This is a genomic window from Rhodoferax sp. RT4P68, from assembly GCF_056521305.1.
This window is the reverse complement of record NZ_JBWMBB010000015.1, coordinates 1-57,671: the sequence shown is the minus strand read 5'-3', so window position 1 is coordinate 57,671 and position 57,671 is coordinate 1. Positions and strand designations below refer to the sequence as shown.

Below are 57,671 nucleotides of genomic sequence, written 5' to 3'. Positions count from 1 at the left end.
CGCGCCCGTTTGCACCTGATCGCCGGCCGGCGCGAAGACCGCCTGGTGTTCGACCTGCAGACCGTCGTGGCCGAATCGTTCGGCTACCGCTCCGAATCGACCGACGGCGCCGTGGCCGTGGTGCGCGCCAGCGAGCAGCTGATGCGCCGTTACTACTGGGCGGCCAAGGCCGTAAGCCAGCTCAGCCAGATCCTGCTGCTGAACATCGAGGAGCGGCTGAACCCGTCGACGCACGCGCTGCGGCCGATCAACGAGCGTTTCTACGAGAAGGCCGGGATGATCGAGGTCGCCAGCGACGACCTCTACGTTCGCCACCCGCACGCCATCCTGGAGACCTTCCTGCTGTTCCAGAGCACGGTCGGTATCCGCGGACTGTCCGCCCGCACGCTGCGCGCGCTGTACAACGCGCGCGGCCTGATGACGGCGCGCTTTCGCAACGACCCGGTCAACCGCGAAACCTTCCGCCGCATCCTGCAGCAGCCCGCCGGCATCACCCACGCCATGCGGCTCATGAACCAGACGTCCGTGCTGGGCCGCTACCTGTGGGTGTTCCGCAAGATCGTGGGGCAGATGCAGCACGATCTGTTTCACGTCTACACCGTCGACCAGCACATCCTGATGGTGCTGCGCAACGTGCGGCGCTTCTTCATGGCCGAGCATGCGCACGAATATCCCTCGTGCTCACAGCTTGCGGCCGGCTGGGACAAGCCCTGGATCCTGTATGTGGCCGCGCTGTTCCACGACATCGCCAAGGGCCGTGGCGGTGACCACTCCGAAGTCGGCGCGCGCGACGTGCGGCGCTTTTGCCTGCTCCACGGCATCGACCGGCAGGACAGCAAGCTGATCGAGTTTCTGGTGGCCGAGCACCTGACGCTGTCACGTGTGGCGCAGAAGGCCGACCTGTCCGACCCGGACGTGATCGCCGCCTTCGCCAAGCGCGTGGGCAACGAGCGCAATCTGACGGCGCTCTACCTGCTGACCGTGGCCGACATCCGCGGCACCTCGCCCAAGGTGTGGAACGCCTGGAAGGGCAAGCTGCTGGAGGACCTGTTCCGCTACACCCTGCGCGTGCTGGGTGGCCGGGCGCCCGATGCGGATGCCGAGATCGAAGCCCGCAAGCGCGAGGCACTGGTGCTGCTGGCCCTGCATGCCGAGCCGTTCGAATCGCAAAAGCGGCTGTGGGACACGTTGGACGTCAGCTACTTCATGCGCCACGACGCGGCCGACATCGCCTGGCACGCGCGCCAGCTGGCACGCCACGTGCGGGCCGACCAGGCGCCGGACGAGCGGCCGGCAGCCATCGTGCGGGCGCGCCAGTCGCCGCTGGGCGAAGGGCTGCAGGTCATGGTCTACACGGCCGATCGCTCCGACCTGTTCGCGCGCATCTGCGGCTATTTCGACCAGGCCGGCTTCTCCATCGTGGACGCCAAGGTGCACACCGCCAAAGACGGCTACGCGCTGGACACATTCCAGGTCGTGACATCGATGCTGCCCGAGCACTATCAGGAACTGACCAACATGGTCGAGGCCGATTTGCTGCTGGCGCTGCAGGCCACCGGCGCGCTGCCGGTGCCCGGCCGCGGTCGCGTCTCGCGCCGGGTCAAGAGCTTCCCGATCGCCCCGCGTGTGGACCTGCACCCCGATGAGAAGGCGCAGCGCTGGCTGCTGAGCATCTCGGCCAGCGACCGCCCCGGTCTGCTGTACCTGGTGGCGCGCGTGCTGGCGCGCCATGAGATCAGCGTGCAGCTGGCCAAGGTCACGACGCTGGGCGAGCGCGTGGAAGACACCTTTCTCATCCACGGCTCCAAGCTGCAGCAGAACCGCATGCAGATCGAGATCGAGACCGAACTGCTCGAAGCGCTGGCCTGACCGGCTCAGGCCTCAGTTGTCGATCACGCGGCGCGTGAACGCCTCCAGGTAGTCCATCAGCGCCTCCGCGCCCTGCACGGCTGCGGCCTCGTTGCCCTCGGCAATGCCAGCGGCCAACAGCGCATGGCAGCGTGCGCCCTCCTTGATCTCGCCCGCGTGCTGGTAGGCATACCAGAAGCGGCGGCACTGCGTGACAAGCGGCACCACGGCCGTCACGGCCGAGGCATTGCGGCTGGCGGCGTGGTTGGCGGCGTCCAGGTCGTGGTCGGCGCGCATGTAGGCCTTCAGGTCGTCGCGCATGGCAGCGGCTCCCATGCGTTCGGCGCACGCGGCGATCAGCTGGCGCTCGGCCGCATTGGCGCGGCGCGCCGAGCACGAGGCGATCACGCGTTCGAGCACGCGCCGGGTCAGGATCGCGTCCAGATGATTGGCCAGGTCGATCGGTGAGACCAGCAGCCCGCGCCGGGGCTGCTGCACGATCAGGCCGATGGACATGAGCCGCATCAGCGCCTCGCGCACCGGCGTGCGGCCGATGGCGATGCGCTCGGAGATGTCTGCCTCCACGATCGGGCTGCCGGGCGGCAGGCCCAAGGTGGAGATCATGGCCTCGATGGCCTCGTAGGCAAGGTCGGCATCGCGCCGCTTGGGCGCGGCAGCCCTCTTGTGGATCACGGCGTCATTCCCTGGGGTAAGCACGGATGCAAATCGTGGCACCCAACTTGCATTGGACTCTAGCATACGGCTAATATATTTGAAATATTTCCAGAGAATGCCCAAGATGCAACACACCGCCCCAACTCGGCGCCCTGGAGTGTCCAGCCTGGTGCTCGACGCCTCCAGCGCGGTGTTGCGCACCGAGCGGCTGTTGATCCTCGGCCTGATGGGCTTGCTGCTCGCGCTGATCCTGGTGAACGTGGCCACGCGCTACAGCGGCATGCCGATCTACTGGATCGACGAGGCGGCCGTGTACGCAGTGGTCTGGCTGACCTTTGTCGGCGGCTCGGCCATGACGCGGTTGCGCATGGATTTCGCTGTGACACTGCTGACCGAGAAGCTGGGTGCGCGGCTGGCGCGGGTGTTGAAGCTGGCGGCCGGGGCCGGTGTGCTGCTGTTCGGCCTGGCGATGTTGGCGATGTGCTGGATCTGGATGGACCCGATGGGCATTGCCCGCGCCGGCTTCGACGCTCGCGAGTTTGCAGCGCGCTCCTTCAATTTCCTCTACACCGAGCGCACCCAGACCTTGAACTGGCCCACCTGGCTGCTACAGATTGTTCTGCCACTGTTCGCCTTCACGCTGAGCCTGCATGCCACGGCCAACCTGATCGAAGACCTGGGCTGGGAACCCAAGCGCCGCCACCAGGGCTTCCCGAGCTCGGATGCCGAAGCCGTCGTGAACTGAAATGAAAACGCCCCCACACTTCCCCGCTACGCGAGGTCCGCTGCCCCCCGAGGGGGCCGAGCCCGGACACGAAAGGTCCGGGGGACTTTTTGTGCCTGGCGAGGGGCTGGGGCGCAAGCCCCAGCGCGGCCTGCAAGGCCGTCAGAGGCTTCGGGCGGCCGGGCGCCACTGACATGCTCACCAGCCTGTTCTTCCTGGCCATCCTGTTCGTTGGCATGCCCATCGGCATCTGCCTGTGCCTGGCCGGCATGTTCTACATCTGGGACAGCGGCAACCACCTGCTGTTCCAGTCGTTCCCGATGCAGATGTTCGGTGGCGTGGACAGCTACGGGTTGATCGCCATTCCCCTCTTCATCCTGATCGGCGAAATCATGAACGGCGGCGGCATCACGCGCCGGCTGGTGGAGCTGGCCATGGCCTTCGTTGGCTCGGTCAAGGGGGGCCTGGCCTACGTGAACATCCTGGCCAACGCGCTGGTGTCTTCCATCATCGGCTCGGCGACGGCGCAGGTGGCCATCATGTCGCAGGTCATGGTGCCGCAGATGGAAAAGCAGGGCTACGACAAGACCTTCGCGGCCGGCCTCACGGTCTATGGCGGCATGCTGGGGCCGATCATCCCGCCCTCGGTCATGTTCGTGGTCTACAGCGTGCTGGCCCAGGTGGCGGTGGGCGACATGCTGATCGCCGGCATCCTGCCGGGCATCCTGCTCACCGTGCTGTTCTTCATCGTGATCGCGCTCATGGGGCTGGTCTACGAGTACCCGCGCAGCGAGCGCCAGAGCCTGCGCCAGCGTGCGAAGTCGGCGCTCGTCTCCAGCCCCACGCTGCTGATCCCGGTCGTGATCGTCGGCTCCATCCTCAGTGGGCTGGCCAACCCGACGGAATCGGCCGCCGTGGGCGCCGTGGCGTCGGCACTGGTGGGCCGCTACATCACCAAGGAGTTTCGCTTCAGCCAGATTCCCGACATGCTGGTGCGCGCGGGCATCTATTCGGCCATCGTGCTGTTTCTGGTGGCCGCAGCGGCCGTGTTCTCGTGGATCCTGATCTTCGGCAAGGTGCCGCAGGCGGCGGCCGCGTGGATCCAGACGGTGGCCAAAGACCCGGTCACTTTCATGCTGCTGACCAACGTGATTCTCTTGGTGATCGGCACCGTGATCGACGGGATTCCCGGTCTGATCATGACCGTGCCCATCCTGCTGCCGATCGCAACAGAGGTCTACGGGATCGACCCACGCCACTTCGGCGTGGTGGTGGTGGTCAACCTGGTGCTGGGTCTGATGTCGCCGCCCGTGGGGCTGAGCTTTTTCGTCGCCGCCGCCGTGACAGGGGCCAAGCCCGGAAAGATGTTCCTCGTGACGCTGCCGTTCTTTTTGATCTGCTGCGTCGCGCTGGTGCTGTTGTCGATCTTCCCCAGCCTGTCGCTGGCCTTGCTGAAGTAGTTTCCCACCCCAACGGAGTCTTCGCCATGACTGTTTCCCGTCGCACCTTCGTCGCCGCCAGCGCTGGCGCCGCCTCGCTCGCCTTCAGCCCGTTGCTGCTTGCGCAGGCGAAAGAGTTCCGCATCGGCCTGATCACGCCGGCCGGCCATTCCTGGAACCGCGCCGCCACTGCATTCGGCGAGACGCTGAAAAAAGAAACCGGCGGCCGGCTGTCGGCCACGGTGTTTCACTCAGGCCAGCTGGGCAACGAGTCGGCCATGATGCAGCAGCTGCAGTCCGGCGCGCTGGACATGGGCTGGATCCAGGCGGCGGAACTCGGCTCGCGCGTCTCCACCGTCGCGGCCATCAACGCGCCCTATCTGGTGCGCAGCACGGCGGGCGTGGCCAAGCTGGTCAAGACACCTGCCGCGCTCAAACTGCTCGAGGTACTGCCGCGCGAGACCGGCTGCATCGGCCTGGGCTGGGGCATCACCGGCATGCGCTCGGTGTTCTCCACCAAGGACTTGAACAGCTCGGCCGACTTGAAGGGCCTGAAGCTGCGCATCAACCCCACGCCCGTCTACCGCGACTTCTACCAGTCGCTGGGCGCCGCGCCCACGCCGATCCCCACGCCGCAGGTCTTCGACGCCATGGCCAACGGCCAGGTCGACGCGCTGGAGGCCGACATCGAGTTCTCATGGAATGCACGCTTCGACAAGGTGTCCAAGGTGATCCTGCAGATGAACGCGCTGTTCATGCCGTTCGCGCCGCTGGTGTCGGGCCGCGTCTGGGCGTCGCTGCCGGACAAGGACAAGGAACTGATCCGCGAACAGGTCGCCAAATCACTCGACGCACAGATCGCCGAGATCGCCAGCACCGAGCCCGGACTGATCGAGAAATTCAAGGCCAGCGGCATCGCGATGAAGACCGAGCCGGCCGCCAATGTGCAGGCCAGCATCCAGGCGTTCGATGCCATCTGGCTGCCCAAGTCACCGGCCATTGCCGAGCTGCGCAAAGTCGGCGCGAGCTTGTAAATCATCTCAACCACAAGAGGCAAACCATGAGCCAAAAAGTTAGCTGGCAGGGCGTGTTCCCCGCCGTCACCACTCAATTTCGCGACGACATGTCGGTCGACGTGGACGCCACCGCCAAGGTGATGGACGCGCTGATTGCAGACGGCGTCTCGGGCCTGATCGTCTGCGGCACGGTCGGCGAGAATTGCTCGCTGTCGACCAAGGAGAAGATCTCCATCATGGAAGCCGGCCGCTCGGTCGCCAAGGGCCGCGTGCCGGTGATCTGCGGCATCGCCGAGTTCACCACCGCCTTTGCCGTGGAGACGGCCAAAGAGGCCGCGCGCATCGGCGTGGACGGCATCATGGTGATGCCGGCCCTGCTCTACTCGTCCAAGCCACACGAGACGGCCGCGCACTTTCGCACCGTGTCCAAGGCCACCGACCTGCCGGTGATGGTCTACAACAACCCGCCGATCTACAAAAACGACGTGACGCCGGACATCCTGGCCACCCTGGCCGATTGCGAGACCATCGTCTGCTTCAAGGACAGCTCGGGCGACACGCGCCGCTTCATCGACACGCGCAACATGGTCGGGGACCGCTTCGTCCTGTTCGCTGGGCTGGACGACGTGGTGGTCGAGAGCGTGGCCATGGGCGCCGTGGGCTGGGTCTCGGGCATGTCCAACGCGTTCCCCAAGGAAGGCGAGACGCTGTTCCGGCTGGCCAAGGCCGGGCGCTTCGACGAGCTGATGCCGCTGTACGAGTGGTTCATGCCGCTGCTGCACCTCGATGCGCGGCCCGACCTCGTGCAGTGCATCAAGCTGTGCGAGCACATCATGGGCCGCGGCACCTTCCGCACCCGCCCGCCGCGGCTGGAGCTGCCGGCGGCCGACAAGCTGCACGTGGAGACCATCATGAAGAAGGCGCTGGCCAGCAGGCCGGTGCTGCCCGACGTGGGGATCGTCAAGGGCTGACGCCTTGCCGCGCGCCCTCGTCGCTGAAGGGCGCTGCCGTGGGGCGTTGCCTCAGTCGTCTTCGCTCGCCGCGATGCCGGGAAACAGCACTTCGGTGAAACCGAATCTCGTGAAGTCGCGCACCCGCATCGGGTAGAGCTTGCCGATCAGGTGGTCGCACTCGTGCTGCACCACGCGGGCGTGGAAGCCCTCGACCGTGCGGTCGATCGGGTCGCCGTAGGGATCGAGCCCGGTGTAGCGGATCCTGGCGAAGCGCGGCACCACGCCACGCAGGCCGGGCACGGACAAACAGCCTTCCCAGTCTTCCTCTTCCTCGTCGCCCAGCGGCGTGATGACGGGGTTGCACAGCACCGTGACGGGCACGATGGGCCGGTCCGGGTAGCGCGGGTTGGCGTCGTTGCTGCCGAAGATCACGAGCTGCAGGTCGACCCCGATCTGCGGCGCTGCGAGACCGGCGCCGTTGACGGCATGCATGGTGTCGAACAGGTCGGCGACGAGCAGGTGCAGCTCGTCGGAATCGAACATGTCCTGGGGCACGGCCTGCGCGTTACGCAGCAGGCGCGCATCGCCCATCTTCAGGATGTCGCGGACGGTCATGCCCCCTCCTTCAAGTTGTCCAACAGCGCCAACATGCCGGCCTCATCCAGCACCGTGATCCCCAGCTGCTGCGCCTTCTCCAGTTTGCTGCCAGCCTCTTCGCCGGCCACGACATAGTCGGTCTTCCTGGACACCGAGCCTGCGACCTTGGCGCCCAGCGCTTCCAGCCGTTCCTTGGCTTCGTCGCGCGTCAACGTGGGCAGGCTGCCGGTCAGCACGAAGGTCTTGCCGGCCAGCGGCTGCGGCGTGCGCTGCGCGTGTGAGCCTTCGGACTCGGGCCAATGGATGCCGGCCGCGCGCAGCCGCTCGACCACCTCGCGGTTGTGCGCTTGCTCGAAGAAGGTGTGCAGGCTCTGGGCCACGATCGGGCCGACGTCGCTGACTTGCAGCAGTTGCTCGGGCGTCGCGCCCATGATGGCGTCCAGGCTGCCGAAATGCTTGGCCAGGTCCTTGGCCGTGGACTCGCCCACATGGCGGATGCCCAGCGCGTAGAGAAAGCGGCCCAACGTCGTGCGCTTGCTGATCTCCAGCGCCTTGACCACGTTGGCCGCGCTCTTGTCGGCCATGCGGTCCAGCGCCGTCAGCTTGGCCAGCCCGAGCGTGTACAGCTCGGGCAGGGTGCGGATCAGTCCGCTGTCGACCAGCTGGTCGACCAGCTTGTCGCCCAGGCCCTCGATGTCCATGGCACGGCGGCTGGCGAAATGCAGCAAGGCCTGCTTGCGCTGGGCTGCACAGAACAGGCCGCCGGAGCAGCGGTGGTTGAGCCCGCCCGGCTCGCGCACCACATCGCTGCCGCAGACCGGGCAATGTGTGGGCATGCGGAAGTTGGGCACGTAGGTGGCGCGTTCGGATGGCACCACGCCCACCACTTCGGGAATCACATCGCCGGCACGCCGCACGATGACGCGGTCGCCAATGCGCACGTGCTTGCGCCGCAGTTCGAACAGGTTGTGCAGCGTGGCGTTGCTGACGGTCGTGCCGCCGACGAAGACCGGTTCGAGCTTGGCCACGGGCGTCAGCTTGCCGGTGCGGCCGACCTGGATCTCGATGTCGTTGAGCCGTGTGATCTGCTCCTGCGCCGGGTACTTGTGCGCGACCGCCCAGCGCGGCTCGCGCGACTTGAAGCCGAGCTGCTGCTGCAGCGCCCGGTCGTTCACTTTGTAGACCACGCCGTCGATGTCGAACGGCAGGCTGTCGCGTGCCGCAGCGATCAGCGCATGAAAATCCGCCAGGCCCTGAGCACCCTGCACCACCTGCCGTTCAGTGTTGACCGGCACGCCCATGGCGCCCAGCGCGTCCAGCATGGCGGCGTGCGTGACGGGCAGATCCCAGCCCTGCACATCGCCCAGGCCGTAGGCGAAGAAGCTGAGCGGGCGCTGCATGGCGATGCCGGCGTCCAGCTGGCGCACCACGCCGGCGGCAGCGTTGCGCGGGTTCACGAAGGTCTTGCCGCCCGCTTCGCGTTGGCGTTCGTTCAGCGCCTCGAAATCATCGCGGCGCATGAAGACCTCGCCGCGCACTTCCAGCACCGGCACATCGCCATGCTTGAGGTAGTTCGGGATGGCCTTGATCGTGCGGATAGTGTGCGTCACGTCCTCGCCGGTCTCGCCGTCGCCGCGCGTGGCGGCCTGCACCAGCACGCCCTGCTCATAGCGCAGGTTGACGGCCAGGCCGTCGAACTTCAGCTCGGCGGCGTAGGCCAGAGGGGGCGCATCCGCGTCCAGGTTCAACGCCTTGCGCACGCTGGTGTCGAATCTCAACGCGCCGGCCGGGGTGGTGTCGGTCTCGGTCTTAATCGACAGCATGGGCACGGCGTGCGTGACCGGGGTGAGCCCATCCAATACCGCGCCGATCACGCGCTGCGTCGGCGAGTCGGGCGTGACGAGTTCGGGATGCGCAGCCTCCAGCGCTTCGAGCTGCTGGTAGAGGCGGTCGTACTCGGCGTCCGGCACCTCCGGGTCGTCCAGCACGTAGTAGCGGTGGGCATGGCGCTGCAGCAGCGCGCGAAGCTGCTGGATCTGCGCAGCGTCGTCCGTCACGGCGGCGCTCAACTGAACAGCCGCCGCGCCAGTGCCGAGCCGGCTGACAGGTCGCGCGCGTCCAGCGTGTCGTAGAGCTGCTCCAGCTCGGAGCCGATCACGTCCATGGCCTCGCGCGCCAGCGGGCGGGCTTCGTCATCGGTGATCGCGCCATCCATGGCCTGGGCCAGCGTGGCGGCCGCCTCGCGCATGCGCACGAACGGCTGCTCGGCGCGCTCGACCTGCGAGACGTCCAGCGTCAGCGCCACGCTGCGCAGCGCGGATTGGTCCGGGTCTTCGGCCAGCGCCGCCTGCGCGTCGAAGCTCAGACCCAGGATGGGCGGCATGCCGATGGTGGCCGACGGCAGCACCATGCGGCCGGGAATGAGACCCGGCACGAAGCCCAGCCGCGCGGCGTTCTGCTGCAGGTAGCCGGGGCTCCAAGCCGCATGCACGGCGCGAAGCGTGAAGCTGAGCTGCGCATCGTGCGTGCTGGCGAACTGGTCCAGCTCGCGCGCGCGCGCCACTTCTTCGCGCATGTCGGGAAACTCGGGCGCGCCGTTCATGGCATCGGCGAACGCCTGGGCCTTCATGACGAACTCGGAAAACTCGATCTCGTTCAGCGCCCCGGTGCGGTTGGCCAGCTGCACGCCCGCCTGCAGCGCGTCATAGCGCTGACCGGCAGCAGGCTTCTCCCATAGCTGGCTGTTGACGTTGCGCCCTTCGATCGCGAAGGGTTTGCTGCCCACACGCCGTGTGCTGGGCGTGGCGGCCAAGGCTGCGTCGCCGGAGACCGGACTGTCGATGGCGATCGGCGCGATCACGTCGATCAGCGGGTCCAGGCCGGCGCGGCGCTCGGCCGCCATGGCAGACAAAGGCAGTGCGCTCAGCGGGTCGTCAAAACCAGGCTCGCGACGATCATCACCCAGCGAGGGCTCCATGGGCGAGGTATCGGGGCCGGCCGGCTCCGGGTCAGGCAGACGCGGCGCGTTCTTGCGCGACGACCAGGCGCTGTGCGCCACGATGGCGGCCAGCACGACGCCGCCCGCCACTGCCAAGCCGATCTGCAGCGTGCTGCTCATCGGAACTCCTGTTGTTGGGGGATCAGGCCGCTTCGGCCATGGAAAGCGCCGACTCCATGTCGACGGCCACGATGCGCGAGACGCCCTGCTCCTGCATGGTCACGCCGATCAACTGTCTGGCCATTTCCATGGCGATCTTGTTGTGGCTGATGAACAGGAACTGGGTCTCGCGGCTCATGGCGGTGACGAGTTTGGCATAGCGCTCGGTGTTGGCGTCGTCCAGCGGCGCGTCGACTTCGTCCAGCAGACAGAACGGCGCCGGGTTCAGCTGGAAGATGGCGAACACCAGCGCAATGGCGGTCAACGCTTTTTCGCCACCGGACAGCAGGTGGATGGTCTGGTTTTTCTTGCCCGGGGGCTGCGCGATGACCTGCACGCCGGAATCCAGAATCTCGTCGCCGGTGATCACCAGGCGCGCATTGCCGCCACCGAACAGCTCGGGGAACATGCGGCCGAAATGCCCGTTGACGATGTCGAAGGTGCCCGACAGCAGCTCGCGCGTCTCGTTGTCGATCTTGCGGATGGCGTCCTCCAGCGTGGTCATGGCTTCCTGCAGGTCGGCCATCTGCGCGTCCAGGAACTGCTTGCGCTCGCGCGCGGCCGTCAGCTCGTCGAGCGCCGCCAGGTTGACGGCGCCCAACGCCGCGATCTCGCGGTGCAGCCGGTCGATCTCGGACTGCAGGCCGGCGAGCCGCACGTTGCCCTCGGTGATCGACTGGGCCAGAGTGGCCATGTCGACCTTGGCATCGTCCAGCAGCTGGCTGTACTGCTCCAGGCCCAGGCGCGCGGCCTGCTCTTTCAGCTGGAACTCGGTGATGCGCTGGCGCAGCGGGTCGAGCTCACGCTCCAGCTTCAGGCGGGCCTCGTCGCTGCCGCGCAGCCGCGCCGTCAGGTCGTCGTATTCGCTGCGCCGCGTGCCCAGAGCGGCCTCGCGCTCCAGCTTCAACGCCAGCGCGGTCTGCAGCCCGGCCTGTGCGGCGGCGTCGGACAGGCGCGACAGCTCGTCGCGCGCGCGCTGGTCCTCGTCCTGCAGCGATGTCGTCTGCTGCTGCGCCACGGCGATGGCGCGCGACAGCTCATCGCGCCGCGCCCCCAGGCTGCGGTGCGAGAACTGGGCCTCTTGTGCCTGGCGCTCCAGGCTGCGCTGCTGTTCGCGCGATTCGGTCACGCGGCGCTGGGCGTCGATCACGCGCTCGTCCAGCTGGGCGTGGCGCTCCTGGCTGTCGGCCAGTTGCAGGTCCAGCTCTTCGAAGCGGGCTTCGGCGGTGATGCGGCGCTCCTGCAGGTCTTCCAGCTGCGCGTCGACCTCGGCCAGGTCGCCACTCAGCTGCTCATTGCGGGCCCGCGTCTGCTCGGCCAGCTGCGTCAACCGCAGCGTCTCGACCTGCAAGCTGTGCGCGCTGCTCTGCGATTCGGCGGCCTCACGCCGGGCACTCACCAGCCGCTGCGAGGCATCGGCATAGGCGGCCTCGGCCCGCACCAGGGCCGTGCGCGACTCTTCGTTGATCAGCGTCTGGGCGCGCAGCTGCTTGTCCAGGTTCTCGATCTCCTGCGCGCGCGCCAACAGGCCGGCTTGCTCGGAATCGGGCGCGTAGAAACTGACGCTGTGCGCGCTGACCGCGTGGCCCGCAGGCACGTAGATCACCTCGCCGGGCTGCAGCTGCTGGCGCTGCGCCAGCGCCTGCGCCAGCGTCTCGGCCGTGAAGCAGCCGTGCAGCCACTCGTTGAACAGCGTGCGCTGCGCGGCATCGCCCAGACGCAGCAGGTCCGCCAGCCGGGGCAGCGTGCCGCCAGCCTGCAGCGCGGCGGCAGGCGGCGGGCTGAAGAAGGCCAGCTTGGCCGGCGGGCCGTCGGCCCCCTGGCTGCCCAGGAAGCCGGCCACCATGTCCAGCCGCGACACCTCCAGCGCGCCCAGGCGCTCGCGCAGGGCGCCTTCGAGCGCGTTCTCCCAGCCTTGTTCGATGTGGATGCGGCTCCACAAGCCCTGCAGGCCGTCCAGTCCATGGCGCGCCAGCCAGGGGGCGAGCTTGCCGTCCGTGCGCACCTTCTCCTGCAGAGCCTTCAATGCATCGGAGCGGGCCGACAGCTCGGCCTGCCGTGCCGATTCGGTGTTGACGGTTTGCTGGCGTGCGCGACGGTCGTCGTCCAGCTGCGGCACGCTGTCCTGCAGCTCGTGCAAGCGCGCCTCCGCGATGGCGGCGGCCTCCTGGGCTTGCGCCAATTGTTCGTGCAGCTGCGCCAGGCGGGCCTCGTCCGGGGCGGCCAGCGCGCGTTGGTCCGTCACCAGGCGTTCGCGACGCTGGTTCAGCTGGCGCGACTGCTCTTCGATGCTGCGCTGTTCGGCCGCCAACACCTGGATCTGCTGCTGTACCTGCACCACGGCGCCGCGCTGTTCGTTGGCCTTGGCTTGGGCTTGGGCCAGTGCGTCTTCCAGATCGGGCAGCTGCGCGGCTTGCTCTTCGACCTGTGCGGCCAGCAGCTCGGCGGCCTCCTCGGCCTGTGTGCCCTGGGTCGCCAGGTTCTCGACCTCGGCCTCGGCATCCGCCTTGCGCGTACCCCACTGGCCCATCTGCTCCTGCAGCGTCAACAGGCGTTGCTCCACGCGCTGGCGGCCTTCGACCACGAAGCGGATCTCGCTCTCCAGCTTGCCGACTTCGGCACTGGCCTCGTACAGCTTGCCCTGGGCCTGGTTGACGTGGTCACCGGCCGCATAGTGCGCCTGGCGGATGGATTCGAGTTCGGCCTCGATGTGGCGCAGGTCGGCGACGCGCGATTCCAGCGCCGTCATGGCATCGGCCGCCTCGGCCTTCACGCGGGCCTGGTCGGCCTCGCTGTCGGCGCGCTTCAGAAACCACAGCTGGTGCTGCTTGAGAGTGGCGCTGGCCTGCAACGCGTTGTAGCGCTGGGCAACCTCGGCCTGCTTCTCCAGCTTGTCCAGATTGGCGTTCAGCTCACGCAGGATGTCGTCGACGCGGGTCAGGTTTTCGCGCGTGTCGGAGAGGCGGTTCTCGGTCTCGCGGCGGCGCTCCTTGTACTTGGAAACGCCCGCCGCTTCCTCCAGGAACAGCCGCAGTTCCTCAGGCTTGGATTCGATGATGCGGCTGATCGTGCCCTGGCCGATGATGGCGTAGGCCCGCGGTCCCAGGCCCGTACCCAGGAACACATCCTGCACATCACGCCTGCGCACGGGCTGGTTGTTGATGTAGTAGCTGCTGGTGCCGTCGCGCGTCAGCACGCGCTTGACGGCGATCTCGGCAAACTGGGCCCACTGCCCGCCGGCACGGTGGTCGGCGTTGTCAAAGACCAGCTCGACGCTGGCGCGGCTGGCCGGCTTGCGCGTGGTCGTGCCATTGAAGATCACGTCCTGCATGGATTCGCCACGCAGTTCGCTGGCCTTGCTCTCGCCCAGCACCCAACGCACGGCATCCATGATGTTGGACTTGCCGCAACCGTTGGGCCCCACGACGCCGACCAACTGACCGGGCAGCAGGAAATTGGTGGGCTCTACGAACGACTTGAAGCCGGCCAGCTTGATGGAGTTGAGGCGCAAATGCTTTACCTGTCAGGAGATTCAGAGGGGTCGACGAAATTTTAGCGACGCGCCCTCGAGGTCTGCTCGCCATTCCGAGCGAAACCAAATCGAGATTCGCGACAGGGATTAAACAAGTCGAAATACCTGACGCAAACTTTTTCACGTCGCCCGCAAGAATGTAGTTTTCCATATAAATCAACAACCTATCGAAGTGAATTCGCATGCACCATGCGTCGAATGGCAAAACAGCCATTGACAAGAGTGTTCATTTCCAATAGGAGTTTTATATGAAATATGTGAGAAAAGTCCTTGCTGGCGCCTTCATGGCGGCTGCACTGGCCAGCGGCGCTCAAGCCGCTGTGGTGTCCGTGGCGGGCGTGACCTGGGACACGGAGTACGCGGACGCAAGCGACGCCGACTTCATTGCCAAGTTCAACTTCACGCAGTGGTATTCGGCGACAAACAGCATCGGCACCATCAACGCCAACAGCTACAGCACGGCCACGCCCCTGGGCGCTGTGGTGTCGAGCCTCGGCTCCACCACCCACTACCTGCAAGGTGTTGGCGAGATCTACCACGTCAATGGCCAGGAATATGGCGATTTCATGGTCAATCCCGGCTATGAACTCACCTATGCCTTCGGCGGCATCAAGCTGAACGCAGACGGTGCGAGCTTCGACATCGGCGATGCCTGGGCCAAGCTGTACGTGAACCCGTCGACCAACGGTGCCAACTACACCGACCCGGCGAGCAACGACGCCGAAGTGGCCGCAGTGCAGGCCGGCACCCTGTTCCTGGACCTGCAGTTCACGAGCCTCGCGTTCCTGAACGGCACCGTGCAGTCCGGCCTCGTGGGCGCAGAGCTGGAGATCATCGGTGGCGCCGCTGCCGGCTACTTCAACCCGGTGAACACGCTGGACTACCAGGCCAGCGCCTTCTTCCCGTCTGGCAGCGCGTATTCGCGCGGCGGCAACGGTTCTGCTGTCGGTGACACCAACGACGTGCCGGAACCAGCATCGCTCGCACTGCTGGGCCTGGGCCTGGTCGGCATGACTGCTGTACGCCGTCGCCAGCAAGCCAAGTAAGCTTCTTCACCCCTTGCCAAAGGCCCACGATGTGGGCCTTTTTCGTTGGCGGTGCGCGCTTTAGGCGCTCAGGAGCCCGCCCGGTCGCATGGCCTGCCGCAGGAACGTCCACACAGCCTGCACGCGCGCCACGCTTCGATGCTCGGACGGCATCGACATCCAGAACGTACGCACAAAGTTTGCTTCCTCGGGCAGCACGGTGCGCAACCGCCCATCGCCATCGGCCAGGAACGCCGGCAATACGCCGATGCCTGCCCCCGACGCCACGGCCTGGTGCTGTGCCAGCACGCTGGTGCTGCGCAAGGCGTAGTGCTGCGGCCTGCACAGTTCAGCCAGGTAGCGCAACTCCTTGCTGAACAGCAGATCGTCGATGTAGCTGATGAAGCTGTGCTGCTGCAGATCTTCACGGCGCTCGATGGGCGGCTGGCGCGCCAGGTAGGCGGCCGATGCGTACAGGCGCAGCATGTAGTCGCACAGCCGCACCGCCACGACGTGACCCCGCGCCGGCCGTTCGAGCGAAATCACGATGTCGGCCTCGCGCTGCGACAGGTTGACACTGCGCGGCACCGCCAGCAGATCGATGACCAGGCCGGGATGCTGCTGTGCAAACCCCGCCAGCGCGGGCGCCAGCACCACCGTGCCGAAGCCCTCCGTGGCGCCCACCCGCACCACGCCGACCAGTCCGCCCGCGCGCCCTGAGGGCAGGCCTGCGATGGCCAGGCAGGCCGCCTCCATCGCCTCGGCCTGCGGCAGCAAGCGCTGGCCGGCCTCGCTGACACGGTATTCCCCACCCGTGCGGGTGAACAACGGGGCGCCTACTGTTTGCTCCAGCAAGCGGATGCGCCGGGCCACCGTCGTGTGCTGAACGTCCAGGCGCCGCGCGGCCGAGCTCAGCTTGTGCGTGCGGGCCAGTTCGAGGAAGTAGCGCAGGTGATCCCAATCCATGGCCGCAGTATTGTGCAAATTTGCAGACCGCGAGGACAGGATTTGCTATTGCCGCAAGAAATTTGCACATGTAGCATGCGGCGTCGCGATCCGCTTCATACCAGCGCCCAGAGCGCCCCTCAGGAGACTTCCGCCATGTCCGCACTCCCCGCTTCCGCACTTCCTGCTTCCGTTGCCGCTCCCGCCATCTCGCACGTCAAGCTGCTGATCGACGGCAAATTTGTCGAATCGCGCAGCACAGAGTGGCGCGACATCGTCAACCCGGCCACGCAGGAAGTGCTGGCGCGCGTGCCGTTTGCCACGCCGGCCGAGGTCGACGCCGCCGTCGCTTCGGCCAAGACGGCTTTCCAGACCTGGCGCAAAACCCCGATCGGCGCGCGTGCCCGCATCTTCCTCAAGTACCAGCAGCTGATCCGCGAGAACATGGCCGAGCTGGCCGCCATCCTCACGGCCGAGCAAGGCAAGACCCTGCCCGATGCCGAAGGCGACGTGTTCCGCGGCCTCGAAGTGGTCGAACACGCGGCCAGCATCGGCAACCTGCAGCTGGGCGAGCTGGCCAACAACGTGGCCAGCGGCGTCGACACCTACACCCTGCTGCAGCCGCTGGGCGTGTGCGCCGGCATCACGCCGTTCAACTTCCCTGCCATGATCCCGCTGTGGATGTTCCCGATGGCGATCGCCACCGGCAACACGTTCGTGCTCAAGCCCTCCGAGCAAGACCCGATGGTCACCATGCGGCTGTGCGAGCTGGCGCTCGAAGCCGGCATCCCGCCCGGTGTGCTGAACGTGGTGCACGGCGGCGAGGCGGTGGTCAACGCCATCTGCGACCACCCGGACATCAAGGCCATCAGCTTCGTCGGCTCGACCAAGGTCGGCACCCACGTCTACAACCGCGCCACGCTGGCCGGCAAGCGCGCCCAATGCATGATGGGTGCGAAGAACCACGCCATCGTGATGCCGGACGCGAACAAGGAGCAGACCTTGAATGCGCTGGCCGGCGCCAGCTTCGGCGCGGCGGGCCAGCGCTGCATGGCGGTATCGGTGGCGGTGCTGGTGGGCGAGGCGCGCAACTGGATTCCCGAGTTCGTCGAGAAGGCCAAGACGCTCAAGATCGGCGCTGGCACCGACAAGGGCGTGGACGTCGGCCCGCTGGTGTCCTGCGCCGCCTACGACCGCGTGACCGGGCTGATCGAGCGCGGCGTGGCCGATGGCGCCACGCTGGAGCTGGACGGCCGCAAAACCACCGTTCCCGGCTACGAGAAGGGCAACTTCGTCGGGCCGACCATCTTCTCGGGCGTGAAGCCCGGCATGGCGATCTACGACCAGGAGATCTTTGGCCCGGTGATGTGCCTGGCCAGTGCTGAGACCATCGACGAGGCCATCGAGCTCATCAACCGCAACCCGAACGGCAACGGCACAGCCATCTTCACGCAGTCGGGCGCTGCGGCGCGCAGGTTCCAGGAAGACATCGACGTCGGCCAGATCGGCATCAACGTGCCGATCCCGGTGCCGGTGCCGCTGTTCTCCTTCTCCGGCTCGCGTGCCTCCAAGCTGGGCGACCTGGGGCCGTATGGCAAGCAGGTCATCCTGTTCTACACGCAGACCAAGACCATCACCGAGCGCTGGTTCGATGACAGCACCGTCTCGCAGGGCGTCAACACCACCATTTCGCTGAAGTAGGCGCAAGCGATCTTTCGAGGTGGTGTCCATGAACTTTGAACTGTCAGAAGAGCAGCGCGCTTTTGCCGAATCGGCGCGCGAATTTGCCGCCAGCGAGTTCGGGCAGAACGCCGCGCGGTGGGACGCGGAATCCATCTTTCCGCGGGAGGCCATCTCCAAGGCTGGCGAGTTGGGTTTCTGTGGCCTGTACGCGCCCGAGCGCATCGGCGGCCTGGCGCTGCCGCGGCTGGACGCCACGATGGTGTTCGAGGAGATGGCCGCGGTCGACCCGTCGACCACCGCCTTCATCACGATCCACAACATGGCGACCTGGATGCTGGGCACCTGGGGCAGCGACGCGGTGTGCGCCGAATGGGGCGAAGCCTTGACCAGCGGGAAGAAGCTGGCGTCGTACTGCCTGACCGAGCCTGGCGCCGGCTCCGACGCCGCGTCGCTCAAGACGCGCGCCGATCTCCAAGGCGGCGAGTACGTCATCAATGGTGGCAAGGCCTTTATCTCGGGCGCCGGCGCGACCGACGTGCTGGTGCTGATGGCACGCACCGGCGGCGCGGGTGCCGGTGGCGTGTCGGCCTTCGCGGTGCCAGCCGATGCGCCCGGTGTTGGCTACGGCAAGAAGGAACACAAGATGGGCTGGAACAGCCAGCCCACCCGCACCATCAGCTTCGACAACGTGCGCGTGCCGGCGGCGAACCTGCTGGGCGCCGAAGGCGAGGGCTTTCGCATCGCCATGAAGGGCCTGGACGGCGGGCGCATCAACATCGCGACCTGCTCGGTCGGCGCGGCCCAGGGCGCGCTGGATGCGGCACGCCGCTACCTGCACGAGCGCAAGCAGTTCGGCAAGCCTCTCGCCAGCTTCCAGGCGCTGCAGTTCAAGCTGGCCGACATGGCGACCGAACTCGTTGCCGCGCGCCAGATGGTGCGGCTGGCGGCCAGCAAACTCGACGCCGCCCATGCCGACGCCAGCACCTACTGCGCCATGGCCAAGCGCTTTGCGACGGATGCCGGCTTCAACGTCTGCAACGACGCGCTGCAACTGCACGGCGGCTACGGCTACCTCGCAGAATTCCCGCTGGAGCGGCTGGTGCGTGACGCGCGCGTGCACCAGATCCTCGAAGGCACCAACGAAATCATGCGCGTCGTTGTGGCGCGCAAGCTGCTGGACGGCGACAGCGACATCCGCTGAGCACCCATGCGGACCCGCTTTTGAAAAGGACTCCCCCATGAAGATCGCATTTGTTGGCCTGGGCAATATGGGCGGGCCGATGGCGCTGAACCTGCACAAGGCGGGGCACAGCTTGAGCGTGTTCGACCTATCGGCCGACGCTTGCCGCAAGTACGCAGCCGAGGGCCTCACGGTGGCCGACTCGGCCGCCGCGACGGTGGCCGGCGCCGAGGCGGTGATCAGCATGCTGCCGGCCAGCCGCCATGTGGAGGCGCTGTACCTGGGCGAAGGCGGCCTGTTGTCGCACATCGCGCCGGGTACCCTGGTCATCGACAGCAGCACCATTGCGGCCGCGACCTCGCGCAAGCTGGCCGACGAGGGCGGCAAGCGCGGCATCGCGGTGATCGACGCCCCCGTCTCCGGCGGCACGGGCGGCGCCATTGCGGGCACGCTGACCTTCATGGTGGGCGGCAGCGAAGCGGATCTCGAACGCGCCCGGCCCGTGCTGGAAAAAATGGGCGCCAACATCTTCCACGCCGGTGGTGCCGGTGCCGGGCAGACCGCCAAGATCTGCAACAACATGCTGCTGGGCGTGCTGATGATCGGCACCTCGGAAGCCATCGCCCTGGGCGTGGCCAACGGGCTGGACCCGAAGGTGCTCTCGGAGATCATGCGCCGCAGCTCTGGTGGCAACTGGGCATTGGAAAAGTACAACCCGCTGCCGGGCGTGATGGAGACGGCCCCGGCCTCCAAGGGCTACGCAGGCGGCTTCGGCACTGACCTGATGCTCAAGGACCTGGGCCTGGCGCAGGAGAACGCCGCAGCCGTGGGCGCCGCGACACCGCTGGGCGGCTTGGCGCGTAACCTGTACGCCGCGCACAGCCTGGCGGGCCGCGGCCCGCTCGACTTCTCCAGCATCATCCAGTTGGTGCAGAAGAAGGCCGACTGAACTGGAACCCTGCATGCAAGAGACCCCATCGCCCAGCGTCCGATTCGAGGAAATCCCCACCGCCTGCGGGCGCCGCTGCGGTCGCGCCACGCTGGACGCGCCGACCAGCCTGAACGCGCTGTCGCTGGACATGATCGACCGGCTGGCACCGCAGCTGGCACAGTGGGCGCAAGACCCTGCCATCGCGCTCGTGGTGCTCGACGCAGCCGGCGACCGGGCCTTCTGCGCGGGTGGCGATCTGCAGCGCCTGTATGTCTCGATGCGCAGCACGCCGGCGGGTGAGGTGCCGCGCGATGCCGCTTCGTTCTTCGAACGTGAATACCGGCTCGACTACCAGATCCACACCTATCCCAAGCCGGTCCTGTGCTGGGGCCACGGCATCGTCATGGGCGGTGGCATCGGCCTGCTGGCAGGCGCGTCACATCGCGTGGCCACGCGTAGCACGCGGCTGGCCATGCCCGAGATCTCCGTCGGCCTGTACCCGGACGTGGGCGGAAGCTGGTTCCTGCGGCGCGCGCCGGGCAAGATCGGCCTGTTCCTGGCGCTCACCGGTGCCAGCTTCAACGGCTTCGACGCGCGCTTCGTGGGGCTGGCCGACTTCGTGCTGCCGCACGAGCAGCACGGCGCGGTGCTCGCCGCCATCGCGGCCGGCCATTGGTCCGATGACATCGAGGTCAATTCCGCCCGGCTCAGCCACGTGCTGGGCCAGCACGCGCTGCGCGATGGTGGGGCCGAGTCCAAGATGCGCGAGCACTACGACCTGATCGACGAGACCATCGGCAACGACAGCCTGGCCGACATCGCCAGCCGGCTGCACAAGCTGGCCGACCATGAAGACCCCTGGCTGGCCAAGGCCGCCGACACCTTCATGCGTGGCTCGCCGACTTCAGCGGCGTTGTCGTTTGCCCTGTGGCGGCGCGTCCTGCACCTGTCGATGGCCGACGTGCTGCGCCTGGAATACCACGTGTCGGTGGCCTGCGCCCGCTTCGGCGACTTCGCCGAGGGCATCCGCGCGCTGATGATCGACAAAGACAAGAAGCCGCGCTGGCAGCCCGCCACGCTCGCCGAAATCACGCCCGCCCACATCCAGTCCTTCATCCAGCCGCCGCACCCGCTGGCCGACCTGGTGTGACGCCCAGCGCGCCCGCCGCATCCGACACCGAACAACGAGAGACACACCCATGACCCCCGAAAGCCTGCAACGCATGTTCGACCATTGGACGCGCAGCTGGACGGCGCCCGGTGCCGAGGCTCTGCCGCCGCCCAACGCGCTGGCCAACGATCCGCGCTTCAAGGACCCGGCGTGGTCCGCAACGCCCTACGGTCAGATGCTGATGCAGTGGTACGAGGCGGCCGGCCAGACGACGCAGCAGATCGGCCAGATGGGCAATGCCCTGCCGGAGCACCAGAGGAAGGTGTGGGACTTTTACGTGCAGTACGCGGTCGACGCCATGTCGCCATCCAACTTCTTCCTGACCAATCCGCAGGCCCTGGCCCAGGCGGTCGAAACAAAGGGGGAAAGTGCGCTGACCGGCGTCACCCGCATGCTGGCCGACATGCAGAAAACCGCGCTGCCATCGTCCAGCGACGTGCAGGCCTTCACCGTCGGCAAGAACCTCGCGACCACCCCAGGCGCCGTCGTCTTCCAGAACGACATCTTTCAGCTGATCCACTACGCACCGCTGGCCGCCAAGGTGCGCCAGGCGCCTCTGTTGATCGTGCCGCCCTGCGTCAACAAGTTCTACGCTTTCGACCTGAACGAGCAGAAGTCCTTCGTCAAGTACCTGCTGGAGCAGGGGCAGAACGTGTTCATCATGTCGTGGCGCAACCCACACCCGGGCGGGCCCAGCCTGGCTTGGGAAGACTACGTGTGCGACGGCGTGCTGAAGGCCGTGGAGATGGTGTGCGAGATCGCCGAGGCGCCGCGCCTGAACCTGCTGGCGTGGTGCATCGGCGGCGCGCTGTCCGTCTCGGCGCTGGCGGCGATGAAGCCGGCCGAGAAGAAGCGCGTGGCCTCGGCCACCTTCCTCACCACGCTGGTGGACTACTCGGACCACGGCGACGTGGGCATCTTCGTCGACGCGGCGCAGATCGCAGCCTTCGAGCCGCGCGTGCGGCTGAAGGGCGTGATGCCGGGGCAGGACCTGGCCAAGGCCATGGCGATGCTGCACGCCAACGATTCGATCTGGCATTTCTGGGTCAACAACTACCTGCTGGGCGAGAAGATTCCGCCGTTCGACGTGCTGTACTGGAACAGCGACACCGCCAACGTGCCCGCAGATGTCTACCAGTACTACGTGGAAAACATGTACCTGCGCAACCAGTTGCGCGTGCCGGGCGCGCTGACCCTGCGCGGGCGCAAGGTGGACGTGGGCAACATCGACATGCCGTGCTGCGTCATCTCCGCTACCGAGGACCACATCGTGCCGTGGCAGACCACGCTGCAGACGCTGGGCCTGGTGAGTGGTCCGTGCGAGTTCCTGTTGACCGAAGGCGGCCACGTGTCGGGCACGGTCATCAACCACCCGGCCAAGTCCCGCAAGAGCTACTGGTTCGGCGGCCCGCGCAGCACCGACCCTGAGGCCTGGAAGGCCGCCGCCACCAAGAGCCCGGGCAGTTGGTGGCCCGAGTGGTGCAAGTGGGTGGCCAAGACCGGCGGGCGTCTCGTTGCCGCGCCGGCGCAGCCTGGCAGCGCGCAGTGGCCTGCGCTGGAAGCGGCACCCGGTTCGTACGTGCTGGAACGGGTGCCACAGGGCTGACGACCGCGATGCCGTCGACCAAAGCCGCGAACCCCACTGCACCAAACGCCGACCAGAAGGTCGATCAGCCAAGCATTGTCGCCACGGACCACCGCATCGCCGGCGGCGCACCTGGCGTGGAACTGCACGTGCGGCGCAAGCGCCTGGGCGGCATGCCGGCCCCGGCGCCGGACAAGGTCGTGCTGTTCGTGCACGGCGCCACCTACCCGGGCAGCGTGGCCTTCGACCATGCGATGTTCGGCGGTGGTTCCTGGCTCGACTACCTGGCGCTGCATGGCTTCGATGCGTATCTGTTCGACGTGCGCGGGTACGGCCGGTCCTCCCGCCCCGCCGAGGCCCGCCCACCGCGGGCGCGCGCCCTGCCCTATGCGCGCACGCCGCAAGCCGTTGCCGACCTGGGGGCCGTGGTCGATTTCGTACGCGCCCATTCCGGCGTCGAGCGCGTCAATCTCATCGGCTGGTCCTGGGGCACCGCGCTCAGCGGCGGCTACACCGCTGCCCATGGCGAGAACGTTCGGCATCTGGTCCTCGTGGCGCCACTCTGGATCATCCACAACACGCCCGGCATGGCGCTGTCTCGTTTGATGATGTCCAGCCTGCCGCCGCCGCTCGCCAACAACGCCGACTTTCTCGGCGACTTTCGCAGCGTCACGAAAACGGAAGCCCGCCAGCGCTGGGTGCGCGGACTGAGCGCCAAGGTCGCCCAGCAACTCATGCCGCAGGCCGAGTTCGACCGCTGGTGGCAAGCGCTGGTCGATATCCAGGGCGGGGCGGGACCCGCGACCCAGGCGGTCAGCGCCCCGAACGGCGTGCTGGCCGACCTGATCGACTGCTGGGCAGCCGGCCGGCCCACCTACGCGCCGGAGCGCATCACCGCGCCAACGCAGCTGCTGGTGGCCGAGTGGGATGTGGACACCCCGCCCGCCATGGCGCAGGAGCTGTTCGGGCGCCTGACGCATGCCCGCTACAAGCGCTTGGAAATGCTGGCGCGCGGCACGCATTCGATGGCACTGGAGCTCAACCGTGTGGACCTGTACCGGCGCACGCGGGAATTTCTGGAAACGCACTACGTTTGACGGTGGCGGGGGGAGTGTGCGCAAGCACGACGATGAGCCGGGCAAGTCGCGGTGCCGGGCGGGAAAGCCTCTCCCCGAGGCCGCCCGATAATCGCCCCCCATGAATCCCCTGCTCGCCCGCCTGCAGCCCTACCCTTTCGAACGGCTGCGTCAACTGTTCGCCGGCGTCACGCCGCCCACCCACTTGCGGCCCATCAGCCTGGGCATCGGCGAGCCCAAGCACCCCACCCCGGAATTCATCCAGGCCGCACTGGCGGGCGACTTGCGCAGCGGCCTGGCCGGTTACCCGCCGACGGCCGGCAGCCTGGCGCTGCGCGAGGCCTTCACCGGGTGGGTGCAGCGCCGCTATGGCCTGAAGCTGAACCCTGCGAACCAGGTGCTGCCCGTCAACGGCTCGCGCGAAGCCCTGTTCGCGTTCACGCAGACCATCGTGGACCCGACGCGCGAGGGCGCGACCGTCCTCTGCCCCAATCCGTTCTATCAAATCTACGAAGGCGCGGCGCTGCTGGCCGGGGCCGAGCCTTACTACGCACCGTCCGATCCGGCGCGCAACTTCGCGGTGGACTGGGAGAGCGTGCCCGAGGACGTGTGGGCGCGCACGCAGCTGCTGTTCGTCTGTTCGCCCGGCAACCCGACCGGCGCCGTGATGCCGCTGGATGAATGGCGCAAGCTGTTCGCGCTGTCGGACCGGCACGGCTTCGTCATCGCCTCGGACGAGTGCTACAGCGAGATCTACTTCGGCCATGCGCCACCCTTGGGCGGGCTCGAAGCGGCAGCGCAGCTGGGGCGTGACGACTTCAAGAACCTCGTGTCCTTCACCAGCTTGTCCAAGCGCAGCAACGTGCCCGGCATGCGCTCGGGCTTCGTGGCTGGGGATGCGGCGTTGATGCAGCAGTTTCTGCTCTACCGCACCTACCACGGCAGCGCCATGAGCCCGGTGGTGCAGACCGCCTCCATCGCGGCGTGGAACGACGAGGCCCATGTCGAGGCCAACCGCGCGCTGTACCGCGAGAAGTTTGCGGCCGTCACGCCGCTGCTGGCCGAAGTCATGGACGTGCGCCTGCCGGACGCCAGTTTCTACCTGTGGGCCGGCGTGCCGCTGCGGGCGGGCGAGGACCCGGAGGGCAGCGACGCGCGCTTCGCCCGCGATCTGCTCGCTCAATACAATGTGACCGTCCTGCCCGGCAGCTACCTGGCGCGCGAGACCGCCGCCGGCAACCCGGGCCAAGGCCGCATCCGCATGGCCCTGGTCGCCGACACCGCCGAATGCGTGGAAGCCGCGCAGCGCATCGTTCAATTCATCCAATCAAGAGCCCGACCAACATGAGCCAACAGCTTCAAACCATCATTGACACCGCCTGGGACAACCGCGCCAGCCTCTCGCCGCAGGCCGCACCCAAGGAAGTCGTGGACGCCGTCGAGCAGGTGATCGCCGAACTCAACACCGGCAAGCTGCGCGTGGCCACGCGCGAGAGCGTCGGCCAGTGGACGGTGCACCAGTGGATCAAGAAGGCCGTGCTGCTGTCGTTCCGCCTCAAGGACAACGAAGTCATCAAGGCCGGCCAACTCGGCTTTTACGACAAGGTGCAGACCAAGTTCTCGCACCTGTCCGATGACGAGATGAAGGCCACCGGCGTGCGCGTGGTGCCGCCAGCCGTGGCGCGCCGCGGCAGCTTCATCGCCAAGGGCGCGATCCTCATGCCCAGCTACGTGAACATCGGCGCCTACGTGGACGAAGGCACCATGGTCGACACCTGGGCCACCGTGGGCAGCTGCGCGCAGATCGGCAAGAACGTGCATCTGTCCGGCGGCGTGGGCATCGGCGGCGTGCTGGAACCGGTGCAGGCCGGCCCCACCATCATCGAGGACAACTGCTTCATCGGCGCGCGCTCCGAAGTCGTCGAAGGCGTGGTCATCGAAGAGAACTCGGTGCTGGGCATGGGCGTGTACATCGGCCAGAGCACGCCGATCTTCAACCGCGACACCGGAGAGATTGTGTATGGCCGTGTGCCGTCGGGCAGCGTGGTGATCAGCGGCGGCCTGCCCAAGAAGACGGCGGCCGGCAAGGACTACACCACGTACTGCGCCGTCATCGTCAAGACGGTGGACGCACAGACGCGCTCCAAGACCAGCCTGAACGATCTGCTGCGCGACTGAATGAGCGTTTGATGGATGACCACCCGGAGGCCCTGACATGAGCACCATGGAACGCATCCTGCGCCTGATGCAGGAGAAGAAGGCCTCTGACCTGTACCTGTCGGCCAATGCGCCGGCACTGATCAAGATCAACGGGCTGACGGTTCCGATCAACAGCCAGATCTTGCCCTTCGACGCGCCACGCAACCTGCTGACCGAGGTGGTCGCCGCCGACAAGATGAGCGAGTACGAGCAGACCGGCGAGCTCAACGTGGCCGTGTCGCTGAGCGGTGTGGGCCGCTTTCGCGTCAGCGCCATGCGCCAGCGCGGCAGCTGTGCGGTGGTGGTGCGCTACATCAACACCGAGATCCCCACGCTGGCCGCGTTGAAGGTGCCGATGTCGCTGGCCGAGCTGGTGACGCGCAAGCGCGGCCTGCTGCTGGTCGTGGGCGCTACCGGCGCCGGCAAGACTTCGACGCTGGCGGCGATGCTGGACCACCGCAACGAGCGCGAGAGCGGCCACATCCTGACGATCGAGGAGCCGATCGAGTTCCTGTTCAGGAACAAGAAGTCAGTGGTCAACCAGCGCGAGATCGGCACCGACACGGCGTCGCTGCAAATCGCGCTCAAGAATGCGCTGCGCCAGGCCCCCGATGTGATCTTGATCGGCGAGATCCGCGACCGCGAGACCATGTCGGCTGCCATCGCCTACGCGCAGACCGGCCACCTGTGCCTGGCCACGCTGCATGCCAACAACAGCTACCAGGCGTTGAACCGCATCCTCAATTTCTACCCGATCGAGGTGCGCGCGACGATGCTGGGCGACCTCGCCTCGACGCTGCAGGCCGTCGTCTCGCAACGGTTGCTGCGCACCGTGCGCGGCGACCGCGTGCCGGCGGTGGAAATCATGCTCAACACCCGGCTGGTGAGCGAGCTGATCGAACGTGCCGACTTTTCAGGCGTGCGCGAGGCGATGGAAAAGTCGATCGCCGAGGGCTCGCAGACCTTCGAGGTGGACATTGCCCGCCTGATCACGGAGGGTGTGGTCGACCGCAAGGAGGGCCTGGCCCACGCAGATTCGGCCACCAACCTGATGTGGCGCCTGCAGAACGACTTCACGCGCGGCAGCAGCGCTGCCGATGACGCCCTGGATACCGACGACCAACCGTCGTTCACCGAAATCACGCTCGATGTCAAAGGCTGAATTGAACGCCACCCTGCGCCTGGCCGAACAGCTGATCGCGCAACCTTCCGTGACGCCCGAAGACGGGCAGTGCCAGACCCTGATCGCCGAACGCCTTGCGCCGCTGGGCTTCGTCTGCGAACGCATCGACAGCGGCCCGGCGGACTTCCGCGTGGCCAACCTGTGGGCGCTGCGGCGCGGTGCCGGCAACGGGCCGCTGCTGGTGCTGGCCGGCCACACCGACGTGGTGCCCACGGGCCCGCTTGCGCAATGGACCAGCGACCCCTTCGTGCCGACGCACCGTGACGGCAAGCTCTATGGGCGTGGCGCCAGCGACATGAAGACCTCGCTGGCCGCGTTCGTGGTCGCCATCGAGGAGTTCCTCGCCGCTACGCCGCAGCCGGCGCTGTCCATCGCACTGCTGCTGACCAGCGACGAGGAAGGCCCGGCGCGTGATGGCACGGTCGTCGTCTGCGAGGTGCTGCGTGCACGCGGCGAGCGCATCGACTGGTGCATCGTGGGCGAGCCCACGTCGGTCGAGCGCACCGGTGACATGGTCAAGAACGGCAGGCGCGGCACCATGGGCGGCAAGCTCACGGTGCGCGGCATCCAGGGCCACATCGCCTACCCGCAGCTGGCCCGCAATCCCATCCACCAAGCGCTGCCGGCGTTGACGGAGTTGGCGGCGACCGAGTGGGACCGGGGCAACGACTTTTTTCAGCCCACCAGCTTTCAGATCAGCAACATCCACGGCGGCACGGGCGCGAGCAACGTGATCCCGGGCGAGGTCGTGATCGACTTCAATTTCCGCTTCTGCACGGAGTCCACGGCCGCAGGGCTGCAGCAACGGGTCACGGCCTTGCTGGACCGCCATGGCCTCGAATACGCGCTGGACTGGACGGTGGGTGGCCAGCCCTTCCTGACCACCCCCGGCACGCTGGTCGACGCGGTGCGCGCGGCCATCCTGGCAGAGACCGGCATCACCACCGAGCTGTCGACCACCGGCGGTACCAGCGACGGCCGCTTCATCGCCAAGATCTGCCCGCAGGTGATCGAGCTCGGCCCACCCAACGCCACGATCCACAAGATCGACGAGCACCTGGCCGTCAACGACATCGAGCCGCTGAAGAACATCTACCGCAGCGTGCTGGAGCGGCTGAACGCCGCCATCGTGTGAGCGTCACCGTTCTGTCCCTGATCGAAGCCGGCGCGCAGCAGCTCGATGCGGCCGGCGTGTCCTATGGCCATGGCACGGCCAACGCGTTCGATGAAGCCGCCTGGCTGGTGCTGTGGCGCCTCGGCCACCCGCTGGATGCGCTGGATGACGTGGCCGAGCTGGCGGTGCCCGCCCAGGCGCAGGCCCAGGTGCGGGCCTTGTTGGCGCAGCGCATCGCCACACGCAAACCTGCGGCCTACCTCACGCAGGAAGCCTGGCTGCAAGGCATCCCCTTCTACGTGGACGAGCGTGCCATCGTGCCGCGCTCCTTCATCGCCGAGCTGCTGGTCGACGGCAGCATCGACCCATGGTTGGGGCCACACACCCACCGCGTGCTGGACCTGTGCACCGGCAACGGCAGCCTGGCCGTGCTGGCCGCCATGGCCTACCCCGACGTGGTGGTCGACGCAACCGACATCTCGCCCGACGCCTTGGCGGTGGCCCGCATCAACGTCGAGCGGCATGGCTTGGCCGATCGCATTCGCCTGCTGCAGTCCGACGGCCTGGCCGCGACCGAAGGCCGTTACGACCTCGTGCTGTGCAACCCGCCGTATGTGAACAGCGCCAGCATGCAGGCGCTGCCAGCCGAATACCAGGCCGAGCCAGCGCTCGCATTGGAGGGCGGTGCCGACGGCATGGACTTCGTGCGCGCCCTGCTCGCCGGTCTGTCTGCGAAAATGCCGCCACACGGCGTGCTGGTGCTGGAAATCGGCAACGAACGAACGCACTTCGAAGCCGCTTTTGCGGCTCTCGAAGTCGTCTGGCTGGAGACAAGCGCCGGCGATGACCAGGTGCTGCTGGTCACTGGCGAAGCCCTCGCCGGCCTCTGAAACTCTCAACGAGCGCTGCTTTCCTGAAGCAGCCACGGTTCACATGATCACCCTGAAGAATGTCGTCCTGCGCCGCGGGACCAAGGTGCTGCTCGACAGCGCCTCCACCGTCATCAACCCCGGCGAAAAGGCCAGTCTGGTCGGGCGCAACGGCGCCGGCAAGTCCAGCCTGTTCGCGCTGCTGAATGGCAGCCTGCACGAGGACGGTGGCGAGTTCTTCGTGCCGCAGCAGTGGAGCCTGGCCCAGGTGGCGCAGGACATGCCCGAGACCAGCCAGGGCGCGACCGATTTCGTGGTCGATGGCGATGTCGTGCTGCTGGCTGCGCAGGCCGAGGTCACGGCCAGCGAGGACAGTGAAGACGGCGAGCGCATGGCGCATGCCTACATGGCGCTGCACGACGCCGGCGCCCACGACGCCCGTGCCCGCGCGCAGGCGCTGATCCTGGGCCTGGGCTTCAAGACCACCGAGCTGGACAACCCGGTGGACAGCTTCTCGGGCGGCTGGCGCATGCGGCTGCAGCTGGCGCGCGCGCTGATGTGCCCGAGTGACCTGATGCTGCTGGACGAGCCCACCAACCACCTGGATTTGGATGCCCTGGTCTGGCTGGAAGCCTGGCTCAAGCGCTACCAGGGCACGCTGCTGGTGATCAGCCACGACCGCGAGTTCCTGGACGCGGTGACCGACGTCACCATCCACATCGAAAGCGCCAAGCTCAACCGCTACGGCGGCAACTACACCAAGTTCGAGGACATGCGCGCCGAGAAGATGGAGCAGCAGTCGGCGTCGTTCGCCAAGCAGCAGGACAAAATCGCCCACCTGCAGAAGTTCATCTCGCGCTTCAAGGCCCAGGCCAGCAAGGCGCGCCAGGCGCAGAGCCGCGTCAAGGCGCTCGACCGCATGGAAAAGATCGCGCCGCTGCTGGCCGAGGCCGAGTTCACCTTCGAGTTCAAGGAGCCGGCGAATCTGCCCAACCCGATGTTGGCCATGGACGGCGCCAGCTTTGGCTATCCGGCGCCCGAGGACGCGCCCGCAGGCACGCCGCCCACCGTCATCGTGGAGAAGGTCAGCAAGTCGGTCTTGGCTGGCCAACGCATCGGCATCCTGGGCGCCAATGGTCAGGGCAAGTCCACCGTCGTCAAGACCGTGGCGCGCGCGCTGGCCCCCATCCTGGGCGAGATCACCGAGGGCAAGGGCCTGAACATCGGCTACTTCGCCCAGCAGGAACTGGACGTGCTGCGCCCGGCCGACAACCCGCTGGAGCACATGATCCGCCTGGTCAAGGAATGCCAGGCCGCCGGCACGCTGGGCAGCCAGCCCACGCGCGAGCAAGACCTGCGCAGCTTCCTGGGCGGCTTCAACTTCGGCGGCGACATGGTCAAGCAGGCCGTGGGCAGCATGAGCGGCGGCGAAAAGGCCCGCCTGGTGCTGTGCATGATCGTCTGGCAGCGCCCCAACCTCCTGCTGCTGGACGAGCCCACCAACCACCTGGACCTGGCCACGCGCGAAGCGCTGTCGATGGCGCTCAACGAGTTCGAGGGCACGGTGATGCTGGTGAGCCACGACCGGGCGCTGCTGCGTGCGGTGTGCGACGAGTTCTGGCTGGTGGCGCGCGGCGGCATCAGCCCGTTCGATGGCGACCTGGACGACTACCAGCGCTACCTGCTGGACGAGGCCAAGCGCCAGCGCGAGGCGCTGAAGCAGGCGCCGCCCGTGCCCGTTGCCGCTGCGCCGTCCCCGGCCCATGCGCCCGCCCCGGCACCGGCGCAACGCAAGCAGCAGGACGCGCAACGCCGCCAGGAACAAGCCGAGCGCCTGCGGCCCATCCGCAAGCAGATCGAACAGCTCGACCACAGCATGGTCGAGCTCAACCATGAGAAGTCGGCGCTCGAAGCACAGCTCATGCAAAACCCTTCCCCCGCCGCCATGGCCGAGACCGGGCGTCGGCTCAAGCAGGTCACCGACCAACTGGCCAAGCAGGAAGAGCAGTGGCTGCACTTATCGGAGCAGCTCGAAACGCCGTGACGCTGGCAGGCCGGCTGGACAATGGTCCATGACGCGTACGGAAACGAAGCCGCCATGCAGTTCAGGTACATTCGCGAAGGTTTCACTTCGCTTGTACACACAACATGTTCTCTCTGATCGGCACCATCATCGTTGGCTTCGTCGTTGGCCTGATTGCCCGGGCGCTCAAGCCGGGCGACGACAAGCTGGGCATCATCATGACGTCCATCCTGGGCATTGCCGGCTCGTTCGGCGCCAGCTGGCTCGGCCAGCAAATGGGCTGGTACGGACCGGGCGCGGCAGCTGGCTGGATCGCCTCGGTCGTCGGCGCCGTCGTGCTGCTGGTGATCTACGGTCTGGTCAAGGGCAAGTCCTGAGCCTGCGCCACTGAGACGGCATGCCCACGGCGCTCGACTTCACCGAAGGGGACGCCCGGCTGATCGAGGCCGTGCGCCGCAGCCGCAAGATGCTGCACGGCCGAGCGCTGATGGGTGCCGCCGCCGGCGCAGTGCCGGTGCCGGGCTTCGATTGGGCGGTCGATGCGGCCCTGCTGTCGCGCCTGATCCCCGCCATCAACGCCGAATTCGGCCTCACGCCTGAGCAGATCGACCGCCTGGAGCCGCGAAAGCGCGAGCAGGTGCAAAAGGCCGTGGCCGTCGTGGGCTCGGTGCTGGTGGGCAAATTCATCACCCGTGATCTGGTGCTCAAGGCCGCCACCACCATCGGTCTGCGGCTGTCCGCGGGCCAGGCCGCCAAATACGTGCCGCTGGCCGGCCAGGCGGTGGCCGCCTTGCTGGGTTACACCGCCATCCGTTTCCTCGGTGAGGAACATTTGAAGGATTGCGTCCGTGTCGCGCGCCAGGCGCAGTTGGCGCTGCCGCCACTCGACACGCCCGACGCCGCCGCGCTGCGCAAACGCCTGCGCATGCTGCGCTGACGGCGACCTGATCAGTGCCGGAAGGGCTTGAGGTCCAGCCGGATCGTCATGCGGGTGCTGCGGCGCTCACGTGACGCCCGCGCAATCTGTGCGCCGCACTGGCTGAGCTGTCCGCGCCGGCCCTCGTACGCCAGCCGACGGTGAAAGCGCGTGGCGTCTCCCATCGACAGAAATCCCACACAGCGCCCACCCAGGTGGACAGCCACCGGCGCACCCGTGTCGCGCCCGTTGCCATGCGGCACCAGCGTGACCATGCAATGCGCGCCCTCCTCCTCGAAGGCTTCGCGCAGGGCGCTTTGGTGTGTGGGATGCGCGGTCTCCTCGATCTCGAAGTCGAACAGCCCCAGACGCGGCCACTGGTACACATCCGCCGGCCCCGTCCGCTTCGCGAGGACGCCAAAACCCGACGGGATGGCGCCACCGAAAGAAGGATGGACCCAGATCCTCAGCGCACGCCACACGAACAGCACAGCGCCGGCACCCACCAACGCCACGAGCAGTTCTGTCATGGGTGATCCCCCTGCCTTCCTTGAAAGGACCAGCACGCCCCCCGGCGCAAGGCGCACCAGGACGTTCACGGGCGCAGCGGCCGGTCGGCTCGGTCAACGCTCGATTTGTAAACGATCCGAAGCAGTTTGACCAGGGGATTCGCGCAAAAACCAGCAAGAGTCGCGGCGTCGGCCTTGGTCAGTTGACCTGCGACAGCTGCTCGAGAATGGCCGGGTTCTCCAAGGTGCTGGTGTCCTGCGTGATGGCTTCGCCCTTGGCGATGGAGCGCAGCAGCCGCCGCATGATCTTGCCGCTGCGCGTCTTGGGCAGGTTGTCGCCGAAGCGGATGTCCTTGGGCTTGGCGATCGGGCCGATCTCCTTGGCCACCCAGTCACGCAGTTCTTTGGCGATCTGTTTGGCTTCCTCGCCATGCGGGCGGGCGCGCTTGAGTACGACGAAGGCGCAGATAGCCTCTCCGGTGGTCTCGTCCGGCCGGCCGACGACCGCCGCCTCGGCCACCAGGTCGGTCTTGGACACCAGGGCCGATTCGATCTCCATCGTGCCCATGCGGTGACCGCTCACGTTCAGCACGTCGTCGATGCGGCCGGTGATCGTGAAGTAGCCGGTCTTGGCGTCGCGAATGGCACCGTCGCCAGCCAGGTAGTAGCGGCCCTGGAACTCATCCGGAAAGTAGCTCTTCTTGTAGCGCTCGGGGTTGCCCCAGATGGTGCGGATCATGGCCGGCCAGGGTTGCTTGACCACCAGGATGCCGCCCTGCCCCCACGGCAGCTCGTTGCCGGCCTCGTCGACCACGGCGGCGGCGATGCCGGGGAACGGCAGCGTGCACGAACCGGGCGCCAGATCGGTCACACCCGGCAGCGGCGTGATCATGTGGCCGCCGGTCTCGGTCTGCCAGAAGGTGTCGACGATCGGGCAGCGGCTGCCACCCACGTGCTTGTGGTACCACTCCCAGGCAGCAGGGTTGATGGGCTCGCCCACCGAGCCCAGGATGCGCAGGCTGGACAGGTCGTATTGGCGCGGGTGCACAGCGTCGGTGGCCTCGGCCAGCTTGATCAGCGAGCGGATGGCCGTGGGCGCCGTGTAGAACACGGTGACCTTGTGGTCCTGGATCATCTTCCAGAAGCGGCCGGCGTCCGGATACGTGGGCACGCCCTCGAACACCACCTCGGTGGCGCCGAGCGCCAAGGGGCCGTAGGTGATGTAGGTGTGGCCGGTGACCCAGCCAATGTCGGCCGTGCACCAGAACACGTCGTCCGGCTTGAGGTCAAAAGTCCACTTGCTGGTGAGCGCCGCGTGCAGCAGGTAGCCGCCGGTGGAATGCTGCACACCCTTGGGCGTGCCGGTGGAGCCCGAGGTGTAGAGCAGGAACAGCGGATGCTCGGCCTCGACCCATTCGGGTTCGCACTGGGCACTTTGTGCCTCGGTGATGTCGGCCATCCACAGATCGCGCGGCGCCTGGAACGGCACGGCGCCGCCGGTGCGCCGCACCACCAGCACGTTGCGCACGGTACCGCAGCCGCCCAAGCCCAGGGCTTCATCGACGATGGCTTTCAGCGGCAACTGCTTGCCGCCGCGCACCTGCTGGTCGGCGGTGATGACCAGGCTGGCGCCCGTGTCCGCGATGCGGTCGCGCAGCGCATTGGCCGAGAAGCCGCCGAACACCACCGAGTGAATCGCGCCGATGCGCGCGCAGGCCTGCATGGCGACCACGCCATCGACCGACATGGAGATGTAGATCACCACACGGTCGCCCTTCTTCACGCCCAGCGAGCGCATGGCGTTGGCCGTGCGGCATACGCGCTCGAGCAGGTCGGCATAGGTCACATGCGTGACGGCACCGTCGTCGGCCTCGAAGATCAGCGCGGTCTTCCCGCCCAGCCCGCGCTCGACATTGCGGTCCAGGCAGTTGTAGGAGGCGTTCAGCGTGCCATCCGCGAACCACTTGAAGAAGGGTGCGTCGCTGCTGTCCAGCACTTCGGTGAAAGGCTTCTTCCAGGTGATGAACTCGCGAGCCAGCCGGCCCCAGTAAGCCTGCGGGTCGGCCTCGGCCTCGGCCACCAGCTTGTCGTAGGCGGCGCGGCCCGAGACATGGGCGTCGCGTGCCAACGCTGGCGGCGGTGCGTACAGGGTGGCGGCAGTCTGGGTCGTGGTCTCGGTCATGGCGTCTCCGTGGCAAGGGATGAAAACGGCGCGGCAGGCCCGGCCGGGCCGGGCGTTGGCGGTGAATGATCGCATCACCGCTGGCGGTCGACGCGTCGCACCGCTAGGATGACCCAGGAACGTTGCACGACCGTGCGCCAAAGATGACGAATGTTTGCAGCGCGCGCGCCGCGCACGCCACGCGCTACGCTCCGCCCCTGCCGCGCATCCACTCCCGCATTCCCCCCTCCATGAGCACCGTCGACCCGCCGCCTCCCGCCACCGCGCCGTTGGCGCGCTACCAGACACTGCAGGCCGGCCTCGATCTGCTCGACCAGGGCCTGTCGATCTTCGATAGCGAGCTGCGCCTGGTGGCCTGGAACCGCGCTTACATGCGGCTGCTGGACTTCCCTGACGACATGGGCTTTCTGGGCGCACCGTTCGAGAACTTCATCGGCTACAACGCGCGCCGCGGCGAGTACGGCCCCGGTGACCCCGAGCGCCTGATCGCCGAGCGTGTGCAGGCCGCGCGGGCCTTCGCACCGCACGAGATCGAGCGCACCCGCCCCGACGGCCGCGTGCTGCGCATCCGCGGCGTACCGGTACCCGGCCACGGCTTCGTGACCATGTACTCGGACGTGACCGACCAGCGCCACGCCGAGGCCACCGTGCGCCAGCACAACACCGAGCTGGAAGCGCGCGTGGTCGAGCGCACAGGCGAGCTGCAGCGCAGCGAGCAGCGCATGCGGCTGGTGATGGACTCCATCCCCGCGCTCGTGGGCTTCTTCAACGCCAAGCGCGTCTACCAGTACCTGAACCGCGGCTACCACGACTGGTTCCGCGTCGACACGTCGGAGCCAGGCCGTGCCAGCGCGCGCGCCTTCCTGGGCGACGCGGTCTACGGCATGGTGCGCCCGCACGTGCTGCGGGCCATGCGCGGGCAGACGCAGACCTTCGAATACATGCTGACCACGCACCAGGGCGACCGGCGCATGGTGCGCACCTCGCTGGTGCCCGAGCGCGCAGGCGACGGCCTGGTGCGCGGCTGCTTCGAGCTGACCTTCGACATCACCGAAGAGCGGCGCTCGCAAGTCTTGCTGGCACGCGCGCACAAGCTGGAATCGCTGACGCACCTCACAGGCGGCCTGGCGCACGACTTCAACAATGTGCTGACCGTCATCATCGGCAACCTGGCCGCGCTTGCCGATGCCCGGCCCGAGGACGAAGCCACCGCCGAGTACGTGCTGCCCGCACTGGGCGCTGCGCGGCGCGGCGCGGACATGGTCAAGGGCATGCTGAGCTTTGCGCGCCGCCAGCCGCTGGAGGCCGCTGCCGTCAGCGTCGGCGCGCTGATCGAAACCGTGGCGGGCCTGGTGCGGCGCGTGCTGCCCGAGCATCTGCATCTGCGCATCGAGGTGGGCGCCACGCCGCTGTGGACCTGGATCGACGCCACGCTGCTGGAGCAAAGCCTGATCAACATGGTGCTGAACGCTCGCGATGCCTGCGCCGACGGCGGCACGGTCACGCTGCGCGCCTGCGCCACCCGCATCGCCGCCGATGTCGCCGCGCCGCTGCAACTGTCGGCCGGCGACTGCATCCGCATCGACGTGCAGGACGACGGCTGCGGCATGGACGCACACACGCTGACGCACCTGTTCGAGCCGTTCTTCACCACCAAGCGCATGGGCCGGGGCACTGGGCTCGGCATGGCGGTGGTCTATGGGTTCATCAAGCAATCCGGCGGCGCGGTCGATGTACACAGCACCCCCGGTGCTGGTACGACCGTGACCGTCTGGCTGCCGGCCGCGCAGCCGCCCGCACCCGGCCCTGCGGCAGTCCCCGGCCACCCCGGCCACAGTCTGCCGCGTCAGCGTGGGCTGGCCCTGCTGGTGGACGACGATGCCCAGGTGCGGCGCGTGGTGCGCCGCAATCTGCTGGAGCTGGGCTACGTGGTGCTGGAGGCCGACAATGGCCAGGAAGGCCTGAAGCTGTTGGCCGCCACCGAAGGCATCACGCTGGTGCTGACCGACCTGGTGATGCCGGGCAGCGAAGACGGCACCCACGTAGCGCGCGCAGCGCGGCTGCGCGACGGCGTGCAGTCAGCTGTCATCATGACGGGCCAGGTGCCGCTGGAGTGGCCGAGCGAACCCGGCAGCCCGGTGCTGCGCAAGCCGTTCACCACCGAACAACTGGCCGCCGCCATCCGGACCGGCCGCATCGACAAGCGCCACGAGGCAGAAGGTCAGCGATGAGCGCCATCCCCCACCGCAATGCCAACGACACCAGCGCGCCGCCCGCGCTGGTCTATGTGATCGAGGACGACGCCGATGTCGCGCGCCTGGTGCTGGCCGCGCTGCGCGAGTTTGGATTCGCCTGTGAGGTCTTCTCCACCGGGGGCGCCGTGCTGCGGCGCCTGCAGGTCGAAAAGCCGGATCTGTGCATCGTCGACCTGGGCCTGCCCGACATGGACGGGCTGGACCTGATGCGCCGCATCCGCGCGGCCTGCAACGCGGGCCTGTTGATCCTGACCGGCCGTGGCCACACGGCTGACCGCGTGATGGGCCTGGAGTTGGGCGGTGACGACTACGTGACCAAGCCATTCGAATCGCGCGAACTGGTGGCGCGCGTGCGCAGCATCCTGCGACGGCGCGTCGCATCGTCGGGCACGGCGCCGGGCCAGCGCCGCTACGCGACGTTCCTCGGCTGGCGCATCGACTGCGCGGCCAATGTGCTGCGCGCGCCCGATGGCACCGAGCACGTGCTGGGCACGGCCGAAACGCAGGTGCTGCGCTGCTTCGTCGAGCGCCCACACCAGATCCTGACGCGCGAGCAATTGATCGGCGAGCGCGACCTGCTGCCCACCGACCGCAGCATCGACGTGCGCATCTCGCGCCTGCGCCGCAAGGTCGAGACGGACCCGCACGACCCGGCCATCATCAAGACCGTGTACGGCGCGGGCTACCTGTTCGCGGCTGACGTCAGCTGGGAGTAAGCGCAACCGCACGCCAATGTGACGAATGGTTGCGGCCCTGCCCCAAGGCCGGGCACGACGCAGAAGATCCGCTCCGGTTCCACTTTCACCGGAGACACCCATGCGAGATCCCATCGTCGAAAAAGTCCAGGCGCATCCCAAGTACCTGGCACTCAAGCGCAAACGCAATCGGTTCGGCTGGACGCTGACGATCCTGATGCTGATCGTCTACTACGGCTACATCGGCCTGATCGCGTTCGACAAGCCGTTCCTGGCCAAGCCCATCGGTGCCGGCGTCAGCACGATCGGCATTCCGATCGGCCTGGGCGTCATCGTCTTCACCATCGTCATCACGCTGTTCTACATCCGCCGCGCCAACGGCGAGTTCGATAGAGACACCGCCGAAATCCTGAAGGACGCCACGAAATGAAAGCGCATCGCAACGTTCTCGCATTGCTGGCGTTGGTCGCCACCGCCGGACTGGCGCATGCCGCCGGTGGCGACGTGGGCCAAGTGGCCAAACAGCCGACCAACTGGATCGCCATCGGCATGTTTGCCGTGTTCGTGATGGGCACGCTGTACATCACCAAGTGGGCGGCCGGCCGCACCAAGTCGGCGTCCGACTTCTACACCGCAGGGGGCGGCATCACGGGCTTTCAAAATGGCCTGGCGATCGCGGGCGACTACATGTCGGCCGCGTCCTTCCTGGGCATCTCGGCAGCCGTGATGGCCACTGGCTACGACGGGCTGATCTACGCCATCGGCTTCCTGGTCGGATGGCCGATCCTGACCTTCCTGATGGCCGAGCGGCTGCGCAACCTGGGCAAGTTCACCTTTGCCGACGTGGCCGGCTACCGCTTCAGGCCCGGTCCGATCCGCGCGTTCGCGGCTTCGGGCACGCTGGTCGTGGTGGCGTTCTACCTGATCGCGCAAATGGTGGGCGCGGGGCAGTTGATCAAGCTGCTGTTCGGCCTGGACTACTGGATGGCGGTCGTGATCGTCGGCGTGCTGATGATGGTCTACGTGCTCTTCGGCGGCATGACGGCCACCACCTGGGTGCAGATCATCAAGGCGGTGCTGCTGCTGTCCGGCGTGACGTTCATGGCGATCATGGTGCTGGCGCAGTTCGGCTTCTCGCCTGAGGCGCTGTTCGCCAGATCGGTCGAAGTGCGCACGCAGATCGCGGCCAACGGCGGCAAGACACCCGAGCAGGCGGCCGCCATCGGCGCGGCCATCATGGGCCCGGGCGGCTTCGTGAAGGACCCGATCTCGGCGATCAGCTTCGGCATGGCGCTGATGTTCGGCACGGCCGGGCTGCCGCACATCCTGATGCGCTTCTTCACCGTGCCGGACGCCAAGGAAGCGCGTAAGTCGGTGGGCTGGGCCACGGTCTGGATCGGCTACTTCTACCTGCTGATCTTCATCATCGGCTTCGGCGCCATCACGCTGGTGCTGACGAACCCGGAGTTCGCCAACACGGTGACGGGCGTGATCCACGGCGGTGCAGGAGCCTCCAACATGGCGGCCGTGCTGGTCGCCAAGGCAGTCGGCGGCAACGTGTTCTACGGCTTCATCTCGGCCGTGGCCTTCGCCACCATCCTGGCGGTGGTTGCGGGTCTGACGCTGTCCGGTGCATCGGCCGTGTCGCACGACATCTACGCCACGCTGGTCAAGAAGGGCAACGCCGACAGCGCCGCCGAGTTGCGTGTCTCACGCATCACCACGCTGGCGCTGGGCGTCGTGGCGGTGGCGCTGGGCATCGCGTTCGAGAAGCAGAACATTGCCTTCATGGTGTCGCTGGCCTTCGCGATTGCGGCGTCGGCCAACTTCCCGGTGCTCTTCCTGGCGATCATGTGGAAGGACTGCACAACGCGCGGGGCCGTGATCGGCGGCTTCCTGGGGCTGATCTCGTCGGTCGGTTTGACGGTGCTGTCGCCGTCGGTGTGGGAAGCCACGATGGGCAACCCGGCCGGCTCGGCGCCGTTCCCGTATACGTCACCGGCGCTGTTCTCGATGACGATCGGCTTCGTCGGCATCTGGCTGTTTTCGGTGTTGGACAAGAGCCAGCAGGCGGCAGAGGAACGCGCGCTGTTCCCGGCGCAGCAGGTGCGATCGGAGACCGGGTTGGGGGCATCTGGGGCTTCGGGGCATTGAGGGCGAGCTGAGCCTGCCTGACGACAACGGCCGCCCTTGGGCGGCCGTTTGCGTTGGGGGGCGGCAGTCGCGCTACTCGTCGAGCTCGAAGGTGTAGCGCTGCTCCACATCGGGGGCTGCGGCTTGGACCGCACGGCATACGGCGTCGACGCCGATCGACTGGCCATCGCGCACCAGCACGACGGCGAAGTCAATGGCACCGGACCCGAGGTGTTCGACGTCTTCGGAAAGTACAGGATATGTGGCACGCACCTGCGATGGCGCGACGCCCAGCGCCCCGGCCATGGACGCGCAGAGTTCCTGCACGGCCCGCACGGCCAGCTGCGCGTGTCCTGCGCCTTGTAGCGTTCCGGGTTTGGCGCGCACCAACAAGCAGGAGAGATCCAGTTCCAGATCGCGTGGCGTTGCCGGCTGTACGGTCGTGCCGGCTTGCGCAGGGCCAGCCAGCGGCAATGCGTCGCGAGGCTCGTCTTCTGTGTCAGGAATGCATTCCACGAGCACCTCGAAGCCTTGCGCCAGCGCCGGCACCCGTGCCAGCACGGTGGGACTGAGGCCACGCAGCGACACGCTGTCGACGCGCACATGGCGACTGCGGAACCACACCCACGCGGGCAGCAGTGCCTGCAGAGCAAACAACACGGTGAACACCCCGTCGGGGCCCGTGCCGTCTTCGGACTGAAACCATACGTAGACGAGCGCCACCACGAAGACCAGCGCAAATGCAGCGGTGGTGCGCAGCACACGACGCGATCGGGGCCGAAGCACCGGGCGCAGGATGTCGACCTCGTGCGCCGGCGGCGGGAAAAGGGTCGAGGCTCCGACGGGTGGGTGCGCCACGAGGCCATGCGCAGCGAGATCGTGCGCATCCGCTGCAGCGTTGTCGGATTCGGACCTTGACGCGCTGGCAAAGGAAGGGGTTGCTGGCTGGGTCGGCGAGGTGTCGGAGGCCGCCTTCGGCGCAACGGCACCCGAACCAACCGACCGTTTGCCAAGCGCCTCTATCGCGCTGGCGAAATCACCGTCTTCGACTTGGATTGGTCACTGCTTCGGGGTGGGCCGTGCGGAAAAACGGTTTCGTGCGTGGCGACTCCGTGCGGCGACAACGCTCACCCGCGCACCCCGCCGGCCCGGTGACGGCCGTCGCGTATCCAGGGGTCGTTGGGATCGATGGCGCACTCGTCTTCGACCCATTGCGGCCATTGGGGGATCTTGCTGGTGCGCATGGCGATCCAGCGGAAGAGGCTCATCGGCAGGAAGAACACCTGAAACAGGACCTGCGCGATGGGCCAGCCGTTCATCAGCAAGGTCAGTCGTTCCCAGCCGAACGCCCAGCTCTCGCGTGCCTTGTCGATGCCGGGCAGCATGATCAGCGGCGTGGGCTTGAGGGCATCCAGCACCGGGCCTGGGCCGTCTTCCATGTAGCGGCGAAAGAACTCGAAGTGGTCGCGCAGTTCCTGCACGCCGGCCGCGCCCGGACTGGTGTCCAGGCTCAGCGCGAAGGACTCCTTGACCTGCTTGTGCTCGTCCAGCAGGTGGCCCATGACGTAGATGTCGCGCGCGCCGACGCCGTGGCCGTAGATAGTCCAGTAGATCCTGTCCCAGGCCGCCTTGAGCACGGTGCCGTCGCGGCGGAACACGTAGACCTGCCGGTTCTTGCGGTTGAAGCGGATGGGGTAGTGGGTGTAGGTGAAGGCGTCGCGGGTGAGGAGGTAGAGGCCGACTGCGAAGAGCGAAAGCTCCCCCAACGAAATTGCGGCGGCTAGAAGGTCAAAGGTACTCAAAAAGTCAGATGCGCCCACTACTGTTGCATAGCTGAACAACGCGGCCAACGCTGCTCCACCCATCGCCACCCAACCCCGCATGGCAAACCACTTGTCCACGGATTCCACGAACGTGCTGTTGAATTTGATCAGCGACAACTCGTAGTGCGGTTGACGGCTGGCGGGTTGCCGGACGTTAAATCGGTGCTCAGCCTCGTGTTGGTTCAATGGACGGTCAACCTTGTATTTGGTCACCATTCCGTGCGTATCGAGTGTGGCCATGAGCAGTGGCTCAGGCAAAGACCAATTCGAGTTCCTCGGCTTGCTTGCCGTGGGTCTCGTACTTGTCGGTGTGTGCCCCGAAATAGCAGCGCATGAGCCATTCCTGCATCTTGTTGTCCTTGTTCTTCTCGATCCAGACCGTCACGCCGATCAGCGCGACAACCGCTATACCCACGACGAGCCAGCCAATGAGCGGGATGCTGCCGGCCACCAAAAAGGCCACGCCCAGCCCCGCGCCCAGAATTCCTGAGACACGGTACGCGCGAGCGAGTCCAACGTCGCCCTTGGCGGCCTCCTCTTGCCCCTTCATCAGGTCAATCGCCGCCACCAACAGCCCCGCCACCAAGCCCAACACCTTTCCCCCCACCCGAAGAACGTTCGGCACCCGGGACGCCTTCAACCCCGGCGCATTCCTCAACTTCGCCGCCTGCGCCCGTTCCAAGGCCAGCCCTGCAGCCTCCCCGAACGAGCCGACGATGGCCGTTGCGCCCAGGGCCAGACGCGCCAGCGCCTCGCTCTTCTCGTGCGCCATGCCTTGCCGGTAGTCAGCGACCAATTTGGTGAAGTTGTAAGCCTGCACCAGCCCGATCACCACGTTGCCTGCGGCGTCGAAGCTCGTGCTAGCCACCCCCGTCCTGAATGCCTCTGCCTTGAGACGGGGCAACTCCGTGCTCTGGCGAATCGAGCGGGCCAATTGGGCAGCTAACGCATCGCCGCTCAGCCCGCTGGCGGCCGCCTGCGCCGCCTTGCGCTTGGCCCCCGCCGTGTCCAGCACCGCCAGCCACTTGCGCTTGTTGTCGCCGTCCAGAGGAACGCCCTCGATCTGAAGCAACTGCAGCTGCGCCTTCAGGGCACGGCCCATCTGGCCATGGGTCACTTTCATGTTCGGGTCGATCTGCATGAGGGCTTGCAGCAGGTGCTGGATGAACTTGTCGCGCTTGAGCGTGATGTCCACCACCGTGAACTGCACGCCCGACACGGCGGCCAGCGCTGCGACAGCGCGTACCGCTGGCCCGCCCTTGGTCAGATTGTCCATGTTGCGGAACAACACGCCGCCCACGCTTTGAAGCAGGTCAGCCATCGCGGCCCGCCCGCCCTCCGGTAGTTTCTCCAGCCCGTCCTTGACGAAGTCCACTAGCATGTCGGTGGGAAACGCCCTCCCGTCCAGCGGTGCCTGGTCGACCTTCTGGATTTCGGCCAGCAGCTTGTCTTGGTTGAACCCCAGCGCCCGCATGACCAGGTTGCTCGCCGCATGGGTGTCACCCTGCTTGATCCACTGCAGGTATTGGTCGTAACTGGGCTGCTTGTCGCTGGTGTGGCGCAGCATGGCGGCAACGGCTGCTGTGTAAGCCGCGCCGCTGTCCAGGTCGCTGCTGTCGTAGTTGCAGCTCATGTGGCTCACCATGCAGCGGTGCTTCATCCACGCCACATGGGCCTTGGACAGCGGTGCAATGTGCCCGGCGTCGAACTTGCGCAAGCCCTCGTTGTAGCTCTTGAGCCATGACTGGCTGGCCACGCCGTCGAAGCGAGGCTTGCCGGTGCGGTCGTGGGTGTAGGCACGCCACTTCGCATCGGCCACCTTCTGCAGTGAGGCTGGGGTGTGCGTACGCCAGGTCTGCGCCATGACCGGGTCGCTGACAGCGCCGCCCATCAGCGCGAGGGTGGGGTTCCAGGTGGCCGGTGCCTCGGCTTGCTGCGCGAGATCCTCTCCGGCAGCGATCTCCGCCAGCTTAGCCTGCTCCTTGATTGTCGACTCCAGGCTGGCGATGGTGCTGGCGGCCAGTCGAGGCTTGGCCGTGGCCTCGTGGCGCATGAACGTGACTTTACGCAACTCGGCCAGGGCGGCGATCTCAATCGCCAGCCCCACCGGGTCGTGCAGCGCCACGATGGCCGCGCCGCCGCCGGGACGCACCTGCTCGGCTGCTGTGAGGAGTGACGACGCCGCCCCCTGGCGGCTGTTGTAGGCGTGTGGGGCCCACTTGGCAAACGAAGCCAGGGCTTGGGTTGTGGCGAGCTTGAACTCCGTCACCACCTGCTCGACCTGCTCCAGCGGTGCAGTGTCGGGCTGGGCCGCAACCTTGCCGCCGCCAACCGTGACACAGGTCATGTGCCGCTGGCGGTGGTCTGCCTGTTGGTGCGCTGCCAACACGGCGTCCGTCCACTCCACATCGCTGAAGCCGATCCACACCTTGCTGGCGTGTTTGGCGTTGCGGATGGTGATGACGCCGGCCAGCGGCGCGGCTCCATTGCGCGCGCAGCGGAACTCGGTGGCCGGCTGCTGGCGGATCTTGACGACGCTTCGTCTCGCCAGCTTGGAAAGGTAGCCACCGGTGGTGACGAAGTATTCGTCCCAATGGTTGCGCTTCTCGTCAAACACGTAGACGTAGCCGCTGCGCAGCAGGCGCAGCCCGTAGTGGGCACCGTTGCCCAGCGGCACGTTGGCCAGATCGGCGGAATCCAGGTGGCCGGCCAGACGTGGCGCGCCGATCTCGGAAGGCATCAACGCATAGCGTGTCAGCAGCAGCGGCAGGCCCTCCTTGACGCAGGTCTCGCAGGGGTTCTCGCACATCGTCGGTGCAGCACTCATGGGGCGGGGCTTTCTTGGTGGACGGCGGGAAGTTCACGGACCACGCGGGCCCAGTCGTCAGCGCTCAGGCGCGCGCTGAGTTCGCGATAATCCAATTCGTCGTCGGGACGTGCGGCGCGCAGCTCTTCGAACAGCCTCACGAGCAGCGGATGGGTGTCGAATGCGGGGTGGTGCACCATGGAGTGATGCGCGAACGCGGCGAGGTCTTCGACGTGCGACAGCGCCCAGGTGCCTTGCGCGCGTTGCACATGGGCATCGATCTGTCGGCAGCGTTCGATCCAGACAACAGCCGATGCGGGTGGCGGCATCTGCAGTGCCGCGCGGTTGACTGCGCCGACGCGAGACAGGCCTTCGACATGCGTCGCCTGCGGTCTGAAGTGCGGCGCCGGATCGGCGGGCCGCGTGACCTGGGTCCACTGCCCTGCCCACGGCACCAGCGCCGAGTCGACCGGGCCGAGCAGCCAGGACATGCCCTTGTCGCCGAGCAGACACGGCAACTGCAGAAAGGTGCCGGGGTCGAAGTAGCGGAACTGTCGGGGCGCGCTCTCGCCAGGCAGGCGAATGGCCAGTCGCGCGGCCAGATGCGCCAGCAGTGTTGCGGGTTCGGCAGCGCTGGAGAGCAGCAGACTGGCCAACGTGTCTTCGCGGGCGCTGGCCTGCGCGAGCAGTTGGTCGAATAGCGACGACTGTTCGTCATCGGCCAAGGCTTGTATGTTGAGCAGCACTGGGCAACGGCCCGTGTCTGCGCCGAGGAAGGCGGGGGCGACGACGGACGCAGGCCAGTGCGCGGGCAACTCGTCGCGCCAGCTGGCATCGATCAGCGCCCACGGGTGACTGGCACACCAGCGATGGTCGAAGGACTCCTGGAACGTAATCACGGCATCAGAACTCCGTGATGGCGTCCAGGCCTTTGACCTGGCGTTGTGCGCAGCCTTTCAAAACGCCTGGCTTCTTCAGATTCACCGATGCATTCGCAATGCCCGGCCCGGCTAACACCTTCATCCCCGCCTTGAACACGATGCTGCCCGGTGCGCTGAGCGTGATCGCGCCGCCCTCGATACGGATGCCGGCGCCGCCTGCGGTGAGCAGCACATGCTTGGGCGCTGTCGCCTGCACGCCGGCATGGGTGCTGGCCACCTGCACCGCCTGCTGCGCGGCCACGTGGGTGGCGCCCGTCAGGCTCTGGCTAGTGACGCTGCCGCTGGACGCGTGCAACGCGATGCCGGTGTGCTGCACGGCGCGCTGGGGGTTGCTGGCGCGGCCGTAGGTATAGAACACGATGCCGTCCTTGGCGGCCAGGCACCAGGCGCGTTGGGCGAGTTGGCCGATGTCTTGACCTGCGGTCAGGCTGAGGTGGGCGCCTGCGCTTTGCAATGCGCTGGCCGGCGTGGTCTGCACGATGCCGAACGGCGCGGCCAGCAGCAGCTCGGGGCGGCTCCAGGCGGTGGTGCGGCCGGAGCCGCCGCCGATGGTGTCGACGGCGTTGTCGCCGTTGGCGCCGCTGCTGCTACCGGTGCTGCCAGATTCGCCGCCCCCACCCTGCCGCTGGTCGCTGCCTTGCAGGCTCTTGTTCAGCGCCCACAGGCCTTGCTCGGTCGGCAGTTGCTTGGCGATGTCTTGCTCGGTCGAGCCTTTCAGTACGGGCTCGCCGCTGAGCTTGGCCAGGTGGTCCTGTGCGCTGTCGGCCAGTGTGTGCAGCAGTTCTTGTCCGGCCTGTAGTCTTGCCTGCGCAGCGCGGCTGTCCATCTGCTGGCCGCCGGCGGTGCTGGCGTTGGGGCGGTGGGCGCTGACCAGCAGGCCGGCACCGGCACGCACGGCCCCCCAGGCCTGGCTGGCCAGCTCCAGGCCGTGGCCACGGGGGGCCAGGCGCTGGTTGTCGCTCTGCTGGCGCAGGTGGCCCAGCTGCAGCCGGCTGGCGGCCTGGGTGCTGGACAGTTCGATGCGGCCCTGGCCGGGGCTGTCGTCGAACACCAGCTGGTTGTGGCCGCCGCCTCCGCTCTGGCTGCTGGGCAGCTCCTGGGTCTTGAGGCCGGCGAGCACGGCGTCGTGGGCGTGGGCGTTCTCACTGCCGGTGAACCAGGCCGGGGCGTTGCCGGTGGCGCCCGCCGGGCCTTGGCCGCGCTGGTTGCCCGGGGCGTTGGGCTGGCCTTCACCGTTGTAGGCGCCGCCCACGACGAGGGGGCGGTCGATGTCGCCGCTGCTGAAGCCGATCAGCACTTCCTGGCCGAGCCGGGGGGTGAAGACGCTGCCCCAGTTCTGCCCGGCTAATGGGGTGGCCACGCGCACCCAGGTGCCGCTGGCGTCGCTGGCCGGGGCGTTCTCCAGGCCATCGGGACATTCCAGCCGGTGGCTGGCACGGCTGCCGCGCTGCCAGTGGAACTGGACCTTGACGCGCTGGTCACGGTCGGTGTGGACCGGCTCGGCCAGGCCCACGACCAGGGCGGTCTGGGTGCCGTGCACCGTGGGGTGCGGGTGCAGGCGCGGGTCGGGGATGGGGGCTGTCGTGGTCGCGGCGCTCGCGTTGGCGCTGGCCGCTGCCATTGCGGCCGTGACGGCGTCCGGATGTGCGGCCTCATCGCCCCAGGGATCGGCTTCGGTGCCAGTGCCAGTGCCGGTGCCGGTGCCCGGCTCAGCATCGGCGGACGATGCGGATGGCGCAACCTGGGTCGCGTGGTTGGCCTGGCGCACGGGGATGGCCAGCGCCTGCAGCTCCAGCTGGCACTGGTGCAGCGGGGCTTCTTCGCCTGCGTCTTGCGCGCCGGTCTGGCCAGAGGCGGGCTGCAGCTGTGCCAGGTGGTCTGCATGCAGGTTGTTGCGGGCCTGGTGGCGTGCGCGCAGGATGACCAGGCGGTCGCGTGTGGGATCCAGGCCGTCGTGCACGGCGTGCTCGCGCAGTGTGAGGTGGGTGCCGGCCGCGGCGCTGCGCAGGCTGCCGCTGGCCTGAGTGCGCAGGCGCTGGGCGTCGATGGCCTGCATCTGGCGCTGCAGCAGGCGTTGTCCCTGGGCGTCGTCCTCGTAGGCGTACGCGCCGGGGACGTCGCTGTGGCTGAGTGCGGTGAGACCTTCGGGCAGGCCTTGGGGATGCTGGCCACTCTGGCTCTGCGGGCGCAGGCTGCGCGTGCGGTAGTCGGCGCTGGCCAGCTGCAGCTGGGCGACCTGCGCGCGGGCTTGGGTGTGCAGTTCGGTCAGGCTGTCCTCGGCCAGGCTGGGGCCGCTCTGGGTGAAGCGCACGGCGGGCTGCCGGTTCGCGGTGAAGGCGCCGTTGTGGTCGGCGATGACCAGGGTGTGGCGCTCCTCGGTGTGCTCCCACCAGTAGAACAAGCCTTCTTCGCGCAGCAGGCGGTGCAGGACGTGCAGGTCGCTCTCGCGGTACTGGGTGCTCAGCGAGCGCTGGGGGTAGACGGCAGGGTCGGCCAGTTCCCAGCGCCAGGCGGGGGTCAGGGCGCCATGGCCGGCATAGGCGGCGAAGATCTCTTCGGCGATCTGGATGACGCTGCGGTCCTGGAAGCTGCGGCTGTCGATGCGCTGGGCCAGCAGGCTGAGCCAGGGTTCAACGACGAGCCGGTAGCGCGCCAGGCCGCCGTCACTGCCCAGCCGCGCGGCATGGGTGATGTGGCCGTGCCAGGGGCGCAGGTCTTCCACGCCCTGCCCTGTGAGCAGCTGCACGGTGAGGGGCTCGCCGAGCAGGGCTGGCAGGTCCAGGTGGGCGTCGCCGGACAGGGCGTGCACAACGAGGCGCGTGGCAGCGGCAGGTGCAAACCCGGATGTGGATGCAGGCGACGTGGCTGGCCCGCTGGCTTGCTGGCCCGGCTGGGCGTCGGGCAGCAGGCGTGCGGTGGCGCGCCGGGCTTGGCCGGTCTCGGCCGGCTGGTCGTGGGCGCCGGGCAGCGGGCCGATGGCCTCATCGACGTCGATGCGCTCGGCGATCAGCACGTTGGGCCCCAGAGGGGTGCGCAGCCGGATCAGCCGCGCGTGCTCGGTGGGCCGCGCGTCCAGGCGCGCGAAAAGGGTGTCGTACAGGCTCATGCCGGGTCAAGGGTCACGCAGTTGCGCGCTGGCGTCAGCGCCGGATGATCTCGATGTGTGGCTGTGGGCGCGCCAGCAATTGCAGCGTCGCGTGCAACGCGCCGCAATGCACGGTGATGGCCTGGCGCGGCCCTTTGCCGGGGGCGGCACTGGCGTGCCACTGGCGCTGGCTCAGCAGGCGCTGCAGGCGATCGGCCTCGGTACGGCTGCGCCCACCGGCACCAGCCAGCAGGTCGGCCAGCAGTTCCGGACCGGCTTCGGCCAGCTGCGGCGCCAGCATGCGCACCAGCAGCGGGCGCAGGGCGAACCAGCTGCCGACCCGGCAATGGGCGGCGATGGCCGCACGCAGGATGTCTGGGCTGGGGGAAGGCAAGGAGGCGGGGGACATGGTCATGGTGGGTCTCACGGACTGTTCACAGGTGGTTCAAGCCACCGAATACTTGAAGTCGCCGTTCTTGACGGCACTGACCTTGATGCGCTCCAGCGCGCGGCCCTGGGCCATCAGCGTGAGCGCGTGTTCGGCGATGCCGGGAAGCAAGCTGCCACCCAGGATGTGGTCGACGTTGCGCGCGCCGCTGTCCACTTCGGTGCACCGCGCCAGCACGGCCTGCACGAGCTTGTCGTCGAACTCGAACGTGGCCCGGTGGTTGGTGGCCACGCGCTGGCCGATGCGTTGCAGCTTCAGGCGCACGATGCGCTCGAGCACGTCGTCGTCGATGGGGTAGAACGGCACCACTTCCAGCCGACCCAGAAAGGCGGGCTTGAACTGCTTGAACAGCACCGGGCGCAGGGCCTGCGCCAGGGCGCCGGCTTCGGGGCGTTCGGCCGCCGGCTTGTTCAGGCAGGCCTGCATGATCTGGCTGGAGCCGACGTTGCTGGTCAGGATGATGACGGTGTTGCGGAAATCGATCTCGCGGCCTTCGGCATCGTCCATGACGCCTTTGTCGAAGACCTGGAAGAACAGTTCGAGCACGTCGGGGTGGGCCTTCTCGACTTCGTCGAGCAGGACCACGCTGTAGGGATTGCGGCGCACAGCTTCAGTCAGCACGCCGCCCTCGCCGTATCCGACGTAGCCGGGCGGCGAGCCCTTCAGCCCGGAGACGCTGTGGGCTTCCTGGTACTCGCTCATGTTGATGGTGATGAGCTTCTTCTCGCCGCCGTAGAGAGCTTCGGCCAGGGCCAGTGCGGTCTCGGTCTTGCCCACGCCGCTGGGGCCGGCGAACAGGAACACAGCTTTCGGCTTGTTGGGGTCGTCCAGCTGGGCGCGGGCCGTGCGCACACGCTGGGCCACGGCGTCGAGCGCGTGGTCTTGGCCGATGACGCGCGCCTGCAGCATGGGAGCGAGGCCGAGCACGGTGTGGATCTCGTCCTTGACCATCTTGCCAAGCGGGATGCCGGTCCACGCGGCCACGATCTCGGCGACGACGTGGCCGTCGACTTGTAGCGGGATGAGAGGGGTCTCGCCTTGTAGTTCGGCCAGGGCGGCGAGTTTGGCTTGCAAGGCTTGCTGGGCTGAGGTCGAGGCCAGGGAGGCGGAGGGCCTGGCGTCCTTGGCGCTCTTGCCATTCTTGCGGATAGCAAGTTTGGTGGGCGCCGTGGCGGCTGCAGCAGTAGTGGAGGCTTGGGCGGCGGCGCCTGGCCCTGCGGGGGTGAACGCAGGCGCGACGACAGACGCGACGGAAGCGGCACTTTCAGCATTCGCGGGGCGGGGCTCGGACTCCAGGTTCAGGCGCAGCTGGTGGATCTCTTCGACCAGGGCTTTCTCGGCGGCATGGCGGGTGGCCAGGGCGTCCAGGGTCTGTTGCAGCTCGGCACACTCGGTGGCCAGCTCGGCCAGCCTGGCGCCATGGTCAGCGCCAGCGGCGGCTTCGCGCTGCAGGGCGAGGGTCTCCGCATCGAGGCGTTCGATGCACTTGGCGGTGTCTTCCATCGCGGCCGGCATGGCGCTTTGGGCCAGCGCGACTCGGGCGCACGCGGTATCCAGCACGCCGATGGCTTTGTCGGGCAACTGGCGACCGCTGATATAGCGGGCCGACAGGCGCACGGCTTCGGTAATGGCCTCGTCGAAGACGCGGACGTTGAAGTGCTTTTCCATCAGCGCGGACATGCCGCGCAGCATGGCGGCGGCCACGGGTTCAGAAGGCTCTTCGACTTTGACGACTTGAAAGCGCCGGGCCAGTGCGGCGTCCTTCTCGAAATAGCGCTTGTACTCGGCCCAGGTGGTGGCAGCGATCGTGCGTAGCTCGCCACGCGCCAGGGCGGGCTTGAGCAGGTTGGCCGCGTCGCTCTGGCCGGCTTGGCCGCCGGCGCCGATCATCGTGTGCGCCTCGTCGATGAACAGCACGATGGGGTGCGGGCTCTTCTTGACCTCGTCGATGACGTTCTTGAGGCGGTTTTCGAACTCGCCCTTGACGCTCGCACCAGCCTGCAGCAAGCCCATGTCGAGTGCGTGCAGGGCGACGCCCTGCAGCGGCGCAGGGACATCTCCAGCGGCGATGCGCCGTGCCAAGCCTTCGACCACGGCCGTCTTTCCAACACCCGCCTCTCCGGTCAGGATGGGGTTGTTCTGGCGGCGACGCATCAGGATGTCGATGGTCTGACGGATCTCGGCTTCACGGCCGATCACCGGGTCGAGGGCGCCATCGCGGGCGCGCTTCGTCAAATCCGTGGTGAACTGGTCAAGCGCCGGCGTCGTCTTGCCTGGATCGACTGGTTCGGCAGGGTCAGCCAGAGCGGCTTGAGGCACCGCCGCAACCGCCTCATCCGAGCCTTCGACGAGCTCGTACAGCTTGTGTTTGAGCTCATCGATCGAAAATCGCGCAAACAGAGGACTTGCACGCAGCGCAAGTTGCTTGAGGCCTGGTTCTGCCAGTAAGGCCAGAAGCAGATGTCCGCTGCGAATGCGAGGGGCCTGGGTGTCGAGCGAGGCGATAAGCCAGGCGTGCTCCAGCAGATTAGGCAAATGCACGCTGAAGACAGGCGTACGGCTGTTGCCGTTGCGCAGCTTGAGCAGTTCAGCCTCCAGATCACGCACGACTCCGGTCGTCGACACATCAAAGCGCCGGCACAGCATTGCAAAGTCGCAGCGCGGCTGCTCCAGCAGGGCCAGGAAGATGTGTTCGACGTCGACTTCGTAGTGCCCCTTGGACATACAAATAGCTGCAGCGCGCTCGGCGGCACGACGGCAGTTGTCGTTCAGCTTGGAGATCAGGGTTTTAAGGGAGTTGCTCATGGGTCAATGAAGGTGGACGTTCGGGTACTCAGGAAGGGTCAAGCGCAGGCGAGTAGGTCGTAGCCAGCGTCTGAACGGTCTCGGCAGCCCGGCTGCGTGACAAGGAAGGTCTCCCAGCCTAAAGCGGAAGGATGCTCGCCCCCCAGACGAGCAGGCTGAACGTCGGCCGCGCGCAGCTGCAGTCGAACTTCATACTCGAGACTGACACCGGTCAGCAGCGACAGTAGTTCGCGCAGTGCACGGAAACCCGGACGCCCAGGCAAAAAACGCCGGTAGCGTTCGAGCGAAAGGGGTCCTAGCGTGATGCCGACCCGCAGGTCCCGCTGCCAAACGCGCTCGCCCACCAGCGTCGAAATTCCAAGGTGTGCGTTGCCTAACCCTAGTTGAAGCTGTTGCTGCGAACCCAGTAGGAACCAGCGCCCCACAAATTGCGTGAGCCGCACGGGCACACGAAAGTAGAGCGAAATCACACGCTGCAGAACGGCTGCCGACACCGTGCGCTGTTGCACCAATCCGGCAACAAACGCGATCATCTCGTCGGATACGCCGCCCTCATCGGGGGCAAGGCGGTCGCGCAGTGGCTTCTGACCGGCGCCGGCAAGCGACAGCACCAGCGGCAAAAATTCATGGCGCCGATCAGCCTCGTAGCGGACAGCTAGTCGGTGCTTGCGCCACGCCTGATAGAACAGCACAGTGGCACGATGGCGAAAGATGTCCAAAAATGCGCGCGCAGATGGGTCGCGCAACCGTTGTTCATGTCGCGCAAGCACCTCTGTATAGAAGAGCGGCAACACGCCATTTGCGCCCAACAAACTGATAAAGGCCGGTGTGATCTCGACGCGCTCCGCGCCTGGCGAACCGCCCGCCTCTTCGCCAGTCTCAATGGCCACGAGTTTCAATGTCTCAATCTCGCTGGCTGGGAACGACAGACTGGTCGAGTTTCGGAAGAAGATGCGCTGGGCCATGACATCGGCCGGCGCAACACCGTGCTCACGCACGAACCACCGCTCTAAAAGACGAACCGCCTGGAAGAATTCGAAACCGTGGGGCTGCGCGAGCAGCTGCTCGATCACAGCAACGGGTGGCAACCGGTGCGGCGTTCGCATGCGATGAGCTCCTCTTTGGTCCGAGCAGACACGAGCTTCAGTTGGGTGAAACTGTTTACATGGGTGTAAAGACCGAAGAACCGATCGAGCACCTGGGCGAACAGCCGCAAACCCGAGCCAACGAAGCGGCTCTCGTCCACCGTCAAAACAATCTCGGTGCCGCGCACAAAGGTCGAGAAAGGTTGCCCAGGCAGGTAGGCGGTTGCAGGGCGGTACTCGATTTGCACCAACCCTTCGAGCATCGCGCGGTTGGTCGGACTGCGCGGCAAGTCGTACAAACGCAACATTTCCTTGATGGCATCCATGCCACCCGCACTGAGCGACAAATGGTTGAGTGACAGATGCGAGATCAGACGCCACAGGGCACCACGGCCACGCTCGAATCGCATGCTGGAGGTGGGCTTTCGCAGCAGCCGAATCTCACTGGCGACACCACCACCTGGCAAAAAGAGGTCGCCACCAGGCGTTCCAACCGCGAGCAGATTTGGAAGGTTGCGGTTGGTCGCCTTCACGTCGATCGACAGTGTGTCGGTTTGCGGGGCGGAGGGATTGAAGTCGGTGTCGACGATGGACAACTCATACTCGTAGCCAGGACTGTGCTGAGCGACTGACTCGTCACAATGTCCCACCCAGTATCGGCGGCCCTCCTCGCCCTCACTGAGCAAGTCGTCGTGGCGCAGCGAGTACATGGGCTGAAATTCCTGAATCTGTTCGCCGGCCGGCGTCTGCTGGACCCGGTAGACCCGCTCTATCGAATACACCTCATGGCCAAACGCCCTGCGGGCATCCGGCAGCACTGGAGCAGACATACCCCTGCGATTCCATCGGATCGGATCAGCTCTTTGCTCAAAGAGATTCACCACCGGCGTGCAGTGCAGTCGCAAACTTTTCTCGGTCAGCGTCTCCAACAAGGCGGCCTCGTCCGAGTCCGACCGGATGCCTGCCATTAAGTAGTGCATCGTGACGGACGCACCAGAATGAGATGCGAGTGCTTTCGGCAGCGGCAGATCGACGAAGTTGTACTTGTCCGGAAACGCGAAGAACTCGGTCAAATGACGGTAGGCCGGCTGGGAACGCTCGTCCACATCGATCAGCGCTTCCGAATCAGCGAATCCGACCACCTGTGGCCGTACGCCGTGCGCGGTACGCCATGCACCATGCTCATCGAGCTGCAATGCCACGCCAGCAACTCGGCCGTGCAATGCTTCTCGCACGGCGCTGACTTGCGAGGCCTCCCCTTCTATATAGAGCCGAACGCAATCGAGCCCCAGACCTTCCCAGTTGACCTGCGATGACGTCAGCTGCAGGGTGACGGATAGGACGCTGGTGGCGCCCTTTGGGACCGGTGTCCCACTGGGTGCTTGCAGTGCGCTGGCATAGCTGACGCGTGGCACTCGTAGTGGCGCGAGTGCGACGTCATATGCAGTGCGGAACGTGCAGGGAACACCGCGTACCGGCCTGCTCTTGAGCAGAGTACCGCGAGGCAGCACCGACGCTCGGCTGACGCGGCCTGATGCACCAGCCATGTCGAAAGAGGCAATGGCGCACGCTGGAAAAGGCCGCAAATAGTGCGGGTACAAAACTTCCAGGAACGACTCCGTAAACAATGGGAAGTCGTCGTCGAGACGTTTGTGCACGCGCGACGAGAGCAATGCGAACGATTCGATCAAGCGCTCGACATGCGGATCCTCGCCGACGTCGCCGCTCAACTGAAGGCGCCCGGCAATCTTCGGATAGCGGCGCGCAAACTCGCCCGAGTGTCCACGCAAGAACGCAAGTTCTCGTTCGTAGTGAGGCAAGAGATCGTCCATGGTGCGAACCTCAAACTTTTCCGGCTATATCAGACTTGCACCACCGCTCCGCCGAAGCGGGAGGGCACAACAGAAAAGCGCGACAACGAAGGCTGCATCGTCGCGTCGAAGGCTACTGGCTCTGCGGATGGATGGGCGATCAACAGCGCACGGATGGTGAACATCAGCGAGCTCATTGCACCCGGTCGGCCGTGGAAGTCGATATGAACTTGACGCAGGCGAGGCTCGAATGCTTGAATGGCGTGCGATAGGCTAGCGGCAATGTGGCGTTGCTCTCCAGAATTGCTGAGAACCCGTCCAACAAAATCGCGGATACCGAAGCAGACGACCGACCGCCGCGCATGAGGAAGCTCTGCCATCTCGTCGAAATCTAGTGCTGCCCGGGAATTAAGCAAGGCCTCCACATCCCGCGCGACCGCTTGTCGTAGCTGTTCAAGGTTGTAGGTCAGTGTCAGGCCCTCTAGCCCGTCATCTGGGTCTGCGAGCAGACGATCAAATACGCTGCGTCTATAGCGCATCGAGATGCCCCCGGTGTGATCTGATAAAAAAGGACGGGGCGTCAATGCGCCCCGTACGGGTTGTCTGTGCCGGTGCGTAACGTAGGATCAGTTGGGTGCTTCGAATACCGGCTTGTTGGTCGCCAGGCTCCACATTGCAGGAGTTCCCTTAGCCGTTTTACCGTCCATCGTTTGCTGGATGTACTCCCACTGAACAGCGGCGTATTTGAGGCTGAAAGTCTCCGTAGGTAGACCTTCACCTTCAACAGATGGCGTCACCGATGCGATGATGGCCTTCTTCAGCTTGATGGTCAGGTACTGGACGCGGCCTTGCGTACCGTTTGCACGCATGAAGTGGATTTCCACCTCTTCGTACAGCGTACCAGCAGAGCAAGCCTCCCACAGTTGCGGACTTACGAGGTCCAGATCTTTGGTGAACACCATTTCGGCGTGCTCGCAACGCTCTGCGGTGTGACCGCCAGCAGTTGAAGCGGTCGCCGACTTCGGTTGGCGGATCAAGTGTTGCCAGCTCGAAACCTCAAACCAGGGTTTTTTGTGCTCCTGGTCACGCGACTCACCTTCAATTTTTTTTCCGTTCAGTGGGTTTCCGAACTTGATGTAGATATCTTTCAAATGATTCTCCTAACGTTTAGCGCGTTTATGAATTTAGTTTTTTCCCTGAGGCATTTCTGCCACGAGACGCAACGACACAGACAACTCATCCAACTGGAAATGCGGACGTACAAACGCCACGGCGCGGTAGACACCAGGACGCCCCGGCACCTCAGACACTTCAACCTGTGCCTGGCGCAGCGGGCGCTGGGCGCGCATCTCTTGCGAAGCGTCGTCAGCATCCACCACGTACTGCATCAGCCAGTTGTGCAAGTAGCGCTCGACGTCCAACGTATTGGCAAAACTGCCAACCTTGTCGCGCATCATTGCTTTCATGTAGTGGGCAATACGGCAGACCGCGAACATGTACTGGAGTTGCGACGACAGCACGGCATTCGCGTTCGCCGCATCGGAGTCATACTTGATGGACTTTTGCGTCGACTGGGCTCCGAAGAACGCCGCGTAGTCTGTGTTTTTGCAGTGGACCAAGGGGATGAAGCCAAGGTCGCTGAGCTCCTTTTCCCGACGGTCGGTGATGGCGACCTCAGTCGGGCACTTCAGCGCGATTTCACCTTCATCCGTTTTGAAGGTGTGAGTCGGTAAGTCCTCAACCAGACCACCACCCTCCACGCCTCGTATGGCTGCGCACCAGCCGTAGCTCTCGAAAGCAGCAGTCAAACGCGCGCCGAATGCGTAGGCGGTGTTGACCCACAGGTATTTCGAATGATCGGCGCCATCCACCTCTTCGACGAAGTTGAAGCCTTCTGTCGTAATCCCGTCCTTCGGGTTGTACGGCAGGCGACCCAGGAAGCGGGGCATGGTGAGACCCACATAACGCGCGTCCTCCGACTGCCGGAAGGAACGCCATTTCGCGTACTCGACCGTATCGAACACTTTGGCGAGATCTCGCGGCTTGCCCAGTTCCGAAAAGCTATCGATTCCTAGAAGCTCGGGAGCGGCAGCTGCGATGAATGGCGCGTGGGCTGCAGCAGCGACATGGGACATCTGTTCGACGAAGTACATGTCCTCAGGCTGACGTGACACGTCAAATTCGCCCAGCAACGCTCCGAATGGCGCGCCACCAAATGTGCCGAATTCTTCCTCGTAGACCTTCTTGAACAATGCGCTCTGATCGAAATCGACGGCAGTCTTGAAATCCTTGATCAGTTCCTTCTTGGTCGCATTGAAGACCTGAATCTTCAAGGCGGTGCTGGTCGAGGTTTGTTTACACAGATAGTGCAAGCCTGTCCACGTGGACTCAAGCTTCTGGAACTCCGCGTGGTGCATGATCTCGCTCAGCTGCACCGAAATTAGCTGGTCAAGTTCGGCAACGCGCGCATCCAAAGTCACGCTGAGATTGTCTGAGACGACAACAGTGCCATCCATGACTTCGCGTACCAGCTCGGCGATGATGTCCTTGGCGCGTTCACGCTCAGTATCTGACCGGGCGACGCGGCTTTCGGCGACGATGCTGTCCAGAAGGCTAACGCTCTCGACGACTGGCTTCGATACTGCGGTATGGGCAGATGCTTGCATCAAACGCTCCCTTCGTTCTTGCGTGCTTCTTCGTCAAGCTGGGCAAGTTGTTCTGTATTTGTCAGGACGTCTGCGAGGATGTCCTCAAGCTTCTCATTGCCCGCCAGTTTGTTACGCAGATCGGAGAGTTTTGTACGTGCTTCCAGCAGTTTGCGCAACGGTTCAACCTGCTGCACCACGGACTCAGGACGGAAATCGTCCGTCTTGTCGAAGTTCAGGTTCACAGCGAACTCGCCACCTTGCGGCGACAGGCGGTTGGCAACGCGAAATGAAGCCTTGGGTGCCATGCCCGCCATGACATCGTCGAAGTTATCCATGTCGATGCTGACGAACTTGCGGTCTTTCAGCCTCGCCATGGGCTGGTCCGGGTCTCGCTGTCCAGTGAAATCACCTAGCACACCGACGACAAATGGAATTTCCTTTTGTTCGATGGCGTCGCCGACCTCGACGTCATAGGTGAGTTGCACGCGCTGCGTATTTCAGCCCATCGTGGACGGCATTTCAGTCTGATCGTGGACGGGATTTCAGCGTGATCGTGGACACCGTTTCAAACTGATCGTGGACGCTGTTTCAGCGTGATCGTGGA

At 66.3% G+C, this 57,671-nt stretch carries 45 protein-coding genes (1 of these 45 running past the window's edge); 24 read left to right on the top strand and 21 right to left on the bottom strand.

Translation table 11 applies throughout. The features are described 5' to 3' along the window. On the top strand, window positions 1–1,869 hold the 3' portion of the coding sequence (locus AC099J_RS26305) for a [protein-PII] uridylyltransferase (protein ID WP_479618374.1). The gene continues 741 nt to the left of window position 1, outside the view; 1,869 of the gene's 2,610 nt are visible here — the last part of the coding sequence; its start codon lies beyond the left edge, outside the window; it ends in the stop codon at window positions 1,867–1,869. 12 nt (window positions 1,870–1,881) lie between these two features. On the opposite strand, the gene AC099J_RS26300 is transcribed toward AC099J_RS26305, so the two are convergent. Then, on the bottom strand, window positions 1,882–2,541 hold the full coding sequence (locus AC099J_RS26300; protein WP_479618255.1) for a GntR family transcriptional regulator: 660 nt from the start codon (window positions 2,539–2,541) through the stop codon (window positions 1,882–1,884). Between the two features lie 106 nt (window positions 2,542–2,647). Between AC099J_RS26300 and AC099J_RS26295 the strand changes: the two genes are divergently transcribed. From AC099J_RS26295 to AC099J_RS26280, 4 genes are all read left to right on the top strand, one after another. Beyond that, window positions 2,648–3,268 (top strand): TRAP transporter small permease, encoded by a 621-nt coding sequence (locus AC099J_RS26295; RefSeq protein WP_479618254.1) that lies wholly within the window; start codon window positions 2,648–2,650, stop codon window positions 3,266–3,268. Window positions 3,269–3,441: 173 nt separating this feature from the next. Further along, window positions 3,442–4,707, top strand: coding sequence for a TRAP transporter large permease (locus tag AC099J_RS26290; protein ID WP_479618253.1), 1,266 nt, complete (start codon window positions 3,442–3,444; stop codon window positions 4,705–4,707). Between the two features lie 26 nt (window positions 4,708–4,733). Further along, window positions 4,734–5,720 carry a TRAP transporter substrate-binding protein gene (locus AC099J_RS26285; RefSeq protein ID WP_479618252.1) on the top strand — a complete coding sequence of 329 codons (987 nt, stop codon included), beginning with the start codon at window positions 4,734–4,736 and terminating at the stop codon, window positions 5,718–5,720. Window positions 5,721–5,746: 26 nt separating this feature from the next. Then, entirely contained in the window at window positions 5,747–6,673 is a 927-nt protein-coding gene (locus AC099J_RS26280) for a dihydrodipicolinate synthase family protein (protein ID WP_479618251.1), read from the top strand. A 51-nt stretch (window positions 6,674–6,724) separates the two neighbouring features. On the opposite strand, the gene AC099J_RS26275 is transcribed toward AC099J_RS26280, so the two are convergent. The 4 genes from AC099J_RS26275 to smc are packed head-to-tail and all read right to left on the bottom strand — an operon-like array spanning window position 6,725 to window position 13,920. Continuing rightward, window positions 6,725–7,270, bottom strand: coding sequence for a peptide deformylase (locus AC099J_RS26275; protein ID WP_479618250.1), 546 nt, complete (start codon window positions 7,268–7,270; stop codon window positions 6,725–6,727). Continuing rightward, window positions 7,267–9,309 carry an NAD-dependent DNA ligase LigA gene (ligA, locus tag AC099J_RS26270; protein WP_479618249.1) on the bottom strand — a complete coding sequence of 681 codons (2,043 nt, stop codon included), beginning with the start codon at window positions 9,307–9,309 and terminating at the stop codon, window positions 7,267–7,269. The genes AC099J_RS26275 and ligA overlap by 4 nt, the downstream gene beginning before the upstream one ends. 8 nt (window positions 9,310–9,317) lie before the next feature. Continuing rightward, the gene (locus tag AC099J_RS26265) at window positions 9,318–10,370 is read right to left on the bottom strand and encodes a cell division protein ZipA C-terminal FtsZ-binding domain-containing protein (RefSeq protein ID WP_479618248.1); all 1,053 of its coding nucleotides are present in this window, start codon (window positions 10,368–10,370) and stop codon (window positions 9,318–9,320) included. A gap of 22 nt (window positions 10,371–10,392) precedes the next feature. Beyond that, complete coding sequence (gene smc / locus AC099J_RS26260) at window positions 10,393–13,920, bottom strand: chromosome segregation protein SMC (RefSeq protein ID WP_479618247.1); 3,528 nt, start codon at window positions 13,918–13,920, stop codon at window positions 10,393–10,395. A 269-nt stretch (window positions 13,921–14,189) separates the two neighbouring features. Between smc and AC099J_RS26255 the strand changes: the two genes are divergently transcribed. Further along, complete coding sequence (locus AC099J_RS26255; protein WP_479618246.1) at window positions 14,190–14,987, top strand: PEP-CTERM sorting domain-containing protein; 798 nt, start codon at window positions 14,190–14,192, stop codon at window positions 14,985–14,987. Between the two features lie 60 nt (window positions 14,988–15,047). Here AC099J_RS26255 and AC099J_RS26250 read toward each other — a convergent pair whose 3' ends face one another. Beyond that, on the bottom strand, window positions 15,048–15,932 hold the full coding sequence (locus tag AC099J_RS26250) for a LysR family transcriptional regulator (protein ID WP_479618245.1): 885 nt from the start codon (window positions 15,930–15,932) through the stop codon (window positions 15,048–15,050). Window positions 15,933–16,067: 135 nt separating this feature from the next. Here AC099J_RS26250 and AC099J_RS26245 point away from each other — a divergent pair, with 135 nt between their 5' ends. The 14 genes from AC099J_RS26245 to AC099J_RS26180 all read left to right on the top strand — a co-directional run bounded on the left by AC099J_RS26245 (window position 16,068) and on the right by AC099J_RS26180 (window position 31,862). Further along, window positions 16,068–17,612 (top strand): CoA-acylating methylmalonate-semialdehyde dehydrogenase, encoded by a 1,545-nt coding sequence (locus AC099J_RS26245; protein WP_479618244.1) that lies wholly within the window; start codon window positions 16,068–16,070, stop codon window positions 17,610–17,612. A 28-nt stretch (window positions 17,613–17,640) separates the two neighbouring features. Further along, a complete protein-coding gene (locus AC099J_RS26240; RefSeq protein WP_479618243.1) occupies window positions 17,641–18,795 on the top strand; it encodes an acyl-CoA dehydrogenase family protein in 1,155 nt (384 codons plus the stop codon). 37 nt (window positions 18,796–18,832) lie between these two features. After that, on the top strand, window positions 18,833–19,723 hold the full coding sequence (gene mmsB / locus AC099J_RS26235; RefSeq protein WP_479618242.1) for a 3-hydroxyisobutyrate dehydrogenase: 891 nt from the start codon (window positions 18,833–18,835) through the stop codon (window positions 19,721–19,723). Window positions 19,724–19,736: 13 nt separating this feature from the next. Then, a complete protein-coding gene (locus AC099J_RS26230; protein ID WP_479618241.1) occupies window positions 19,737–20,855 on the top strand; it encodes an enoyl-CoA hydratase/isomerase family protein in 1,119 nt (372 codons plus the stop codon). A 49-nt stretch (window positions 20,856–20,904) separates the two neighbouring features. Beyond that, a complete protein-coding gene (locus AC099J_RS26225) occupies window positions 20,905–22,482 on the top strand; it encodes a PHA/PHB synthase family protein (RefSeq protein ID WP_479618240.1) in 1,578 nt (525 codons plus the stop codon). 8 nt (window positions 22,483–22,490) lie between these two features. Next, a complete protein-coding gene (locus AC099J_RS26220) occupies window positions 22,491–23,558 on the top strand; it encodes an alpha/beta hydrolase (protein ID WP_479618239.1) in 1,068 nt (355 codons plus the stop codon). Window positions 23,559–23,658: 100 nt separating this feature from the next. Next, window positions 23,659–24,885 (top strand): succinyldiaminopimelate transaminase, encoded by a 1,227-nt coding sequence (gene dapC, locus AC099J_RS26215; protein WP_479618238.1) that lies wholly within the window; start codon window positions 23,659–23,661, stop codon window positions 24,883–24,885. Continuing rightward, window positions 24,882–25,715 carry a 2,3,4,5-tetrahydropyridine-2,6-dicarboxylate N-succinyltransferase gene (dapD, locus tag AC099J_RS26210; RefSeq protein WP_479618237.1) on the top strand — a complete coding sequence of 278 codons (834 nt, stop codon included), beginning with the start codon at window positions 24,882–24,884 and terminating at the stop codon, window positions 25,713–25,715. Before dapC ends, dapD begins: the two co-directional genes overlap by 4 nt. Before the next feature lie 37 nt (window positions 25,716–25,752). Beyond that, complete coding sequence (locus AC099J_RS26205; protein ID WP_479618236.1) at window positions 25,753–26,898, top strand: PilT/PilU family type 4a pilus ATPase; 1,146 nt, start codon at window positions 25,753–25,755, stop codon at window positions 26,896–26,898. A gap of 1 nt (window position 26,899) precedes the next feature. Beyond that, window positions 26,900–28,054: a succinyl-diaminopimelate desuccinylase gene (gene dapE / locus AC099J_RS26200; protein ID WP_479618373.1), complete on the top strand. Its 1,155-nt coding sequence runs from the start codon at window positions 26,900–26,902 to the stop codon at window positions 28,052–28,054. Continuing rightward, window positions 28,051–28,923: a 50S ribosomal protein L3 N(5)-glutamine methyltransferase gene (prmB, locus tag AC099J_RS26195; RefSeq protein WP_479618235.1), complete on the top strand. Its 873-nt coding sequence runs from the start codon at window positions 28,051–28,053 to the stop codon at window positions 28,921–28,923. Before dapE ends, prmB begins: the two co-directional genes overlap by 4 nt. A gap of 43 nt (window positions 28,924–28,966) precedes the next feature. Continuing rightward, a complete protein-coding gene (locus AC099J_RS26190) occupies window positions 28,967–30,946 on the top strand; it encodes an ABC-F family ATP-binding cassette domain-containing protein (RefSeq protein ID WP_479618234.1) in 1,980 nt (659 codons plus the stop codon). 104 nt (window positions 30,947–31,050) lie between these two features. Next, complete coding sequence (locus AC099J_RS26185) at window positions 31,051–31,302, top strand: GlsB/YeaQ/YmgE family stress response membrane protein (protein ID WP_479618233.1); 252 nt, start codon at window positions 31,051–31,053, stop codon at window positions 31,300–31,302. A gap of 20 nt (window positions 31,303–31,322) precedes the next feature. Then, complete coding sequence (locus tag AC099J_RS26180; protein ID WP_479618232.1) at window positions 31,323–31,862, top strand: hypothetical protein; 540 nt, start codon at window positions 31,323–31,325, stop codon at window positions 31,860–31,862. Window positions 31,863–31,873: 11 nt separating this feature from the next. Here AC099J_RS26180 and AC099J_RS26175 read toward each other — a convergent pair whose 3' ends face one another. Both AC099J_RS26175 and acs read right to left on the bottom strand, forming a co-directional pair. Further along, the gene (locus AC099J_RS26175; RefSeq protein WP_479618231.1) at window positions 31,874–32,440 is read right to left on the bottom strand and encodes a hypothetical protein; all 567 of its coding nucleotides are present in this window, start codon (window positions 32,438–32,440) and stop codon (window positions 31,874–31,876) included. A 109-nt stretch (window positions 32,441–32,549) separates the two neighbouring features. Beyond that, the gene (gene acs / locus AC099J_RS26170; RefSeq protein WP_479618230.1) at window positions 32,550–34,532 is read right to left on the bottom strand and encodes an acetate--CoA ligase; all 1,983 of its coding nucleotides are present in this window, start codon (window positions 34,530–34,532) and stop codon (window positions 32,550–32,552) included. Window positions 34,533–34,762: 230 nt separating this feature from the next. Here acs and AC099J_RS26165 point away from each other — a divergent pair, with 230 nt between their 5' ends. From AC099J_RS26165 to AC099J_RS26150, 4 genes are all read left to right on the top strand, one after another. Next, window positions 34,763–36,763: a hybrid sensor histidine kinase/response regulator gene (locus tag AC099J_RS26165; RefSeq protein ID WP_479618229.1), complete on the top strand. Its 2,001-nt coding sequence runs from the start codon at window positions 34,763–34,765 to the stop codon at window positions 36,761–36,763. Then, complete coding sequence (locus AC099J_RS26160; protein WP_479618228.1) at window positions 36,760–37,503, top strand: response regulator transcription factor; 744 nt, start codon at window positions 36,760–36,762, stop codon at window positions 37,501–37,503. The genes AC099J_RS26165 and AC099J_RS26160 overlap by 4 nt, the downstream gene beginning before the upstream one ends. A gap of 100 nt (window positions 37,504–37,603) precedes the next feature. Further along, window positions 37,604–37,912: a DUF485 domain-containing protein gene (locus tag AC099J_RS26155; protein ID WP_479618227.1), complete on the top strand. Its 309-nt coding sequence runs from the start codon at window positions 37,604–37,606 to the stop codon at window positions 37,910–37,912. Further along, entirely contained in the window at window positions 37,909–39,636 is a 1,728-nt protein-coding gene (locus AC099J_RS26150; RefSeq protein ID WP_479618226.1) for a cation acetate symporter, read from the top strand. Before AC099J_RS26155 ends, AC099J_RS26150 begins: the two co-directional genes overlap by 4 nt. A 72-nt stretch (window positions 39,637–39,708) precedes the next feature. On the opposite strand, the gene AC099J_RS26145 is transcribed toward AC099J_RS26150, so the two are convergent. The 13 genes from AC099J_RS26145 to tssB form a co-directional block, all read right to left on the bottom strand. Further along, window positions 39,709–40,377: a hypothetical protein gene (locus tag AC099J_RS26145; protein ID WP_479618225.1), complete on the bottom strand. Its 669-nt coding sequence runs from the start codon at window positions 40,375–40,377 to the stop codon at window positions 39,709–39,711. A 365-nt stretch (window positions 40,378–40,742) separates the two neighbouring features. After that, a complete protein-coding gene (locus AC099J_RS26140; protein ID WP_479618224.1) occupies window positions 40,743–41,678 on the bottom strand; it encodes a DUF6708 domain-containing protein in 936 nt (311 codons plus the stop codon). A gap of 10 nt (window positions 41,679–41,688) precedes the next feature. Next, complete coding sequence (locus AC099J_RS26135) at window positions 41,689–44,265, bottom strand: T6SS effector BTH_I2691 family protein (RefSeq protein ID WP_479618223.1); 2,577 nt, start codon at window positions 44,263–44,265, stop codon at window positions 41,689–41,691. Beyond that, window positions 44,262–45,143 (bottom strand): hypothetical protein, encoded by an 882-nt coding sequence (locus AC099J_RS26130; RefSeq protein ID WP_479618222.1) that lies wholly within the window; start codon window positions 45,141–45,143, stop codon window positions 44,262–44,264. The genes AC099J_RS26135 and AC099J_RS26130 overlap by 4 nt, the downstream gene beginning before the upstream one ends. A gap of 4 nt (window positions 45,144–45,147) precedes the next feature. Next, entirely contained in the window at window positions 45,148–48,291 is a 3,144-nt protein-coding gene (locus AC099J_RS26125; protein ID WP_479618221.1) for a type VI secretion system Vgr family protein, read from the bottom strand. 34 nt (window positions 48,292–48,325) lie between these two features. Beyond that, the gene (locus AC099J_RS26120; protein WP_479618220.1) at window positions 48,326–48,685 is read right to left on the bottom strand and encodes a hypothetical protein; all 360 of its coding nucleotides are present in this window, start codon (window positions 48,683–48,685) and stop codon (window positions 48,326–48,328) included. Between the two features lie 30 nt (window positions 48,686–48,715). Continuing rightward, window positions 48,716–51,523, bottom strand: a complete 2,808-nt coding sequence (tssH, locus tag AC099J_RS26115) for a type VI secretion system ATPase TssH (RefSeq protein ID WP_479618219.1) — start codon at window positions 51,521–51,523, stop codon at window positions 48,716–48,718. A gap of 38 nt (window positions 51,524–51,561) precedes the next feature. Then, window positions 51,562–52,629, bottom strand: a complete 1,068-nt coding sequence (tssG, locus tag AC099J_RS26110; protein WP_479618218.1) for a type VI secretion system baseplate subunit TssG — start codon at window positions 52,627–52,629, stop codon at window positions 51,562–51,564. Beyond that, window positions 52,593–54,440: a type VI secretion system baseplate subunit TssF gene (gene tssF, locus AC099J_RS26105; protein ID WP_479618217.1), complete on the bottom strand. Its 1,848-nt coding sequence runs from the start codon at window positions 54,438–54,440 to the stop codon at window positions 52,593–52,595. The genes tssG and tssF overlap by 37 nt, the downstream gene beginning before the upstream one ends. A 29-nt stretch (window positions 54,441–54,469) precedes the next feature. Further along, the gene (gene tssE, locus AC099J_RS26100; RefSeq protein WP_479618216.1) at window positions 54,470–54,958 is read right to left on the bottom strand and encodes a type VI secretion system baseplate subunit TssE; all 489 of its coding nucleotides are present in this window, start codon (window positions 54,956–54,958) and stop codon (window positions 54,470–54,472) included. An 87-nt stretch (window positions 54,959–55,045) separates the two neighbouring features. Further along, the gene (locus AC099J_RS26095) at window positions 55,046–55,570 is read right to left on the bottom strand and encodes an Hcp family type VI secretion system effector (protein WP_479618215.1); all 525 of its coding nucleotides are present in this window, start codon (window positions 55,568–55,570) and stop codon (window positions 55,046–55,048) included. Between the two features lie 33 nt (window positions 55,571–55,603). Continuing rightward, window positions 55,604–57,085, bottom strand: coding sequence for a type VI secretion system contractile sheath large subunit (tssC, locus tag AC099J_RS26090; protein WP_479618214.1), 1,482 nt, complete (start codon window positions 57,083–57,085; stop codon window positions 55,604–55,606). Next, a complete protein-coding gene (gene tssB, locus AC099J_RS26085) occupies window positions 57,085–57,552 on the bottom strand; it encodes a type VI secretion system contractile sheath small subunit (protein WP_479618213.1) in 468 nt (155 codons plus the stop codon). Before tssB ends, tssC begins: the two co-directional genes overlap by 1 nt. Window positions 57,553–57,671: the final 119 nt, after the last annotated feature.

What these genes read in the sequence shown, in the direction of transcription:
- AC099J_RS26295 (WP_479618254.1), top strand. Translation starts at nt 2,648, where the DNA reads ATGCAACACACCGCCCCAACTCGGCGCCCTGGAGTGTCCAGCCTGGTG.
- AC099J_RS26290 (WP_479618253.1), top strand. Translation starts at nt 3,442, where the DNA reads ATGCTCACCAGCCTGTTCTTCCTGGCCATCCTGTTCGTTGGCATGCCC.
- AC099J_RS26285 (WP_479618252.1), top strand. Translation starts at nt 4,734, where the DNA reads ATGACTGTTTCCCGTCGCACCTTCGTCGCCGCCAGCGCTGGCGCCGCC.
- AC099J_RS26280 (WP_479618251.1), top strand. Translation starts at nt 5,747, where the DNA reads ATGAGCCAAAAAGTTAGCTGGCAGGGCGTGTTCCCCGCCGTCACCACT.
- AC099J_RS26275 (WP_479618250.1), bottom strand. Translation starts at nt 7,270, where the DNA reads ATGACCGTCCGCGACATCCTGAAGATGGGCGATGCGCGCCTGCTGCGT.
- AC099J_RS26265 (WP_479618248.1), bottom strand. Translation starts at nt 10,370, where the DNA reads ATGAGCAGCACGCTGCAGATCGGCTTGGCAGTGGCGGGCGGCGTCGTG.
- AC099J_RS26255 (WP_479618246.1), top strand. Translation starts at nt 14,190, where the DNA reads ATGAAATATGTGAGAAAAGTCCTTGCTGGCGCCTTCATGGCGGCTGCA.
- AC099J_RS26250 (WP_479618245.1), bottom strand. Translation starts at nt 15,932, where the DNA reads ATGGATTGGGATCACCTGCGCTACTTCCTCGAACTGGCCCGCACGCAC.
- AC099J_RS26245 (WP_479618244.1), top strand. Translation starts at nt 16,068, where the DNA reads ATGTCCGCACTCCCCGCTTCCGCACTTCCTGCTTCCGTTGCCGCTCCC.
- AC099J_RS26240 (WP_479618243.1), top strand. Translation starts at nt 17,641, where the DNA reads ATGAACTTTGAACTGTCAGAAGAGCAGCGCGCTTTTGCCGAATCGGCG.
- mmsB (WP_479618242.1), top strand. Translation starts at nt 18,833, where the DNA reads ATGAAGATCGCATTTGTTGGCCTGGGCAATATGGGCGGGCCGATGGCG.
- AC099J_RS26230 (WP_479618241.1), top strand. Translation starts at nt 19,737, where the DNA reads ATGCAAGAGACCCCATCGCCCAGCGTCCGATTCGAGGAAATCCCCACC.
- AC099J_RS26225 (WP_479618240.1), top strand. Translation starts at nt 20,905, where the DNA reads ATGACCCCCGAAAGCCTGCAACGCATGTTCGACCATTGGACGCGCAGC.
- AC099J_RS26220 (WP_479618239.1), top strand. Translation starts at nt 22,491, where the DNA reads ATGCCGTCGACCAAAGCCGCGAACCCCACTGCACCAAACGCCGACCAG.
- dapC (WP_479618238.1), top strand. Translation starts at nt 23,659, where the DNA reads ATGAATCCCCTGCTCGCCCGCCTGCAGCCCTACCCTTTCGAACGGCTG.
- dapD (WP_479618237.1), top strand. Translation starts at nt 24,882, where the DNA reads ATGAGCCAACAGCTTCAAACCATCATTGACACCGCCTGGGACAACCGC.
- AC099J_RS26205 (WP_479618236.1), top strand. Translation starts at nt 25,753, where the DNA reads ATGAGCACCATGGAACGCATCCTGCGCCTGATGCAGGAGAAGAAGGCC.
- AC099J_RS26190 (WP_479618234.1), top strand. Translation starts at nt 28,967, where the DNA reads ATGATCACCCTGAAGAATGTCGTCCTGCGCCGCGGGACCAAGGTGCTG.
- AC099J_RS26185 (WP_479618233.1), top strand. Translation starts at nt 31,051, where the DNA reads ATGTTCTCTCTGATCGGCACCATCATCGTTGGCTTCGTCGTTGGCCTG.
- AC099J_RS26180 (WP_479618232.1), top strand. Translation starts at nt 31,323, where the DNA reads ATGCCCACGGCGCTCGACTTCACCGAAGGGGACGCCCGGCTGATCGAG.
- acs (WP_479618230.1), bottom strand. Translation starts at nt 34,532, where the DNA reads ATGACCGAGACCACGACCCAGACTGCCGCCACCCTGTACGCACCGCCG.
- AC099J_RS26165 (WP_479618229.1), top strand. Translation starts at nt 34,763, where the DNA reads ATGAGCACCGTCGACCCGCCGCCTCCCGCCACCGCGCCGTTGGCGCGC.
- AC099J_RS26160 (WP_479618228.1), top strand. Translation starts at nt 36,760, where the DNA reads ATGAGCGCCATCCCCCACCGCAATGCCAACGACACCAGCGCGCCGCCC.
- AC099J_RS26155 (WP_479618227.1), top strand. Translation starts at nt 37,604, where the DNA reads ATGCGAGATCCCATCGTCGAAAAAGTCCAGGCGCATCCCAAGTACCTG.
- AC099J_RS26150 (WP_479618226.1), top strand. Translation starts at nt 37,909, where the DNA reads ATGAAAGCGCATCGCAACGTTCTCGCATTGCTGGCGTTGGTCGCCACC.
- AC099J_RS26140 (WP_479618224.1), bottom strand. Translation starts at nt 41,678, where the DNA reads ATGGCCACACTCGATACGCACGGAATGGTGACCAAATACAAGGTTGAC.
- AC099J_RS26135 (WP_479618223.1), bottom strand. Translation starts at nt 44,265, where the DNA reads ATGAGTGCTGCACCGACGATGTGCGAGAACCCCTGCGAGACCTGCGTC.
- AC099J_RS26125 (WP_479618221.1), bottom strand. Translation starts at nt 48,291, where the DNA reads ATGAGCCTGTACGACACCCTTTTCGCGCGCCTGGACGCGCGGCCCACC.
- AC099J_RS26120 (WP_479618220.1), bottom strand. Translation starts at nt 48,685, where the DNA reads ATGACCATGTCCCCCGCCTCCTTGCCTTCCCCCAGCCCAGACATCCTG.
- tssH (WP_479618219.1), bottom strand. Translation starts at nt 51,523, where the DNA reads ATGAGCAACTCCCTTAAAACCCTGATCTCCAAGCTGAACGACAACTGC.
- tssG (WP_479618218.1), bottom strand. Translation starts at nt 52,629, where the DNA reads ATGCGAACGCCGCACCGGTTGCCACCCGTTGCTGTGATCGAGCAGCTG.
- tssF (WP_479618217.1), bottom strand. Translation starts at nt 54,440, where the DNA reads ATGGACGATCTCTTGCCTCACTACGAACGAGAACTTGCGTTCTTGCGT.
- tssE (WP_479618216.1), bottom strand. Translation starts at nt 54,958, where the DNA reads ATGCGCTATAGACGCAGCGTATTTGATCGTCTGCTCGCAGACCCAGAT.
- tssC (WP_479618214.1), bottom strand. Translation starts at nt 57,085, where the DNA reads ATGCAAGCATCTGCCCATACCGCAGTATCGAAGCCAGTCGTCGAGAGC.